This is a genomic window from Marinobacter oulmenensis (assembly GCF_014201735.1).
GTDB lineage: Bacteria > Pseudomonadota > Gammaproteobacteria > Pseudomonadales > Oleiphilaceae > Marinobacter > Marinobacter oulmenensis.
Map to the genome: position 1 here is coordinate 1 of NZ_JACHFE010000009.1, position 57,671 is coordinate 57,671.

Below are 57,671 nucleotides of genomic sequence, written 5' to 3' on the forward strand. Positions count from 1 at the left end.
GGCTTTGAACTGCGCACCGACGCCTACGGCGCCATCCGGGCCAACGAAGGCCTGTACCTCACCAGTTGGGGCCAGATCGGCGCCAGCGGCGACCAGCTCGACCTCAGCCCGGCGAGACAACAGATCCAGAGCGCCTGGCAACTGAGCGACAGCCTCAGCCAGAGTGCCGCTGACCACAACGCCGAGGCCCTAAACGCCACCGCCTACCTCAAACAGGCCGGAGACGACGCTGACGACAGCTACGGCACCAGCGAACAGCTCACCGACAGTGACCAGAGCAGCGCCGCTGGCGCCAGTGACAGCGGTGGCCGGGGCGAAGCCGCAAGGATGAAAGCCCCCTGGCTGCACCTGGCCTCACCGGCCGGCATCACAATGAGCACCCCGGAATCCAGCCACCTGGCCCAGGGCAAATCCCTGAGCGTGGCCACGGGCGAAGACGTCAACATCGCCACCGGCAAAAGCCTGGTGGCCTCCATCTCCGAAGCCCTGTCGCTGTTCGTGCAGAAGGCCGGCATCAAGCTGTTTGCGGCCAGAGGCAAGGTGCAGGTGCAGGCCCAGAGTGACGCCATGGAGCTGACGGCAGAGAAAGGCGTCCAGGTCACGTCTACCGAAGGTGTCATCAAGGTCAGCGCCGAGCAAGGCATCCTGTTGCAGAGTGGCGGCGGTTACATCCGCATTGAGAATGGCGACATCGAGGTGCACTGCCCGGGTACCGCGGATTTCAAGGGTGCCCAGCACAACTTCTCTGGGCCTGGCAGTCTGTCTACCAGCTTCGAGGAACTTCCGGATTCCCCGGGACCCTATGAACAGTTTTTCACCCTGACCGACAAAGAGTCGGGTGAGGCGCTTCCCTATGCCAGTTACCGTGTCGAAACTGCGGAAGGCGAGGTCTTTGAAGGACGTGCCGATGGCGATGGTATAACCCGGAAAATCCTGACCCGGACCCCCGAAACCCTGAAACTGACGATTCTTGATCGCCTTGATGATGCACAAAAGGAGCAAAAAACAGCAGGGCCAGGAAAATGGGTAACAACGGATGTAAATAAAAGGGGTATTCGTAATTTTTTCCAAATGTTAGTTAAAAGAACTGAAACTATCGGTGATGAAGGTCGCCTTTGGGGTTCGGATGGAAAAGATTTTGAAGGGACTGTGCAAGATGTTACTCAAACTTGGACAGCTTTAAGTGCCAGTGAAACGCGAGCACTTACAGAACAAGGTTTAGTTTCAGTGACACATACTTATGGTGATACAAGAGTCATAACTCAAACTTATCTAGAAGGCCCCGATGACTGGCATCGCAGTGGTAAATCTTGGCATTGGCAGCCCGCAGTTCGTCGGGAAGAATTTGAATTTGTTGATAGTCAAAATCCGTAGGTTAAACGCATGAAGAATTTTAATAGACACAGAATGGTTTTTTATATATGGGCACTTTTTGATTTTCTGCATATAGCTATTTACTCAGTAAATAGCTATCGCCTGGGGAATTTTCCATACGCTACTGATTTTATTTCTACGTTAGAGAATATATCCTCTCATGGTGGAGTTGTTTCTGGTGGAATGGTGCTTTTCTCATGGCTGCTTGAACTATCTATTTTGGCTAGTTTGATCATGTTCTTGTTAATGAAAAGCAAAGTTAAGGCTCTATGCTATATGCAAACGCCGTTCCGATTAATTTTTTCAGTGCCTTCGCTCTCTATCATGCTTCCATTTTTTAATTTATTTGGAGGCGTTAGTGCAATTGTATTAATAATAATGGTTATTATGTCTGAGGTGTTAAAGGTTTATTCTTTAAAAAAATGGGCATAATCAGAGCTTTTTAAACACTCGAAAGCCCAGCCTCAGATCTGGGCTACTTGTTTAAATCAGAAGTAAAATCAATTGTTTGTAGTAAGCGGTAATGATGTAGGTTGTGCCGATGGTAAAGCCAGCTTGCCCTAACCAAAACCCCGCGTTCTCAATAACTAAGTGCAACACCCTCTGATCAAGTATCCTTCTGCCAGGCCAAAGGCTCCATCGACTGCTATGAACCGCCCGGCGGCTACATGATGGCCTTTGCCGGCGTGAATCTCGGCAAGTTCCGCATTCTGGCGAAGGCAGGCTTTTGCTTCGGGGTAGGGGCCAAAGGCAAGCTAACGCTGGAAGTCGATGCCGACCTGATCTGGGAGTTCGCTCAATGGGTGGCTTACCAACTCAAGAACATCAATTATGAGCGGCTGGACTTTATTGATGATGAGGCCTTTGAGACGTTGTCCACTATTGTGTCCCTGGCTTTAGAATCCGGCGAAGAGTTAAAGGAATATATGCTGGAAACAACGCGCCAAGTCGCAAACTATGCCCAAAACACATGGGAGCAACTTGAGTCTGGTATAGAGGCTGCAGATCGGCGCGCCCGGTTGGCTGAGCGAATCGATACCAACCCGGATCTACTGAAATACACCTCTCCCGATACCAAGGGGCAATTGATCCATCAGTTAATACAAGCCAATGCGGCGGATATCGTTGACCCTAGAGGGCAGGAATGGGATCCACGGGATTCTTCTTTCTGGAAGGCAGGAATCTTGACGGCCCGGAAAAAAGCGATCATACAGATCTTCACCTGGGTACAGTCCCAGGCGGAATTCGACAATATCATGCAGCGGGTTATACCAACCATTGGTGGTCCCATCATTAGCAGCGAAGAGGGGAAACGCCGCGTTCAGGCATTCCTGGATATAGGCGAAGTCGATTGGCCTATCGTCTCTTTTTTCTATACGGACTTTGATGGCAATCTGCAGCGCTTTTACGAACATCTACGCCCCATGGCTTCCAAAGGTACGCCCATCGTTCGGAATGACATGACGGATTATCTAGCACAGGATGACACCGCACCAAGCTTCGATCGCCCTTGTTTTAACGAAACGCAGTGCCGTGTCGGGTAGATGGTTCGAACGGTATAAGACGCTCAGGACTTCGTTCCCAGAACGATCATTGGGCTTGATTGACTACACACCGGAACGTACTCATTAGCGCAGTTTGTTTCATGCCGGCATATTTTTCCGGATGATCAGATTCCTTTGGTGGTATGAGTGCCAGATCGGGATTGTAAGGTGATCGGATGACCGTCACCATCCCCAGGAAACTGCCGGCTGTTTCTCCCCCGCGGCGTACTTTGAGCTTGCCCGACTCAGGACCAGTTGGGTTAAGCTCCGGTGAGTGTTCGTAGTAATCTGCCCCGTACCAGTCGCTGACCCATTCATAGCCATTGAGCCCCATCTGGTAGACCCCAAGCGGGTTGGGTGGGTATTTTTTTGCCACCGGATACGGTGCATAACGATCATCCGCCGGGCTCGCCTTCCGCCGTTCTTCGCGAGTCGGGTAATTCTTCCCTTTCCGCAAAATACCATCATCGGTGGCGTACGGCATCATTTTCCCCCGGCTGCGAGCGGCATACTCCCATTGAGCCTCGGTCGGTAGCGCATAGGGCCGGCCACTCTGCTCGGACAGCCAGTGGCAATAATCCCTGGCCTGGTACCAGTCCACGCCTGCCGGCACGTTCGGGGCTCGTGTGTGGCTGCTGCTGTTATCGGTATTGATCTTAGGCTGGCCGGTGGCTTCTGTGTAGGTGTCATAGTCCGCGTAGGACACCTGACGGTCCATGATGTAATAGCCATCCAGTGTGACCTTGTGGAGGTGTTTGTCGTCCTGGTTGAAACTCCAAGGTAAGTAGCCTCGGGGATCTTTCGGCCCGAAATCCCCCATCTCAAAGCTGCCGCCTTTCACATAGATCAGGTGTGCCTGGGTTCGCTTGAGCACGGCATCCACGGCCTCTTGGTTATCGGGGGTGGCTTTGCCCAGGGAGCAGGCGGTCAGCGTAACGGCGGAGAGGATTAAGGGGAAAATGGCTGGCTTCATGGTACATCCTTGTTCTATGAAACGGTTACCGCATTGTGCCATAAGTGTGTCTGTGGCGTTATGGCGTCTTTCCATACGTTTTGACTGAGAAGGTGACCGTTCCTCCATTGCTTCGCAGCCCGTATCGGGGCCCTTTGTTTTTTTGCAGCCTACCCCTGCAATGGTTTAACCTCTTTCCACGATAACTAATACTAAAGGCGAACTCTCCCTGAGGGTTCCACCAGGGAAGGGCTATGCCGCTTCGGCGGTATCTGCCGGATTCCATAATGGGGCAGTGCGTTGAAATCCTATAACGAAGGCTCTGCAGCCAACGACGAATTCCAGACAGCGAATACCGGCCTGCATCCAGGTGGGCGGGTGCGTGATCTTGTAGGACACCGGCTGCAGATGCCGGCTCTGCCGTCCCACAGTAAGGCCCGGCCAGAACTGAATCAGCTCATACGTGACAATCTGGTACCGGGGTCGCTGCTGCTCGTTGAGGCTCCGGCGGGCTATGGCAAAACGCATGCGCTGGTCAGTGCTCTGAGTGGAGACGATAGCGGCATTGACCGGACGCGCTGGATTACCCTGAATCCCGGTGATAACGCCCCCTCACGATTCCTGACATTACTGGCATCGGCGCTGGATCAGCCCGATCCGGCGGTATCCGGGAACCAGAACGGTGGTACTTTCGAGGATTATCTGGCCTTCATGCTGGTGGCCAAATCCCGTGATGTCACGGCCCGGGAAGTGCTGGTTATTGACAATGTTCACCATCTGACCAACCCGTCCGTCACCGGCCTTTTGGGCCAACTGGTGGCCAACCTGCCGGACGGTATGGCTATTGCGTTCTGCTCCCGACTTCCCGTGTCCCTGGAGAACCATACGTTGGAACAGGATGGCCAACACCGCTGGCTGGGCCAGGACCAACTGGAGTTTAGCCGCTCTGAAACCTTCGAATTTTTCCGTGATGTGGAGTCGTCGAGCCTGATCACCAGTGTGGCCATTGACAGCCTGTACACGATGACTGAAGGCTGGCCGACACCTCTGGTCCTGTATCGCCGGGAACTGCTGCGTAGTCCGGAAAGAACGCCGCTGCAGGAAAACCCGTTTATTGATCGCTTCATCAAAGATGCGGTGCTGGCCCAGATTACCCCCACACAGCTGTCATCACTGCGTGCCATGGCGGAACTTGACAGCTGTTCTGATGAACTCTTCATGGCCCTGGAACCCACGCTTCCGGACGCCGGGCTGACCCCATCCAGCGCCTTTGAAAGAGGCCTGCCGTTCCGACAGGTGGCTGGCCGGGGCCGATGGTTCCGGCTCAATCCCCTGCTGCAGGCCTGGTTGCAGACGCCCACCATGTCGGGTTATACCACTCGCATGTTGCTGGCCAGCCGCTGGTTTGCCTATCGCAACCAGTTCCCGGAGGCCCTGAAATATGCGCTGCTCTCCGGTGACCATGAGGAAGTCATTCAGATCGCGTCTGAAGGCACAGAATCCCTGCTCCTGGGCCAGGACACCGCCTCACTGTTGATTCTTCGTAAAAGCCTGCCCAATCACCTGCTGGATCGCAGTGCCCGCCTGAGGATCGTGTATGGCTGGGTGCACGCCATTGGCGGCCAGTTCCGCCAGGCCCGCCAGTTGCTGGAGGGCTTCAGCACCGAGGACCAGGCTCAGCAGGAAGCGCGGATACTGGCTTTAAAAGCCTTTATCCTGCGTGGTGAAGGGTATGTGATGCCGGCACTTGAGATGGCCGACCAGGCCCTGGCGATTGGTGGTCTCTCGCCTCAGGCGGAACTGGTCACGCAGATTGTCCGTTCCAGTGCACTGTGTGCGGCGGCGCGCTTCCACGACGCCCGTGAAGCCAACAAAGTGGCCGCCAGGCTAGCGCGGGAGGCCGGTGATTCCGGCTCTGAAGCCCTGTCTGTCTACGGTCATGCCCGTATCGAGTTGGGCAAAGGCGCCCTCGGCTATGCGGAACAATTGTTGCGGACCGGCCTGGACACGGCGATGAACGAACTCAGCCGCCCCGCCAGAATTGGCGAAACCCGGCTGCAGTTGAACCTGGTACTGGTGCTCTGGCATCAGGGTCGCCTCCACGAAGTGGACCGGTTGCTGGTAGCCAGTACCCGCCATGCGGAGAAAACCCGTGACCTTGGGCTGCTGTTGGCGATGGCAGTTCGGGTACTGATGTGCAAGGCTCAGGGCCGAATGGAAGATGCGTTTGTCTGGATCGGCAGGGCTGAGCGAACCATGCACGCGTGGCAGGTTGATGAAGCCCTGTATTTGCCGGTCCTTGAAGCCCTGAAGGCCAGTTGCTGGCTGGCCAGTGGCCAGATGGAAAGTGCCCTGCATGCACTGGAAAAAATTGAACCCTACCGGAGCCAGGGCTGTGTTCCGGAACTGTTTCCGAGTATGCCCGGTCTGCTGGAATGCCTGCGTGTGCGGGTGGATATCGCCGGTGGTGAGCTGGTGCGGGCGCGCCATCACCTCGAGTCGATCACCCGGAGTTACGGTGATTTCCTACCCTGGGGACTTCAGCTCCACACCGGCCTGCTGGAAGTGCTGATATTAATGGAGGAAAAAGGCCCGGCCGCGGCGAGAAAACAGCTTGAAACCGTGGTTCAGCAGGCTGAAGGGGAGCACTTCATCAGCCCGTTCGCTGAATTGCGGGATGAACTGGCCCCGGTGATGGAGAAAAGTTTCCATTATCTTCCCGATACGGATTTCACCCGAGCCCTGGGGCATCTGTTTGGCTGTGAGACAGTGGCTGGAGCAGCAGCTCCACTTGCCGAGCCCATCAGTGACCGGGAACAGGGTGTACTGGAGCTTATCGCACAGGGGCTGTCCAATCAGGACATTGCGGACCGTCTGCATATTTCCCTGCATACGGTCAAAACCCATGCCCGCCGGATCAATGCCAAGCTGGGCGTCAAGTCCCGCACCCAGGCCATTGTCCGGGCCCGGGAGGTCGGGCTGCTGTAAAGCACGTCGAAGACTCAGCCTTCGGCTTTCAACGCTTCGATCCGCTGATCTTTCTCTTCCCAGAGCTGGCTGATCCAGCGCTGGAATGCCACCCGCATTTCCCGGTCGTTTTCATAGTTCATTCCCAGGAACTGTTCAGGAACTTCCCGGACCCGTATATCGATGATAATGCGGCGTACCCGGCCGCTCAGGTAATCCCATATTCCGGGCCGGCCAGCCGGATACACAATGGTGACATCCAGCATCGTGTGAATCATTTCGCCCATGGCGCCGAACACAAACGCGGTTCCTCCGGCACGGGGTTTGAGCAGATTCTTATAGGGTGAGTTCTGCCGCCGGTGCTTTTCCGGTGTGAACCGTGTGCCTTCCATGAAATTGAAGATGGTCACCGGGGTATAGCGGAACTTCTCGCACGCGGCCTGGGTGGCGGCAATGTCCTTGCCTTTCAGCTCGGGGCGCTTGGCGATCTGCTCCTTGGTATGGCGGTGCATGAACGGAAAGTCCAGTGCCCACCAGGCGATGCCCAGCAGAGGCACGTAGATCAGCTGCTTTTTCAGGAAAAACTTCAGTAACGGGATCCGGCTGTTGAGTACGTACTGAATGGCCGGAATATCGGCCCAGCTCTGGTGGTTGCAGGTGACAAAATACCAGTGCTGTCGGCTCAGATGCTCCGCGCCGCGAACGTCCCAGTGCACTTTATGGAAGATCTTCATCAACAGATTGTTGAAGCCAATCCAGTACCAGGCGATGTGATTGAGGATAACCGTGCAGACTTTCCGGAACCCATTGAACGGGACAACCAGTTTGATAACCCCCAGTAACAGCAGGAACGGGAACAACACCAGGGTATTCAGGAAGATCAACGCAATCGCCAGGCTTCCCTTCAGTGGCGCGGGCAGAAAATCAAGCATCGGGACAATCTCACTGGTTCATTGTTGTTTAACGGGCGTCGGACTAACCTTCAAAGGGATGGGCCGTCTGCTGGCCCTCACCTGGCAGCAACATCGCAGCGGCGCCGGCTGATGCCAGTTCAGAAAAACGTTGTGGCGTCCTGTCCCCCAAAAGTTTGAGGAATTTTTCATCGTAGAACGTGAGGTTGTTGTGGCGAATCATCGCCCGGATTTCTCGGATGTATTCGTCGCCACGTTCGGAATAGCTTTCCAGGCCGCCCGCCAGATCAATCCCGGACAGGGCGCGGTTGGTTCTGCGATCCTCAAGGCGGATGTCCCGGACGTGCTGATAGGCCGGATGACGGTTCAGATTCTGAATATAGGACCGTAGCGAGAAATAGGGAGATGAGAACTTCGCGACTTCATGATCGGCGCCTTGCACTCTGGACTGGGGGACCAACCCGCAACCCCTGGAGAAGCACCACTGCCCGAACAGATTGTAGCCCTGGGTGGCAAAACGGGAGGTTCCCCAGGCAGATTCGTTTGCGGCCTGTGCCATGATCAGTGACGGGGGAATAATATCCAGTCGTTTGCGCAGCAGATCAAACTGGGCGGTGCTCCCTGAGCTGGCTTTCACGCGCAGGCGCTTGGCCTGACCGTCGAGCCATTGCTGCTCGTCCTGGTTCAGTGTGTCCTTGCCCGCCAGGTGCTCCAGGTAGTCGCGTTCGATCAGAATCCGGGAGTTGGCCAGCACAATTCGTGGATACAGGAACGAGAAGAAGGCAACCTTGCGTTCGGTAACATCCCGGTGGCCGGTGAAATCCGGCAGCGGAGCCTTCGCCCATGCGGGCAGAGGAGGCAGGGAGTCAAGAGCGAGGTCTGCCTCATCACTACCGCCGGGAGGCGGCGTGTGCAGTGCACCGGCGATGGCAAACAGAAAAAGTGGGACAGCAAGGAATAGTGCCCGTGAAACCAGTGTCATAACAACCCTCTCATACAAACAGGTTTGAATTATAACAGGTTATACGGACACAGATGCCCCGGGGGTCACATTCCCCGGGGCCAGGTGCGGATCAGAAGAAGATTTTGATGCCAGCCATCAGACCGTCATCCAGATCCAGGTCGGATGAGCCGTGGTTATCCAGATCCGTGTTCAGATAGCGGTAGCCGGCAAAGACCTCTGCATTGCGGATGACCCGGTAGCTGCCACGCAGCTCGAGGTTGGTCATATCCTCAGAGTCGCCAAACGACAGGATGCTGGGCGCATAGTAGGCTGCACCGCTGAAAGACAGTCCGGGGACAGCCGGGATGTTCATGGTGGCAAAACCACCCAGTCCCGCTGCGCCGCCGTCGGCGCCATCGTCATCATCCCAGCCCACGGTGCGGACACCAAGGCCGGCGGTGGTCGGAAGGTTGCCTACGGCTGTGCGGCCGGTGGCGTGGAAATCAAAGTTCGCGATGTGACGGCTACCTTCGTGATAGGTGTAGCCAGCGCCCATCTGCAGGCCTTCCGGAAGAACCTCCTGGAGGTTGACCTGGCCCTTAACGGATTCATCGGTCAGGCTCAGGTCGAGATCTGCGGCAAACACCGGTGCCGCCGCCAGTGAGAGCGCCAGTGCGGAAATGCGGGTCAGTTTCATCATTGCACCTTCTGTTGCTGTGGTGGTTCTGGTTGGTGATTGCATCGGATGGTAACCATAGGCTCAGCCCAGCACAACTTAAATGACTTTAAGGCGGCGGCAAGCTGCCTGGGCTTTGTTCAGGCTGGCTTCAGGGCTCTTCACAGGTGGGGCAGTACTGCTCCAAAACGGCCCGCAGCATGTCATTGTTGACCGGCTTTGCCAGCAGCGAATTCATGCCCGCCTGGCGGCACTTGTCTTCATCCTGCTCGGTGGCACTGGCGGTCAGGGCCACTACCGGGACGCGTTCACGATGATGGCGCAGCTCCCAGTCACGTAGCTCGCGGGTGGCTTCAAAACCATCCATCTGGGGCATCACGCAGTCCATCAACACCAGGTCGAATGTGTGCCATTGCCAAAGCCGTGATGCGGCCTTGCCATCGTTTGCGGTCATTACATCGCATCCCAGCTTTTCCAGCATGCGCTGGGTTAGCGTGCGATTCACCGGGTTATCCTCCACCAGCAGAACCCGCATATTGCCGCAGGGCAATTCCTGTTTACGCTGGCCCGGCTCAGAGGCCGGTTGTAGTGAGAACCGTGTCAGGAAACGGTGGGCGGCCTGCTCGGAGTCCGTGAACAACTGATTCAGCAAAGGCACCAGATAGGATTCCCTCAGGGTTTTACTCAGGAAGGCATCAGCGCCCACTTCCCGGAAGTGTTCTGCGTCTCCCCGTTGTGGGTTGGACGACAGGATCAGCAGTTTCAGGTCCTGCCATTGTGGATTCCCCCGGATTTGCCGGCACAGCAGTTCGGATTCCATATCGGGCACGAATCCGTCCATGATCACCGCGTGGTAAGGGGCATTGGCATCCGCCGCCTGGCCCAGGGCCGCGAGGGCCTCACCGGCCGTGCCAACGGCATCAATATGGACCGGGTAGCGGGACAGGACTTCCAGGGTGATTTTACGGGACAGGGCATAGGCATCCAGCACCAGCAGGCGGCGGCCCTGAACCTGGCTGGAGTCGGGCCGGGCCCTGGGGATGCCGTCAGTGGCCTCGCCCAGGTTGAGTTCCAGCCAGAAAGTTGAGCCTTCACCGGGGCTGCTTTCCACATTGAGAGAGCCGCCCATCAGTTCCACCAGTTGCTTGCAGATGGTCAGGCCGAGACCGGCGCCGGGCAGTTGGCCCTGGGCCCGGTTGCCGAAGGTGACATAAGGGTCATAGATGTGTTGAATATTGTCGGGACTGATGCCGATGCCAGTGTCCTCCACCGAAAGCCGAAGCCTTACCTGATCGCCATCGCGGCCGAGAACCTCAATGCTCATCAATACGTGCCCGGAGTCGGTAAATTTGATGGCATTGGACAACAGGTTCAGCATGATCTGGCGTAGGCGCACCGGGTCCCCGGTGACGGCCCAGGGCAGGGTTTCATCAATCCGGACTTCCAGTGCCAGCCCCTTTTCCCGGGCCCGGTTGCCGAGCATGTGCACCACATCGTTCAGCGTATCGCGCAGATCCACAGGGGCCTGGGTCAGATCCAGCTTGCCGGCTTCCACGCTGGAGATGTCCAGCAGGTCGCGGATGATGGCGGAAAGGCTTTCCGAGGCACTGATGACGGTATTGACGTACTCCCGCTGTTCCTGGTCCAGGGCGGTGTCGGTCAGTAGTGTGGCGTAACCGGAGATGGATTGGAGCGGAATGCGCAGTTCGTGGCTCACGTTGGCCAGGAACAGGGTCTTGGCGTTGTTGGCGTGTTCCGCTTCGGTCTTGCGCTCGCGGGTTTCCCGAACCGTTTGCTGCAATGCCCGCGCTTCGTTCAACAGGCGCAGGCGCATGTCATTTACTGCCTGCTCGAGTTCCGATACCGCATCCTGGTCATTTCGCCGGCTGATGGGCGTGGGCGGTTCGGCGAGGGTATCAATATCCAACTGACCAAGGTTGTCAGTCAGTTTTTTCAGCCGACGGTTCTGCACGGCCCGGGCGCGTAACAGTAATGCCACTGCGCCAACCAGGATCAGGCAGAGTGGAACCAGCAAGTTAACCATAGGAGGCAAGGCACAAATTCCCTGTGTCGACTACTAACTAAACAGCGCCAGTTTAGCAGACCGAAATCACTTGAACATACTTATTCACCGGTCCCGTCATGAAACGGAAACGGACGTTCAGATCGTAAAGGCGGGCCCCATAAATCCGGTCTTCATCACGTCCCCGTCGGAAGGATGGCCGGGGGTCCTGGCAGAGCACATCCTCTATCAGGGCCTTCAGGTCCGGATAGTGGCTTTGTGGAAGGCTGGCCAGTTGTGCCGTCGCCTCGGGGCAAAACTCAACCGGTAGCGGATCCGATGGCGGGGCGTCCGCCCAACCAAGGGAAGCGTCGGGCACCGCATCGGCAAACGGAAGGTAGGGCTTGATATCAAGAATAGGGGTGCCATCGATCAGGTCATGGTCACGGATTTTCAGGGCTAGCCGGCCGTCGTCACGGCGAACAAGGCCTTCATTGCAAACCACAGACATACCCAGACTGTTGGGGCGAAACGGCGAACGAGTGGCGAACACGCCCAGTTTTTTGTTGCCGCCGAGCCGGGGTGGCCTGACCACCGGCCGCCACTCGGCCCGAACCGCTTCATGGAACTGGAAGATCAGCCACACGTGACTGGCGGAATCCAGGCCCCGGAACGCATCTTCCCGGTCATAGGGTGGCGCAATCACCAGTTCCGCCCGGGCGTACCGGGTGAGGCCGGGCTGGCGTGGCACCCCGAACTTTTCCTTGAAGCAGGAGTCGGTATAGGCCACCGGCTGCAGGGTTAACGCCTCATTGGCGGGTTTGCTTTTGTGGGGGTGTTTGGGCATATCGTTGCTATCAATCCCGATCAATGGTCCCGGCAAAATACATTTCGATTCGAAACAGCACGGACCCCTGGTCCTTGAAATCCTCATCCCTCGGAAACGTCAAGGCCGGGACAAGTTCGGCGTAAAGCCAGTCCTCGTAGAGCCGGTAACGCCAGGTCAGGTCTGCGAAGTAGGATGTAGTCCGCCAGGACGGCTGGCTCTCGCCCAGTATGCCAATACGGGGCCTTATCCGGGAGTGGTTGTTCAGTCGTTTATGGACGCTGGCAATCTGCGCCGCTTCAAACTTGCGCTCGTCGTGTAGCCATTCCAGTTCCGAAGACGTGGAAAATGACCAGCCATTGCCGATGGGGCGCTCCGCACCCAGCCAGGAGCGCGCGCCCCAGCCCTCGGTGTGGTAGTAGTACACCCGCTGTTCAACGGCCATGTTCCAGTCACTGGTGATTTGCCAGGAGCTGCCGGCTTTCAGTCGCCAGAACATTTCCGGCGGAAACCGAAGCCGTCCGCCCAGGTCCGAGGACAGGTTGATGGCATCACCAACCTGACTCAGGTAACGCAGGGCACCGAGGGTCTCGGTATCGGTCCGGTCGGCGTCGGTCAGTTGCCGGTCGCGTTCCCGCTCTGACAGGGGAATCTGGTCTTCGCTTTCGCTGTCGATAATCAGCCGGAACTTTTTTCTGGCCGTCGGCACATCCAGACGAAAACGTACCTCGGGCTCGAACTGCGCCGGGTCACCATACTCGGATTCCGTGGCCAGTCCCAGGCGAAGGTAGCTTTCATTGTTCGGCAGAGAATGGCTGGAAGCCGACAGGGTTCGGTCTGCCCAGGCACCCAGAGCCTGGATAGTCTCACCATGCTGGCGTTCCTGGTGTATCACCCAGTTGCTGAAGTCCAGCCAGAGCGAATCCCGGGGCTCCCCCTGAATGTCTTCCGGCTCGTAGGTGTAAAACGAAGAGGGGAGGGTGTCAGGGGATAATAATTCGGGTACGGGCGTTTCCTGCCACAGAAAAACCGGCTCCGCGCCGTGGAGAAACGTCGGGAAAACAAGGGCGCAGGGCAGCAGACACTTTCTAACCGAATTCGGCCAACAACTGGTCATGCAAGTCACGAACCTGGCGCTCAACCTCAGGGAGTGGGCAGTTGTTATTGATTATAGCGCTTGCCCGGGCAGTGCGCTCTGTCCGGGTCATCTGGGCCGCCATGATGCGCTCGACCTGTTCTCGGGAATTGTCATCCCGCGCCATGGTGCGCTCCATCTGTACGGACTCTGGCACATCCACCACAAGAACCCTGTCCACCAGTTTGTGCTGGTCCGTCTCCAGCAACAGCGGCGATACCAGCAGTACGTAGGGCAGGGTATAGGGCGATGGCGGCTGCGACAGCTGCCGCACCAGCTCCTCCCGGATCATCGGGTGCAGCAGGCCCTCGAGCCAGCTCTTTTCCGCAGGATCTTCAAATATTTTTTGACGTAGCCAGGCCCTGTCCAGTGCGCCGGCTTCTGTGAGGGCCTGTGGGCCGAAATGCTTCCGGATTTCGGTCAGCGCGGGCATTCCGGGTTCCACAACCTGGCGTGAGATATCATCGGCATCCACCCAGTGCACACCAAGGTCCCCGAACATCCGCACGACCGTAGATTTGCCGGAACCAATGCCGCCGGTAAGGCCGACGATGTGGAATGGGGAGTTCACAGATCAAACACCGAGAAAGCGGAACCAGAACACCTGAATCTCTGTGCCAAACCAGAGGCAGAGCAGGCCGGCAGCGGCCAGATACGGCCCAAAGGGAATGGGCACTTCCCGGCCATGCTGGCGGAACACCATCAGGCTGATGCCCACAACGGCGCCCACCACGGAAGACAACAGAATAACCGCCGGCAGCAACTGCCAGCCCAGCCATGCGCCCAGGGCTGCCAGCAGCTTGAAGTCGCCGTGGCCCATGCCCTCCTTGCCGGTCACCAGCTTGAACAGCCAGTACACAGACCACAGCGAAAGATAACCGGCCACGGCCCCCCAGAAGGCGCTGTTGAAGTCGGTAAACAGACCGAAATAGTTGAGCACCAGGCCCAGCCACATCAGCGGCAGGGTAATGCTGTCCGGCAGCAGTTGGGTATCGAAATCAATAACGGTCAGGGCGATCAGCGCGTAAACCAGCAACAGTGACCAGAGCGCCGTCACCGACGGGCCGATCAGCACCACTGTGATCAGCGCAAACACGGCCGTCAGGGCTTCAATCACCGGATAGCGGGCAGAAATGCGGGCTTTGCAGGATGCACACTTCCCGCCCAGCAGGAGCCAGCTGACAACCGGTATATTCTCCCGGGCGCGAATCCGATGCCCGCAGGAAGGGCAGGTGGATGCGGGCTTTGAGAGAGTTACCTGGGTTTCGCCGGAGCGACTGCCTTCAGGCAGTTCCAGAAACTCCTCGCACTGGCAGCGCCACTGCTGGTGCATCATCCGGGGCAGGCGCAGGATCACGACGTTCAGAAAGCTGCCAATACACAGCGAAAAAATGATAATCGCCGGGTAGAAAATCCAGGGTGTCGACAGAAACGCTTCCAATGACAGCATCAACCAACAACCTGACCCATCTGGAAGATTGGCAGGTACATGGCAATAATCAGGCCACCCACCAGCACGCCCAGCACTGCCATAATCATGGGCTCCATCAGGGCTGTCAGGTTATCGACCATGTCATCCACCACGGATTCGTAATGCTCGGCGACCTTGGCCAGCATCTCATCCAGGTTACCGGATTCCTCACCGATCGCAGTCAACTGTACTGCCATCACAGGGAACAGGTCCTGGTTGCGCATGGAGGCCTGTAACTGGGTACCGCTGGATACTTCATTCTTGATTCTGTCCACCGCGTCCCGGTAGACCGCGTTACCGGTGGCGCCAGCCACGGAGTCCAGGGCGTCCACCAGTGGCACGCCGGCCGCGAAGGTGGTGGAGAGCACCCGGCCGAATTTGGCGACGGCAGATTTATCGAGGATCTCGCCCATAATTGGGAGCTTTAAGACATATTTGTCTACAGTGTCAGAGAACTTCTGTGATCGCCGATTGGCTTCCCGGAAGACAAATATGAAGCCGACGATGCCCAGAAGCACCACAAACCACCATTTCTGCATCCATTCGGATAAATTAACCACCATCTGTGTAAATACCGGCAAGTCAGCTCCAAACCCCTGGAATAGAGCCTCAAACTGGGGCACAACCTTCACCAGCAGGATCGCGGTAACAATAATTGCCACAATGATAACGGCAATGGGGTAGGTCATCGCCTTCTTGACCTTTTTCTTGAGGTTCTCGGTTTTCTCAAGGTAGGTGGCCACACGCTCAAGCATCTGCTCCAGGGCACCGGCTTTCTCGCCGGAATCCACCAGGTTGCAGTAAAGATCGTCAAAGTGGCGGGGGTGTTTGCGTAATGCAGAGGCGAAGTTGGTACCGGAGGAAATGTCATTCCGGATACTCATCACCAGTTCCTGCAGGCCCTTGTTCTCAAGCCCGTCGGCGACAATGTCAAAACTCTGCACCAGTGGCACGCCAGCCTTCATCATGGTGGCCAGTTGCCGTGTAAGCATGGCAATGTCGAAAGGTGTGATTTTTTTCTTGCCGCCGAACAGGGGCTTTGGCTTCTTCTTGACCTTGCTGGGAATAATCCCCTGCTTTCGCAACTGGGCCTTCACCAGCGAGAGATTGGAGCCCGCCATCTCGCCCCTGGTTTTGTTGCCCTTGCGGTCCTTGCCTTCCCAGACGTACGCCTCGAGTTTCTGTGCTTTCTCTGCCATGCCTAATCCTTCGTCACACGGTTGGCTTCCTCAAGGCTGGTTACGCCCTCCATCACCTTCCGGAGTGCGGACTGCCGTAGGGTGCGGAAACCTTCCGCCTGAGCCTGCTTTGCAATCTGGATGGAACTGGCCTCTTCCATAATCATGTTCGCCAGCTCACTGGTCACCTTCACAACCTCGTAGATGCCCACGCGGCCTTTGTAACCCCCATTGCATTTATCACAGCCCTTGGGCTGGTACAACGTGAAGCCTGTATCAATCTGTTCTTCTGTGAACCCTTCCTTCAAAAGTGTTTCCCTGGGCGCATCCAGTGGCTCCTTGCAACTCTTGCACAGGCGCCGGCCCAGTCGCTGGGCAATAATCAGGCTGACCGAGGTGGCAATGTTGAACGCGGGAACCCCCATGTTCATCATCCGGGTCAGGGTTTCCGCCGCGCTGTTGGTGTGCAGCGTGGAGAGCACCAGGTGCCCGGTCTGGGCAGCCTTGATGGCGATATTGGCCGTTTCCAGGTCCCGGATCTCGCCTACCATGATCACGTCCGGGTCCTGGCGCAGGAAGGCGCGCAGTGCTTCCGCGAAGCCCAGGCCCACCTTGTTATTCACGTTGACCTGGTTGATGCCTTCCAGGTTGATCTCAGCCGGGTCCTCCGCCGTGGAAATATTCACCTCGGCGGTATTGAGAATATTCAGGCCGGTATAGAGTGATACGGTCTTACCAGAGCCGGTCGGCCCGGTTACAAGAATCATCCCCTGGGGCTGGGCGAGTGCTTCCAGGTACAGTTCTTTCTGGTCTTCCTCATAGCCCAGAACATCGATACCCATCTGCGCCTGGGTGGGATCCAGTATCCGCAGAACGATTTTCTCGCCCCAGAGCGTGGGCAGCGTGTTAACCCGGAAATCAATGGCCTTGGTCTTGGACAGCTTCATCTTGATCCGGCCGTCCTGGGGTACCCGCCGTTCGGAAATATCCAGTTGGGACATGATCTTGACGCGAGCAGCGATCTTCGGGGCGAGCTTGATGTTCGGGCGGGAGATCTCCTTGAGTACACCGTCTGTGCGGTAGCGCACCCGGTAGACCTTTTCATAGGGTTCGAAGTGGATGTCTGACGCACCGGTACGAATGGCATCCAGCAGCATCTTGTTCACATATTTAACGATCGGAGCATCGTCAGCTTCCGTGGGTGTGACAACCGCATCGTCAGTTTCCTGCTCGCCGCCTTCGGTTTCGACATCTTCCAGATCGGCGTCGTCCAGGTCACCCATGGTGGTGTCCTGGGATTCCAGGTACCGATCAATGGCGCTCTTCAGCTTTGTATCATCAACCAGAATGGCATCGGTGCTCAGGCCGGTGTTGAACTTGATCTCATCAAGGGCCTGGATATTGGTAGGGTCTGATACCGCAATAAACAGCCGGTTACCCCGGCGGTAAAGGGGCAGGGCGTTGTGTTTTCGAACGAGCTTTTCATCGACCGCCTTTTCCGGGAGCATCTCCGGCATGAAGGCGTCCAGGTCCAGAAAGGAAACGCCAAACTCCATGGCGGCCGAAAAAGCCATTTTGGCGCTGTCGGCAAGCTGGTTCTGGGTAAGGTACGTGATCAGGGGGATGCGATTCTGGGAGGCTTTGACGAATGCATCCCTGGCGGTGTCTTCGTCCAGTAGCCCGTCATCCACAAATCGACGGGCCAGGCCCGTCAGCGTCACATTGTGAGTGTTGCTCGCCATAAAGTCTCTGAGGAAAGTTTTATAAGTCGCTGAAACCCGGTTTATGAAACAGAGTTTAGATGTCCCGGCAAGGTTTGGAAAGCCGCCTGGGTCACAGCCTTGACGTTTCTCAAAAGTGTGTCGCCGTTGAGGGCCTGTCGAAATGGGCGAGGTGAAGGTGACAAAAAATGTCACTCATGGACCCTCTGAGGCCAGAAATGTACCGTAAAAAGAGTGTGATAGGTGTCACGGGGTGCTTTAAGTTCATGAAACGCGCATGGTTTTTAACAGGAATTTGCAATTGGCACGGTGACTGCTTCACCGTAGACGACGCCCAATGCGGCTACAGGGAAAAGCTCCGGCGGCCGGGGCCGTAAACTGGAAAACGACAATGTCAGAGGTCGATATTATGAAGGATATTCAGATGAATCACGGTCAGAAGGGTTTCACCCTGATCGAACTGATGATCGTTGTGGCGATCATCGGCATCCTGGCTGCGATTGCCATTCCGCAGTATCAGGATTACATCGCACGCTCCCAGGCTGCCGAGGCAGTTAACCTCCTGGGTGGTGCGAAAACTCCGATCGAAGAGTACATTTTAGTAAACGGTGCGTTTCCTGATGGCACGACTTCCGGGCAACAACTTAGCGATCTCGGGGTTCGAGACAGTGGTACTTACGTTGATACCTTGGCTATTGCGAACCCGTCTAATGAAGATGGCGATATCGTAGCAACATTCAAAACTTCTGATGTTGCTTCTGCATTGTCTGGCAACACTATCCGGCTCAAAAGGACAGTTGATGCGACAACTGGTGAGTCTACGTGGCAATGTATAACTACTGATTCTGATATGGAGCAGAAATACCTGCCCAGCGGATGCACCAAGTCCTAATTTGGTCTTGAGTTGACATGTATAAACCCGGAAGCAGGTACTGTTTCCGGGTTTTTTGTTTTCACTCGACCGAATAGATGAAGGGCTAATTTATATTGGTTGGCTTTTTTGCTTAGTCCGTGGCTTGGTTTTATCCATATTCTGTCCTTCAGACTCTGTTTGTGCATTTGTTCCCTTTGGTTTTGATAATGAAGGTCCTCGCTGAGGAATTTTCCATGCGTTCAGGTCTGCGCCTAGAAAATGCCGCTGTTGGTTTCATTGCTCTTGTTGGTCTCGTGCAGGTCCTATTTTCTGACCTTTTAGGAGGAGGGCTGGCAAACTACGAGGCCCAGCGATTTTTCCTGGTTTTTGTCATAGGCGCATTTTCTGCTGGTTTTCTCTTGGTGCTCTTGTCTTTTTCCCATTCGAGCTATCTCAGAACTGCTTATATTCTTGGCCCAGTTTCGGTGATGAGCCTCGGCTTTCTCATTGCCTCTTATCCGTTCCGAATGCAGCAACATTCATGGGTAGAGCCTGGCATGTATGCGCTATTCTTCTTCGGGGCCTGTATCACCGGGGCAGCTCTATCTGCTAGGGGGCAAGTTAAGTCTTATTGCGTGCTCTATATCTCCGGTTTGTCTATGCTATGCGCTTTTTACGGGCTCGCTTCAATAAATATCTATTTGTTTGCGACATTTGATGGTGTTTCTGATCTTGTGGATTACATCCCGTGGGGCTTCGTTAACATAAGGTACTGGAGTCATGTCGCGACCTGGTGTTTGCCTATAGTGCCACTCTCACTTTTGATTGGCCCCTTGAGGCAGTCTGCGCTCTGGAAGGCTTTTGTAATTTTGGGATGTGGATTTTGGTGGTGGATTTTGATCATTTCTGCCGCAAGAGGATCAATCCTTGGAATTGTTTTTAGCATGTTTCTGGTGTTTTTGCTTTTTGGCAGGTCAAGTATTCCTTGGTTGAAAGCTATGTTCGCGATTTTCTTGTCAGGGGGTGTGATCTGGGTTGTTCTTTCTTTACTGATCCCGTTTGTTTTTTTTGATGGGGCCGGTAATTTGAATTTGGATGAGATGAAGCTAAAAAGCAGTGGACGTATTACTTTGTTTTCTGAAGCCTGGAAAATGAGTATGGAAAATTTTCCTTTTGGAATGGGGCCTCAAGCTTGGATTGCTCATGATCCGATTACCAGTGCCTATGAAAACGGCCCAAAATTTGGGCACCCACATAATATGTATTTGATGTGGGCAGCAGAATATGGCTGGATCATGATTCTGCTCATGTTGGCCCTGGTTTTGAGTGTGATTCGTTTTTTTTGGCTGAGTCGAGCCAGTCTGCTTTCGTCCGGCGATTCTGAGGGGCAGGCTCTTCTGGTTGGGTTCACTGCATCAGTCTCAGCTGCATTGTTTCATGCCGGTGTGTCGGCGGTTTTTATGGCGCCGGGATCAATGCTGGTTGGTTTTTTTGTTTTGATTGGTTTCTGGGCACTGGTTACACCCGCTTCGCCTGAGTTTCCAAAGCCGGTCTATCCTCGAGCGCTTTGGCGGTCGAAAAGGTTGCTGGGTGTTTTTCTGGCAGGGGTTATGTCTATATTCATCTTTATGTGGTGGTGGGAGGTCTATTCCTATTACGGTACGATGCGTGCAGACCAAAGATATTATTATGAGGAATTGAGGGAGGGGGCAAAACCACGGTTTTGGCTTCATGGTAGTTACCCACGTGGGTGAATGGCAAGAAAATACTGGTATTGCTCAGGAAGGGTGGTGTAGATCTTGCTTCGTTTGCATTGTTATTACTCTGGCTAGATAGGTCAAACAGAAAGATGCTAAACGAAAATCGCGGTTTTACATTGATTGAGATACTTCTTGTGATTGGACTTATCGGCATACTCGCTATGCTTTCGATCCCCGCATATAAAAGCGCAATTTCAAAAACTGAAGTAAAACGGGTTGTTGGCGAACTGGGGGCGTACCGGTCCGCGTTTGAAACAGTTTTGGGAAATGGAATTTCGGTTGATAATGAGTCACTAGGCTACACCCCGTCAGAGCTTACTTCCGGCACCATGACCACACAGATCGCGACCCTCAATCCTGACGGATCGGGTCACATTGAAGTGACCATGGGCGGCACTATACAGGCTGGGTTGTCAGGAGTAATTGTTCGTTACGAGCGGTCAGCCAGCGGTAGCTGGTCCTGCGTGATTGAACCTTCCGGTGCTTCAGGCTGGCAGGCAAACTATGCACCTAAGCACTGCACAGTGATCTGACGCGAAAGTGCGGGCCTACAGAGCCTTTAATGTCATCGGTTACAACGTTTGCAGATATTCCGCCAACCGCTCGAAGTCTTCCTCAGACAACGCGTCGGTAATCCCAATCATCGGCGTAGTATCGTCACCCGGTTCCATTTTCTTGAAGCGAACCAGCCGGCTTTCCAGGTATTCCGCCGGTTGCCCCGCCAGTCGCGGCATGTCCTTGAAGCCGCCACCTTCCTCGCCGTGGCAGGCGGTGCAGTAGCGCTTGAAGATCACTTCGCCCTCGGCAGCCAGTGAAGGGCTGTCCGGAGTGCGGGATTTGGCTTCCTGCTGGCTGTAGTAGACGGCGATATCAATGCGTTCTTCCAGTGACAGCGTCTGCGCCAGCTTGGTCATCACGTAGTGGTCCCGCCGGCCATCGCCGAATTTCTCGAACTGATTGAAAAGATACAGCGGGTGCTGGTCGGCGAGGTTCGGAATGTAGTCCCGCACACTGTTGCCATCCTCACCATGGCAGTAGCCGCAAAAGCGGATCCGCTCATGGCCGGATTCGTAGCTTTCCTGGCGAAGCTGGTCGTCATCCATGATGGTTTTAACACGTTCCAGCGCATCGTAGGCGGATTGTGCAAACGCGATGGGTGAGACCATTAATCCCAGTGCCAGTACAAGATGTTTTTTCATGATTCCCTGAGCCCTAAGCCGCTGCCACACCGAAGATTAAAGCCTAAACGGCACACGCTATCCGGATCTTGCCAAAGGTCAAAAAAGCGCCGGTTCCTTCTCTGAACTCACCGGCGGTTTTGCGGTATGCTGAAATAACACATTCCGGACAAGGATTTTACATGAAACTTCGCTTCCTTGGTGGTACCGGCACGGTTACCGGCTCACGTTACCTGCTATCTGATGACAAACACCGGCTTCTGGTGGACTGTGGTATGTATCAGGGGGTCAAGACGCTTCGCCGGCGCAACTGGGCTGCGTTCCCGGTGGACCCATCCACCATCAATGCGGTGGTTCTGACTCACGCCCATATCGACCACTCCGGTTACCTGCCGGCACTGGTCAAAAACGGTTTCAAAGGGAAAATATACTGCACCAAGGCTACCCACGAGCTGTGCAAGGTACTGCTACCGGACGCCGGTTTTCTGCAGGAAGAGGACGCCAAATACGCGCACCGGAAGAAATTCTCCAAGCATGAGCATCCCGAACCTCTTTTCACCGAAAAGGACGCCTGGGAAGCCCTCAAGCATTTTGAGTCCCTGCATTACCACGAAACCTTCGAGCCGGTAAAAGGCTTTGAAGTCGAGTTTACGCCGGCGGGGCATATCCTGGGCTCAGCCTGCGTGCATGTAGCCCATCAGAGTTCTGGCCGAACGGTTGTATTCAGCGGCGACGTGGGGCGTCAGGACGACATCATCATGCGGCCCCCGGAGCCGATTGCCAAAGCGGATGTACTGGTGTGCGAGTCCACCTATGGGGACCGGGAACACGGCGAAAGCGACCCGGAAGGCGAACTCGAAAAAATCATCACGGAAACCGCGGGCCGGGGCGGTATTGTGCTGATGCCCGCGTTTGCGGTTGGCCGGGCGCAGATGCTGCTTTATGTGATCCACAAACTGATGAAGGCCGGCCGGATACCCAAACTGCCGGTATTCCTGAACAGCCCGATGGCTATCAAGGCAACCGAGATATTCTGCCGACATCATAAGGAGCACAGGCTCAACAACAGCCAGTGTGAAATGATCGACAACAGCACCAAGTTTGTCCGCACCGTGGATGAATCCATCGAACTCGGCATGGTGCGTTATCCCTGCATTATTGTCTCTGCCAGTGGCATGGCATCTGGCGGCCGGGTGCTGCACCACCTGAAGGCCCTGCTACCCAACCCCCGCAACAGTATCGTGTTTGCAGGTTTCCAGGCGCCCGGCACCCGGGGCGATGCGCTGGTGAATGGTGCTGACAAGGTGAAGATCCACGGCGAGTACTGGCCGGTAAAAGCCGAGATTCACAATCTGGATTCCATGTCTGCCCATGGGGATTTCAATGAGATCCTGGCGTGGCTGAAGCAGGGCAGTCTGAAGCCTGCGCAGGTGTATGTGACCCATGGTGAACCCGTCGCCAGTGACACCATGCGCAAGCGCATTGAGGAGCGCCTGGGGTGGCATGCCGAAGTGCCGGAACTGTTTGAAGAAGTGGAGATTTAGTACCATACCGGGCTCAACTGACAAAGGGCGCAGACATGCACTACAGCTCCATACTTCCGGACGTGATCAAGGTGGCGGATGAGGCCAGTGAAAAGGTTCTCCACATCTACCAGTCTGACTTCAAGGTGAACTACAAGGACGATAAAAGTCCTATTACTGCGGCTGACGTTGCCAGCCATGAGGTGATTGTTCACGGTTTGCGCAGGATAAGCCGTGACATCCCCATTCTGTCCGAGGAAAGCGCGGCGGCTCCCTGGGAGGAACGCCAGCACTGGCATCGGTTCTGGCTGATTGATCCCATTGACGGCACACGGGACTTCACACAGCGCAGCGGGGAGTTCACGGTGAACATTGCGCTGATTGAAGAGGGTGAGCCGGTTCTGGGTGTGGTGACTGCGCCCGCGCTGAAGGAAGCCTACTGGGGTGCATCTGGTGAAGGTGCGTTCAAACGAGACCGTACCGGCCGAACCCACCAGATCCGCGTGGCGGAGCCCAAGGAAACGCTGCGGGTGGTGGCCAGCAAGAACCATTTGAATGCCGAAACCAAAGCATTTATAGACGCTCTTGGTGCCCATGAAACCGTCCAGGCCGGCAGTTCCCTTAAATTCTGCCGCATTGCCGAAGGCCATGCCGACATTTACCCCCGCATGGGGCCGACCAGCGAGTGGGACACCGCCGCAGCCCATGCGGTGTTGCTGGCAGCTGGCGGAAAGGTGCAGTCCACAGACGGCCACCCTTTGCTGTATGGCAAGGAAGATGTTCTGAACCCGAATTTCATTGCCGCCGGTAACTGGTATTTTTAAGGAATGACCTGGTACGTACTGCAACACAAACCCGCGCAGGGCGACCGGGCCCTGCACAACCTCCAGAATCAGGACGTACCCTGCTTCTATCCGAAAATCCAGGTGGAAAAAGTAAGGGGCGGCAAGCGCGTTAAAAAGCTGGAGCCTCTGTTCCCCGGTTACATTTTTATTAATCTTGAGCAAACCAACGCCGTGTGGGCCAAGCTGCGCTCCACCTACGGCGTGTTGCGGGTGGTCCACTTTGCTGGAAAGCCCGCGCCCATTGAAGATGCGGTGATTGAGCAGATCAAGGCTGGCATGGACAAAGTGTCAGAGCTGGGCGACATCCGTAAGGGGCAGGCGGTGGAGCTGGAAAATGGCCCCTTCAAAGGGATCAGTGCCATTTTCCAGGCCTACGATGGCGAGGAGCGCGCCATCGTGCTCATCAGCTTTATGCAGAAGCAACAGCAGGTTAGCGTACCTGTTTCCACCCTTAAAACGTAATCAGTCTCACCCGTTACCAAAACATACACAAACCCCTGCCTTTCTTCATCGGCCCCCTTGCCCAAACAGGCGCATCCCGTAGAATTGCGCCATAATTTTCAATGGCTGTCTTAGACACGGCCTATCAACACAATTCGCGCAAGCGCCAGAAAGCACTGTGAACGGGTCGGTGGGGCGGTAGCGTGAGTAAAGGGCGATCAGGAGCTTTGATGACGGACCAAAAGCAGCAGCCACCACATCCGTATTACGATGATGAAATCAGCTTGGTAGACCTCGCGACCACCTTTATTCGCCACAGGCGGGTGTTTTACGCCGTATTTGTACTGGTGATGGTCGCAGCATTGGCTTTTGTGCTGCTGCGAGGACACGAGGAGACCTCTCAATACACCACGACCCTACAGCTCTCCGTATTGCCGGTTCTGGGTGATTCTGAGCCCACGGGTGATAACCAGATGAGGGTTGATGGCCGGGTGCCAACACTGCTGGCGAAGATAAACTCCCACTGGCTGCCCATTGCCCGTGAGCAGTTCAACCAGGAGCAAGATGGTTGGCCTGGCACCATCCGTGCTGAAGCCGTCGAAGACACGCAACTGATCAGGCTGATCTCCCCTGGCACAAATCTTTCGGAAGAGAGCGTTCGTGAGGCACATAGGCTGCTCGCCGGCCTTATTATAAACGCCCAGAATGAACGTCTGGCCCAGCGGACGAATCTGCTGGAGCAGCAGATTCAGGCCATGAACGCCATTCTCGAATCCCGCTCCCCGGAAAGCCTGGTGGCTGCCCAGGCCATAGAAACCCGCACCGAGCTGCAGCAGAAAGCCGCCACAGGGGAACCGGCAGAGGTGCTATCACTGGCCAGCAAATCCGACAATACCGATAGCGGGCCTTCAATGAAGCTAATTCTGGCCCTGGGCATCGTTCTCGGCCTCATGCTGGGTATCTTCGCGGCGTTTGTGGCTGAGTTTGGCAGCCAGGTGCGTCAGGCAATGAAAAAACGGGGCTAGTAAATACTCGATTCGCCCCTGGCGGCTAAATTCACCGCCGCCTACCGCGAGCTACAGCCCTACTGGGCCGAAGGCACCCCCGGCCGAGACATACAACGTTACGGTTCAGACAACGGCTATGTGTGGCTGGATGACAAAAAGCTCGCCATCCGTGCCAGAGCGGAAATGATTGGTGGTTACTCGGCGCATGCTGACCAGTGTGGGTTGGTGGAGTTTGTGACGGAAATGAAGGAAAAGCCAAAAGATATCCGCCTGGTTCATCGAGAACAACACGCTAGGCAAGCCCTGAAAGAAAAGCTGAAAGTCCTGGGCGAGGCTGAATTTTCAGGTCAAAACCAAACACCGATACTCGATAAAACATGAAACTACTCGTAACCGGCGGCTGTTCAATGATGGCCTCGAATGGGGCATCAATCTAACTTCCGCAACGCAGCCAGCCAGGCACGTACGGCCTTGCCCTGGCCTTCATTATTGGCGAAGAATTCTTAGGCAACGACAGCGTATGCCTGGTAGTGGGCTACACATCTACCACGGCCAGGGTCACATCAATAGGCTGCAAGCCCCTGCGAAACGGGAAAAGGCGCAACCGCATTCTGCTACCAAGTCACCGACCTAGAACGTTTTGGTGCAGTAGAGTTCGACGACAACGATTGCGCCATCTTCATCGAAGAAAAATCAGCTAGCCCAAAATCAGACTAAGCCGTAACAGGTTTGTATTTCTACTATAACCACGTAGTCAAATTTACCAAGCAGGTAAAACCCTCAGACCGTGGCGAACTGGAAATTACGAGCATCAACCAAGCCTATCTGGAGCAGGGCGGCTTAAATGTTGAATTGCTGGGTCGGGGCTTCGCTTGGTTGGACTCGGCACTTTCGATTCCCTGCATGACGCCTCGGGGTTTATAGAGACTTTGGAAAAGCGCAAAGGTGGCTACCTTAATTCCAGCTCCGTTAAGGAAACTATGTTTAAAAATTACAAGAGCGTGATTTACTGGAGCTTGGCAAACCAGGCAATCACAATGTTTGCCGGATTTTTAAGTGTTTCACTGATAAATAGACTCTTTGGAAAAGAAACCTATGGTGAGATGGTGTTCTTCCAATCCATTTTTGCCTATATCGCAATATTGGCCACTTTAGGGTTCGACAAAACAATACTTTTTAAGCTTTCTAGCCATAGCGAGTCAAAAACGAAACTTTACGGTAAAAGCCTACTAGCGTTCACGCATAAGTACAGCTTCTTGGCCGTCGCTTTAGCTGAACTTGTTTTTATTGCGTGTTGGCATTTATTTGTACACAAAGAACTCGACAACGAATGGTTTTGGATTTCCCTGTTTAGTGTCAATACTTTTGGGGTTGTTGCTACCACTATGTATGGCGCATTCTTTCAGGCTAATAAGTTTTCTGACACCACGATTAAAATACAATTGACAAATAGTGGGCTTAAGATTTTAATTTTGCTATCTCTTTTTGTTCTTAATAAGGATTCAATAGCCTATTTTTTTTCATATATAATAATCCCTACAGCACTCTCCTTGGTGCAATATTTTATTGTTCACACCAGGGTGTCAGGCCCGACGGGCGAAGAACCCAGCAAAGCGACCCGGGACGATGTAATATACGCAATTAAATTGATGTTCACCAAGGTCCTGCACCAGGGGTTGGAAAAACTTGATTTAATCATGGTGGGGGCTTTCCTCTCCACCGCATTTGTGGCGGAATACGCTGTAGCCGCCAAATTAGCATTCGTAATATCACTAGGAAACAACTTGTTAAGTCCGCTACTTGCTCCAAGGCTCAAGTATGCACTAAGCAATAAGGAAACAACTGAAATTGTAAAAGAGTACAACTACAACAAGTTTTTCTCCTCGACGATAGCGATTTTTATACTATCAATTTTCTTGATCTTTGGGGAGCAAATTTTGTCAATGTTCGGAGACTATAGAGAAAGTTATCCTCTCTTGTTGATTTTGGGCTTAGCATTTTTGAATCAGAACGCGTTTGGGCCGAACGGTAGGTTTTTGATGTTGCAGGGCCATGCGTCCTTCACTTTACTTAGCACTATTGCATCCTTGGCGCTAATGGTTTTGCTAAATATAATTTTTATTCCCAAGTTGGGAGTTTTGGGTGCAGCATTAGGAACCCTTATCTCAGTGTTGATTTTAAATATAACTTTGCAAGCTTATATAATTAAGAAAGAAAATATAAAGTTCACGGGTTCTGCATACTATTTTGTTTGTGCTCTCATTAACCTGTCAATACTTGGAGTCGCCTTTGAGTAAAAAAACGAGTATATTCCATGTCGGACCTCAAAAAAGTGCGACGACTTGGATTTATCAAGCTTTGAAGCATCATCCCGATATAAATGCCCCGGCAACCGATACAATTCATTTTTTTGATATTAATTACCATAAAGGTGAAGCTTGGTATGAAGGTTTTTTTAAGAACGACGAAGAGAAAATAAGATTTGATCCTACTTACACATACATAAGAAGCAAGTGCGCGCCTGAGAGAATAAGTAAGTATAATCCAGATGCTAAGATAGTGCTTACCGCACGAAACCCTGTTGAGCGAGCATTTTCCCATTATTGGCATGAGAAGAAAAAAGATAGATTCAACTTTAAGTTTGATGAACTATTTGAAAATTATGATCTTTTTGAGAACTGGATTGAGCCAGGAATGTATGCGATGCATTATCGTCGGTTCTTAGAGTTTTTTCCAAAAGAGCAAATAAAAATACTATTTTTGGAACAGCTCAGAGATGAACCTGAGAAGTTTTTTGAAGAAATTTGTGAGTTTACCGAAATAAGCAAAGATTACACGCCAGACATATTGCATAAGAAAGTAAATGCTGCGGGTCGATTTAAATCCCGAAGCCAGCGAAAAATTGAAACGTGGTCAAAAGCTCTGCCATTAATTAATCTTATCCTTCGAACGAAGGATAAGTTATCTTCAAGGAGAATAGAGAGCCTGGAGGATGTGAGTGTCCCGGTAAGAAATAATCTAGTGGATGTGTTTTATGATGATGTCTGCCAACTTGAGGAGATCACGGGCAGGGATTTATCAAAATGGAAAATTAAATATGAAACGTAAACTTATTAATTTAGCGACCAAGTTTAAAAATCATCTTCGTATTAGTGTCAATGAAATACAAGTGAACTTTGATACGAGGCACTATATATCTAAAAATTGGTTCTATCCAAGGTATTTTGGAGGGCGCCCACATGAACCATGTATATCTCGTTTGTTTTGCGATGAAATCGAGAAAGATTACGTGGTTTTTGATATTGGAGCCAATCAAGGTTATTTTACCGTTCTAAGCTCACAGCTTCTGGATAGCAGAGGTGCGGTTCATGCCTTCGAGTTAGACCCAGTGTTGATTCCCTTAGCTCAGAGTTCGTTAAAATTAAATAGTTATGAGTGTTCAGTATATTTTATACAGTGCGCAGTGTCAGATAAAGATGGTGATCTTTTAAGTTTTATTCCGCATATAGATGGAAATCCTACGACAAACTCTATACTTTATGAGAATAACTCGAACACAAAGACTATATCTCAGACTATCTCAATAGATTCATATTGTAGAAGGTTAAGTATAGCTCCTGACTTTATAAAGCTTGATGTGGAAGGTGCAGAGCGCCTCGCTTTAGTTGGTTTAGAAGAAACAATAAAAAGATGTAAACCTAAATTGTTGCTTGAGATACATCCTAAACAATTGAGAGAAGCTAAGGTGGACGTTGAGAGTGTCGCCAAATTGCTTATGCGATGGACTCCAGATTACAATGTTTATCTTGTAGAAGATTATAGAGAAGAAAAAGATAATTATTTGAAAGAAATATCTCTAACTGAAATAACGTATGGTGAAAGGCCAGTTGTTTTGTACTTTAGGGTAGATTAAGTTGATAGTTTACTTACACGATATTCCGTATTCAGTAGGAAATAGGCTCGCGGCAAACAAAAAAAATATCGATACGGTATTTTCAGTCGAGAAATGCCTGAAAAACAATCGTAACGTTTTGTTGACTGCGGACGACGGTTATAAAAGTGTTAAAAATTTATTGCCGCTACTTGAGAAATATAATGTAAAGCTGATTTTTTTTATAACCACAGGGTTTTTGGATAAAAGTGTTTATCCCTATGAAGTTGAATTAAGTAACTTCCTAGAGAGAAATAGTGCATTGTCTTATGAAGGAAAATCGCTCCTTCTCGAAGATGTTAGCGTAAAGGAAGAATTCTTTGGGATGGTGCATAAACAATTAAAATACTTGTCGTTAAGGGAAAGAAATAATCATATTGATAGCTTTTTTTTAGAAAATGGTGGTGGAAGAGAAGAGTATGTAGAAAACATTTTTGTGACTTGGCAAGACCTTCGAGAGCTTGCAAAACACCCATTAGTAGAAATAGGTTCTCATTGCGTTTCTCATGTTTTTTTGCCTAGTCAAGATCTCTCCACCATTATATTCGAACTGAAAGAGTCAAAGGCTAGAATTGAGCATGAACTCGGGAAAAAGGTAACTAAGTTATCCTATCCTTATGGTGGGAGTAACTTTAAAGTAAAAGTCCTAGCCAAAGCTTTAGGTTATAAAGAAACTTATGCTACCAATGATAAAAAGTACAATTTTATGGATAAAGGACGAGTGTCATTGAGTAAAAATGTACCCAGAAAATTGCGTGAATAGATTGCAGCGAGATAAACATATGCTTGTTGACTGAGGCCTAGATGAAAAGGTTGACATGAATATAGCTGAAAAAGCACTCGTTATTGTGCCTCCATTCTGGTGAGAACGGAACGGATGACTGCCTTTTCTCAATATATTCCCAAACAAACATTTGGATTTTCTCCCGGACTCCCCCAATCGAGTTGACACCCATGGATATGTTCTGGACTACTCTCGTATTTACAAGGCTTCGTGGAAGTACGGTGTGGTCATTTGAGTTGCTGATTTAAGTGTACGTTTCTAAGGTTTCATAATGGAAAAAGGCCCCTTTTTCAGTGTTGTAATACCCCTCTTCAACAAAAAACCTCATATAAAGAGAAGTATTAGGTCAGTTTTGCGGCAGAAGTATTCTGATTTTGAGCTGATTGTCGTTGATGATGGTTCTACCGATGAGGGACTTCATGAGCTTGAAGAGTTTTCAGATGATCGACTGAAATCGTTTAGGAAATCTAACGGAGGGGTTTCGTCCGCTAGAAACCTAGGAATAGAAAAATCAAAGTCAAAATATATCGCTTTTCTTGACGCAGATGATGAATGGGAACCACTCTTTCTGAGTAATATTTACGGAATGATTCAGAAGTACCCCAGAGCGGGAATGTATACAGCGTCTTTTACGTTGATCGATAGGACTAATACGCGAACAAAAATTGTAGGAAATGGTCTGACGGAGTTGAGCAGTAGGGAATATTTCCGGGCCTGCAGGAAGCGGAAAGCGACGATAAATAACTCATCTTCAACGGTTGTCAGGCGTGACTTGTTGCTGAAGGCTTGTTGTTTTAGCGAAACGCTTGACACTTACGAAGACTGGAATCTCTGGTATAAAATTGCTCTGATGTCTAATGTAGTGAGCACATCAGAGGTGTTAGTGAATATATACCGGGATGCTATAAATCGTAGCGATGTTGATAAACCCCTCACTAAATATTTGCTGGCGTATGAGACCCTTGTCTGTGATATAGAAAGGTTCGTCCAGATTAATGATCTTGAGTTGAAAGAGGTTACGCCTGTCTTTTGTGAAAAAATTCAGAGTTTATTGAAAGGCGGCGTGGTGGCGAAGAACTGGGAGTTTATTGTTAATCTGAAAAAATCGGAATTGTACAAGTATTCAAGCTTCTCGCAACGTATATTGCTTTCTCCACTGGTTTTTCAGGCGTTATTGGGCGTCTATGAAGTTCTTGTTCATTTAGGGATCTATGGGTATCGACGGCGCCGAAAATAGCAATATCAGTTTTTCTACATGAAATAGGATTCCCTCCGGTGAATTTAACAACCAATCACAGCATCGCTCATTATCTCACTTAGTATATCCAAGCCGACGCGCTTCCGTGCGATAGCGGTAAATTTTCCTTAATAGATTGATTACTGAATTACTCAATCACTCGGTTTATGAGTGTGTGAGAAACCTTTTTGATGTTTTGCCGTTCTTGAAACACTGCTAAAGCAAGCTTTTAGGGGCGGTACAGCAGGTGTTTTAATAAACCTATCATCACCAAAAAAATCTCATTTTACGTGGGCATAGTTTTGTCAGATATTTCGATAAAGAGTATAACCGTAGTCACACCAAGTTTTCCGTCAGATCGACTTCCGGAGAGAGGAGCGTTTGTGGAAAACCTGGTTCGGCAGTGGTGCGAATGTGAATTGTCGGTAAAGGTTGTTGCCCCAATATCACTGGTGAATCACCTGAAATCCTTGAAGTATAGAAAAGATAGAAGCCTTTCACTACAAGGTATTAATAGAATACATCGGCCAAAATATCTGACTTTTTCAAATAAAAAGCTCGGCCCATTTGATCTTTCGTCTATCTCTCAAAACAGCTTCGTAAAATCCGCTAACAAGGTGCTGATGAACGACATCGATCATGAGATTTTTTACGGTAAGTTCCTGTTTTCCGGTGCCTATTCGGCAGCGCTAGCCGGAATGAAATATAACTTGCCATCCTTCGGTGACATTGGGGAATCGATTTCCTTTCAATCACTTACAAAGGAAAGGCGGGAACTAGCAAAATGGATTATTCAGGAATTGACGGGGATTGTATGCGTTTCGTCTAGGCTGAGGGACGAAATATTAGCATTGGGCGCGAGTCCGGAAAAAATATTGTTAGCACCTAACGAAGCGGATCCGAAAAGATTCAAAAAGCTAGATCGTGCTGAGTGCAGACGAACTCTAAACTTACCAATCGATGCCAAGATAGTTGCATTCACTGGCCATTTTATTGAAAGAAAGGGGCCTTTGAGGTTATTGAAAGCTTTGAATCAACTGGATAACGTTTATGGCATATTTATGGGTAGGGGCAAACAGGTGCCGACGGGAGAAAAGGTTTTGCACGCAGGGCCAGTATCAAATAGTCAATTACCTGTTTGGCTTAACGCTTCAGATATATTTGTTTTACCGACTCTATCGGAGGGAAGCTGTAATGCCGTAACTGAAGCGTTGGCTTGTGGGTTGCCGGTCATAACCTCGGATATTGATGATATGAAATCACAGTTTACGAATCAAAAAGTTTTTTTTATAGATCCTTATGATTCAACGCAGATTGCCAACTTGATTATGAATTATTTTGAATACGATGCTTTGAGTTGCAATAATGAAAAGGGAAATGGCATTGTTGGACAAGCCAGAGGCGCGAAAATAGCGACATGGATTGGCAATCAAGTCAGGAAGTAATCGAAATATATCCTTATCTCAATCGTCAAATTTAAGTAGCTCTAATTGCCATAGTGTTGGCTCCATCGGTAAAGGCTCTTAACATGATTATCGCAGATATTTGCTAGCACCGACCTATTCTATCCCTTGCTTTTGGATGAAGACGCAACCTACAAGATCATCGGAGACTACTTTTCCTTTTCGTCTTCGGGATAATGATAGCCGGCAACCAGGACATTTAGGGCCGAGTAGCATCGGCACATTGGGGAGGTGCTGTTGTGTTTTTTTGCGACCAATGCTGTCCATCCCAACGTGGCACGAAGGTGAATACAAACTGCTTGCTGCACCAGTGCTACGCGAAAGCAACGAGCTTTGCACGGATGTTTAAACAGATATCAACTGAGTGGTTTAATAGCTGACTAATCGGTCTAGAGAAAACTTGGGCTACAGGAACATCAGAAGAAGTTTCTTTGTGTGAATATCCCCGAGCACTAGTTCTAGTTATTGTTTGAATTCAGAATGCTAATGGAATTTATTTAGAGTACTCTTTAAAGCCACGGATTATACAAAGTTATGGCGGTTTATTGGGCAATATTGTTGGCGGGGATCTTCTCATCATTACTGAATTTTATAAAAGGATTTCGTGTAGGTGGTGGGCTTCTTTTTATTTATTTTTATGCTTTTTTAGTATTTATAGCAGGGTTTAAGTATGGGTCTATAGATTATTTTGGCTACAAGCATCTATACGACTCAGTAAGCTTTTCCGATTTTTCGGTACCATTCTTTAATACGGGAAAGGGGGTAACAGGTTCTGAGTTCATATGGGCTAGTTTAAGCTCACTATCAAAGTTTCTGGAATTTCCTTACGAGTTTTTTGTCTTTTTTATAGCTACACTTAGTATTTCAATCAAGTTCTATTTTTTTCAGAAATGGACTCCATATTTTATTGTCGCCGTTGTAGCCTATATAGCGTTCGGGTTTGTTAAGGATATGGGGCAGCTTAGGAACGGACTGGCTTCAGCAATTTTGTTGTTTACCATAGTTCCTCTGATAAATCGCAGTTTTCTATCGTTTGTATTTGTCTGCTTTTTGGCTTTCGGTGTTCAGTCGTATGCTATTGTTTCTTTGCCTCTATACTTTTTTTACCTTTTTTTTAAGTTATCGAAGAAAGTTGTTCTCCCGGTATTTTTTTTAGTTTTGATTTTTTCTTTGTTTTTTGACTTCTCGACGTTCGTGGTTTTTATTTCAGAGAACTTTTCTATAGTCTCAGAATCCTTGGCCAGGAAGCTTGCAGGTTATGCTAGTGAAGCCCAAGCACAAGCTAGTCTTATATCCTTGACTGGCCTAATTTACACCTCTGTATCTGTTATCTTTATCCTTTTCAAGGATAGAGTGTTTTATAGGAGCAAAGAGCTTTTTTGTGTGGGTGTTGTATTTGTCTATGGCGTACTTTTGTTCGCTATTACTATTGACGTTCCGACAATGGGGGCTCGGAGTTTGGATATGTTTTCGAGTGGATTTTTTCCATTGTTGATTGCTCTTTCCCTTAATTTTTTCAGAGGCGCTTATAAATACTTGTTTTTGACGGCTTCATTAGGGTTCTGCTTCGTGAAAATGTTTTCGAGCATTACCGAGTTTGCGCCTTATCAGAATATACTTTTTATGAGTTGATATTCTGAGTATGATAGGTTTATTTGCTACTACTGGAGCTGAATACGAACCCTCGCCCCTCTTTTTCAGGTTACGCTCCTACGTATGATACTGAGAGTACTATCGATGATGATTGGTCCAGATTCCAAAAACAGGTGCTATTCTTAGTTGGTTTGTTGACCAATTTCTGGTCAGAGAAATATCCCTATTTTTTTGAAGCCTCAATGCCAGAAGAATTCACCAGAAATTGGATTTTCAATTTGTTGTCTCCCCTTATTTTAGGTGCCTATGTATCCAGCAAGGAACTGATTACGAGCGCTGTAGTATCGCATCTTGTTTATGGCCTTTAAATCTCAAAGTAAAATGGTTTTCAATATCCTTATTTTACCAACGTATTAAGTCCAAAGGGTTTTTATGCATTATTCTAAAATTTGTATGGTTGGGTTAGGTTATATCGGCCTTCCAACGGCAGCCGTAATAGCGTCTAGAAAGTGTAAGGTGATTGGTTTGGACGTCGACCCAAACGTTGTGGATACCATAAATAAAGGCGACATTCATATTGTCGAGCCAGATCTGGATATGATTGTCCACGCTGCTGTGAGCGAGGGTTACCTCCGGGCCACACTTGAGGCCGAGCCGGCAGATGCCTTTTTGGTGGCAGTGCCTACGCCATTCAAGACGGAAGCAGGCAAAACTCATGTTCCGGATTTGAGATATATCGAATCCGCGGCCAAGTCGATCGCTCCGGTTCTTGAAAAAGGGAACTTGGTGATTTTGGAATCCACCTCTCCTGTTGGGGCGACGGAACAGCTTGCTGACTGGTTGGCGGAAGCAAGACCGGACCTGACGTTTCCGCAAAAGAACGGGGAGCGCTCGGACATTCGCATTGCCCACTGTCCTGAAAGGGTCCTGCCTGGCCATGTCATAGGGGAGCTGGTCGCCAACGACCGGGTAATCGGCGGTTTGACTCCAGCTTGCTCGGAAGCCGCATGTCGTCTTTACGACATTTTTGTGGAAGGTGAGTGTATTACCACTACCGCGCGAACAGCGGAGATGGCCAAGCTTACCGAAAATAGTTTCCGAGACGTGAATATCGCCTTTGCTAATGAGTTATCGCTGATTTGCGACAAGCTCGACATCGATGTGTGGGAGCTTATTGACCTGGCAAATCGACACCCACGCGTTGATATACTGAAACCTGGGCCGGGCGTTGGCGGGCACTGTATTGCTGTGGATCCGTGGTTTATTGTCAGCGAAACTCCGGAGCAGGCGCGATTAATTCGCATGGCTAGGGAGGTAAATGATTCCAAGCCACAGTGGGTAATAGACAAGGTCAAATCAGCCATAGGCGAGTTCTTGCAGCAGCACTCTGATCGTACATCAAAGGATGTAAGAGTGGCGATATTTGGGCTTGCATTCAAGCCAGATATTGATGATCTTCGTGAAAGCCCTTCCTTGGCAATTGCGGAACAGTTGGCACAATCCCTGGCAGGTTCTTTGATGGTTGTTGAACCGAATATTGAGGTTGCTCCTGCGTCACTAACCAGAGCTTCGCTGGTGAGCAGCGATGAAGCCATCGAGCAGGCTGACATTTGCGTTGTTATGGTCGCGCATCGGGAATTCAAAGGGTTAGACTTTTCCGGAAAACCAGCTGAATTTATTATTGATGTGGTAGCAAGCGGGCGAGCTTAAAAAGGGGATTTAGTGAAAGTTTTAGCTGTTTTTGGAACGCGGCCTGAAGCCATTAAAATGGCCCCAGTGGTGTTGGCGCTGCAGGATGATGATCGGTTTGAATCGGTATTGTGCGTAACCGGTCAGCACCGGGAAATGCTGGACCAGGTGTTGTCCTTATTTTCTCTGGTACCGGATTATGACCTGAGCATTATGAAGCCCGGCCAAGACCTAACGGATGTGACTACCGGTATTCTCCAGGGCATGCGGAGCGTTCTGGCAGAAGCGAAGCCAGACTTGGTGCTGGTCCATGGAGATACCGCCACTACTTTCGCCGCGACACTGGCAGCGTATTATCAGCAGATTCCGGTGGGGCATGTGGAAGCCGGTTTGCGTACAGGTAACCTGTATTCCCCCTGGCCGGAAGAGGCCAACCGAAAGCTGACTGGGGCGCTGGCAGCAGTGCATTTTGCCCCCACGCAGAGATCTGCCGATAACCTACTGGCTGAGGGCGTTGCTGATGAGAAGGTACATGTTACCGGCAACACAGTGATCGACGCCCTCTTCCGGATTGTTGAGCGTTTTGATAAGGATTCTGAACTGGCAGGCTCTTTGGCGGACCAGTTTCCATTTTTGAATCCCGAAAGGCGTATGGTTTTGGTTACCGGTCACCGCCGAGAGAGCTTTGGAGGAGGGTTCGAGCGTATCTGTGAAGCCCTGAACCGAACGGCCCGTGCCTTTCCAGATGTTGACATCGTGTACCCGGTACACCTGAACCCCAATGTGCGGGAGCCAGTAAATCGTTTACTGAAAGGGTTGAAAAATGTGCACTTGATAGAACCGCTGGACTATCTGCCGTTTGTGTACCTAATGAGCCGTTCTTATCTGATTCTGACCGATTCCGGTGGTATTCAGGAGGAAGCGCCTTCACTGGGTAAGCCGGTTCTGGTTATGCGTGACACTACTGAACGGCCTGAAGCTGTGGATGCAGGTACTGTTGAGTTGGTTGGCACGAATGTTGAGCGTATTTTCGAGCGGGTTCAGGCTTTGTTGGATGATGAGAATACCTATCAGAAGATGAGTTTGGCGCATAATCCCTATGGTGATGGGAACGCTTCCAGCCGAATCTTGGACGCTATCTTGTGGCGTGGTTTCGCTTTTAATGTTACGTAAAAATTATGGCAAATCAAAAGTTAAAGATATGCTTCGTATTGGATCACCCACTTCACCATTATAGAGTTGTTTTCTTTAAAAAACTTCTTGAATCTGGTGTTGATTTAACTATATTTCATCCCGGCGTTGCGGGTGAATATAGTTTCAAAGATTTTTCGGTACCTATGAAGCGAAAATGGGGGTTTATATGTGTTCCTTATATACCATTTGATAAATTCGATGTTGTTGTGCACATGCAAAATCTCCGCATGATGTCTTTATGGAAGTCTTTGATAAGTTCTAATGCTGTTTTTACATGGGGTATTGGTACATCTTCAGCTAAGGGGTTAGGTTCGGAAAATAAGTTGATTAGGGTGCTCAGGAATTCTGTCATTCTTTTCACAAAGCGAACTTTTTTTTATAGCAATTTTCCAGTCCCTTTGGTTCCAAATTCACTTAGGCATAAGGTTCGAGTTGCAATAAATACGGTTCACGTCGACTCCAATTTTTATTGTCTGAACCAGGGAGCGTTGAGAAATAAGATTCTATGTATTGGAACCTTAAACGAAAGGAAAGGTTTAAGGTATGTCTTTGAGTCTTTCGCTGAGCTTGCGGAGAAAAATCCGGATATTCGTCATGAATTTGGAGTAGATGTCGTTGGTGATGGCCCTGAATATGAGCGCTTAGTGGATCTTGCGAAGAAGCTAGGCATCGATCAGTGTGTCACGTTCTTTGGTCGCATAACTGATGAAGTTGAAAAAGCGGAAATATATAGTAGAGCTTTGGTTAGCTGTTCTCCTTGCCAGGCCGGACTATCGGTCTTGGAGTCGCTTGGTCATGGAGTCCCTTTCCTCACGTTGAGATCGGCCATATCTGGTGGAGAGCATTTTAATATAGAGTCAGGTGAGACCGGCTGGTTAGTCGACGATATTGACAGTCTGACACGGCATCTTGAGTACATATTGTCTCATAAAGATGAGTTGTTGAGGATGGGGGATGCATCTTATCGCTGGTATCAAGAATTTGGCACTGTGGATAAAATGGTAGCCCCTTTCCTAGAAGAATTTGAGAATGTCAAAGCTAAAAAAAAGACAAAGATATAGGGTTGTATATATTTGATAAATTTCTTTTGTGCTTTGTTTACTAATCGCTTTGGGACGGTGCATGACCAGCGGGCTTGTAGCAGATTAGTGGAGTTTTCGAAAACCCGTTCCTGCCCGGAGACTCGCTGAATGGCTTCTGTCGTCTCCAAAATCAAAATGGTGCGTTGCCTTGGTGTTTTGAATGTTTTTAGAGCACTTTCATTCCGTTTGGGGGTTCAACTGGGGATTAATGGTGTAAAGGATTTGAAAGCAGGTGTACCTGGCGGGCGTTTTTTCTCAAGAACAGAATGGCCAGTAAATAGTTGGGATGAATTTCGATACTTTCCTCTGGCGTTCGGTCACATTGAGGTAAGTCGCGAGAGTGTTCCTGACTGGCATAAGAGCGTGTTGACGGGCAAGTGCTTCCCGGACCGCGATAGACCCTGGCATGCGATTCGGGATTTCAATAGTGATGCAGGCGACATAAAAGGAATCTGGGAGCTTTCCCGTTTTGATTGGGTGCTTGGTTTTGCCAGAGAGGCCCAAGCAGGCCGCACGGAAGCCTTGCAAAAGTTGGAATCTTGGTTGGAGAGCTGGGTACAAGAGAACCCATCCTACTGTGGTCCGAACTGGAAATGTGGGCAGGAGGCCTCTATCCGGGTTATGCATTTGGCGATGGCAGCCATTGTTCTTGGGCAAAGTTGTAGGCCAGAAAAGGGCCTGCTGGAACTGGTTGAAATACACCTGAAGCGTATTGCGCCAACCATTCAGTATGCGATTGCCCAGGATAACAACCATGGTACTTCTGAGGCCGCTGCACTGTTTATCGGTGGAAGCTGGCTTGCCATCCATGGCATTTCGCAGGGCACGAGCTGGGAAAAAAAAGGCAGGAGGTGGCTGGAAAACCGGGCGCGCCGTCTGATAGAGCAGGATGGCAGCTTCAGCCAGTACTCTGTGAACTATCACAGAGTGATGCTGGATACCCTCTCAATGGTAGAGGTGTGGCGGAAAACACTCCAATTGCCGGAATTTTCCCGCCATTGGTACAGCAAAGCGAGGGCGGCTACAGAGTGGTTGACGGCATTGCTACGGCCGGGCGGTGATGTGCCTAATCTTGGCGCTAACGATGGCGCTAGATTACTGCCCCTTGCGGCGGTGGACTATCGCGATTTTCGTCCTTCTGCGCAATTAGCTAACGTGCTGTTTTTGCGGCAAAGGGCGATTTCTGATCCTGGAGAATGGGACGCTCCGTTGAGGTTGTTGGGTCTTGAGCTGCCAGAGGCGGTAGCAGAATGCCCTGGCAATGTGCAGTTCGATGATGGTGGCTACGCAATAATGCGTAAAAATCATTGTTTCGTGTTGTTCCATTACCCACGTTTTCGTTTCCGCCCTGGCCAGGCCGATGCACTTCACCTCGATGTTTGGTTAGGCGGGCGCAACATCTTCCGGGATGGGGGATCTTTTAGCTACAACACCGAAGAGCCTTGGCAATCCTATTTCCCGGGTGTTGGGAGCCACAATACCATCCAGTTTGATGGTCGCGATCAGATGCCGCGACTTAGCCGATTCTTATTTGGCGAGTGGCTGAAAACGAGTCGATTCCAGCCTCTGGATGAAACATATGAAGGGCTGTCGGTTCTTGCAGGGTATCGCGATTATAAAGGGGCGGTTCATACTCGGAAGGTGTTGCTTGGCAAGGAAAAGTTAACTGTTAAGGACGATATTGACGGTTTCTCCAGCAATGCAGTGCTGCGATGGCGATTAGAGCCTGGCAATTGGGAGCTAAAAGGCCTTGCTGCAAAGAACGAAGATCTGACTATTGCAATTACCAGTACCATCGAGATTGTTCGTTGCGAAATCGTTGATGGCTACGAGTCTCATTATTACGGTCGTAAGACGAAATTGCCGGTTCTTGAAATTGAGGTGGCCGACGCTGGTTGCCTGTCCACTGAACTAACCTGGAATACAGTTTGAGAGTTCTATATTTCCACCAGCACTTTGTCACGCCGAAAGGCGCGGGCGCGATCCGCTCTTATGCCATGGCTCGGAAGCTCGTAGAGCGTGGTCATAGTGTAACCATGGTGTGCGGTAGCAATACTACAGGTACCACAGGCCTCGAAGGTGAATTCACGGGAGGTAAACGCAGAGGATTGGTAGGCGGCATTGATGTTATTGAGCTTGACCTGGCCTATTCGAATAATGACGGTTTTATGAAGCGTGTGTGGACGTTCTTGTCTTTTGCGTTTCGTAGTATCTGGATTGCACTGACCGAAAAGTACGACTTAGTATTTGCGACGACTACACCACTAACGGCTGGTATTCCTGGTATTTTTGCCCGCTGGCTAAGGCGTAAGCCCTTTGTGTTTGAAGTGCGGGATTTGTGGCCGGAATTACCTCGTGAAATGGGCGTTATTAACAACCCGGTCGTGCTCTGGGTGATGGAGGGGTTGGAGTGGTCAAGCTATCGTTCCGCACATAGGTTGGTAGGTTTGTCCCCAGGTATTGTGGAGGGCATTACAAAGCGTAACGTGCCCTCGGAAAGGGTAGCTATGGTGCCTAACGGTTGTGATCTGGACATTTTCACAGATTCGGCCAAACCATGGCGCCCGCATGGAATCGCTGATACGGATTTGATGGCCATATTTGCCGGCACTCATGGTATTGCAAATGGTTTGGATGCCGTCTTGGACGCTGCAGGTGAATTGAAAAAGCGAGGACGTGACGATATCAAGTTTTTGCTGATAGGTTCCGGTAAACTCAAACCGGCTCTAATGGCCAAGGCAGAACGTAACGGCCTCGACAATGTCGTATTCCATGATCCGGTTAAGAAGAGCGAACTGGCGGGCCTTATGCGAGCAACGGACATCGGCATGCAAATTTTAGCCAATGTGCCCGCGTTTTATTACGGCACCTCACCCAACAAATTTTTCGATTACATCGCAGCGGGGGTGCCTGTTTTGAATAACTACCCCGGTTGGTTGGCGGAAATGATAGAACAGGAACAATGTGGCTATGCTGTACCGCCGGCAGATCCCGTTGCCTTCGCTGATGCCTTGGAACAGGCGGCTGCACAACGTGACCAACTGCTGGTTATGGGAAAAAGGGCCAAAGCTTTAGCTGAGCGGGAGTTTGATCGTGACAAGATGGCGAATGAGTGGTTGGATTGGGTAACTGGAGCCGTACAGTGATCAAGCGACTTTTTGATGTGCTCTGCGCACTGTTTGCAATCATGTTGCTGTTTCCGGTTATTTTAGTTGTTGGGATTTTAATTCATCGCAAACTAGGCTCCCCCATTCTCTTTCGCCAAACCCGTCCCGGCAAAGGCGGCAAGCCGTTCCTGATGATTAAATTCCGGACCATGCTGGATGCGGTTGACAAGCAAGGTAACCCGCTTCCCGATGACCAACGGATGACAGCGTTTGGTCGCTTTTTGCGGTCCACGAGTCTGGATGAGCTTCCGGAACTGTGGAACGTACTGAAAGGTGAGATGAGCTTGGTTGGCCCACGCCCGCTGCTGATGGAGTATCTGCCGTTGTACTCCGAAGAGCAGTATCGCCGTCATGATGTGTGCCCAGGTGTAACCGGTTGGGCACAGGTGAATGGCCGTAATGCACTTTCCTGGGAAGACAAGTTCAAGCTGGATGTGTGGTACGTGGACAACCAGTCGTTTCTACTGGACCTGAAAATTCTTTTCCTCACCGTGAAAAAGGTATTGATTCGCGACGGTATTAGCGGGGAAGGCGAGGCTACGATGTCGAAATTTTCCGGGAATCAAAATCAATCAGGAGAGTGATATGGCTGGGAAGTTGGTCGGAATATACGGTGCAAGTGGGTTTGGCCGTGAGGTGATGCCGGTTGCCCGAGAGATGTTTGCCTCTGATGACTGTGAGCTGGTATTTATCGACGATAATCCTGAGCTTGTGAAAGTCAACGGCGTACGAGTTTTGACATACTCCGACTTCCTCAAGCATGAGGCTGAAGAAAAGCGAGTTTCAGTCGCTATTGCAGATGCCAAGACTCGCCGTGAGATCGAGGAGCGTTGTTATTCTGATGGGATCAAGCCCGCCTCCGTTAACTCACCCAACAACGTGGTGTTGGATGAGGTTCAGATTGGGTCTGCTAGCATACTTTGTCCTTTCGTCACGCTGACCTCGAACATCACGATTGGCCAGTCATTTCATGCAAACATATACAGCTATGTGGCTCATGATTGCGTGATCGGTGACTACGTGACTTTCGCGCCGGCAGTGAAGTGTAACGGTAACGTGGTTATTGAGGACAATGCTTACATTGGCACTGGGGCTATCATCAAACAGGGCCAGCCAGGCAGCCCGATTGTGATAGGTGAGGGGGCCACTGTTGGAATGGGCGCTGTCGTTACTAAAAATGTGGCGCCAGGTAGTGTTGTGATCGGTAACCCGGCCAAACCGCTTGTCAGAAACTCTTAAAGCACTCGCTGGAATCGCTTTCTAATGTTGAACGGACCCTTCTCCCCCTGGCCCTCCTTCACCGATGAAGAGGCCAACGCCGTACGTGATGTGCTGCTCTCCAACAAAGTGAACTACTGGACCGGCCAGGAATGCCGGGAGTTTGAGCGGGAATTCGCGGCTTTTGCGGATGCTGATTACGCTATCGCTCTGGCTAACGGCACCGTTGCGCTGGACTTGGCCTTGAAGGGTTTAGATATTGGCCCGGGCGATGAGGTGGTGGTTACCTCCCGTACATTTCTTGCATCGGTTTCCAGCATCGTCACAGCTGGTGCCACGCCGGTGTTTGCCGATGTGGGCCGGCACTGCCAGAACATTACTCCCGCCGCGGTTCGCAAGGTAATTACTCCACGTACCAAAGCCGTCCTTTGTGTGCACCTGGCCGGCTGGCCCTGTGAAATGGACGGCTTCATGGAACTGGCCGAGGAGTGCGGCCTGTCCGTGATTGAAGACTGTGCCCAGGCCCACGGTGCCCGTTACAAGGGTAGTTCGGTGGGGGCTCTTGGCCATGTGGGTTGCTGGTCGTTCTGTCAGGACAAGATTATGACCACTGGTGGCGAAGGTGGCATGGTGACCACGAATGATGAAACCCTGTGGAAGCGCATGTGGGCCTATAAGGACCATGGTAAAAGCTGGGATGCCGTATACGAACGGGAACACCCGCCAGGGTTCCGCTGGTTGCATGAAAGCTTCGGCACTAACTGGCGGATGACGGAAATGCAGGGCGTGATCGGCCGCATTCAACTGCAACGCATGCCCGAATGGCATCAGCAACGCCTAGCCAACGCCGAATGCATCTGGAACACCGCCCGCGAACTGCCCGGTCTGCGGGTGCCGGATGTGGTGGAACACATGGAGCACGGTGCTTACAAATGTTATGTGTTTGTAGAGCCCGAACAGTTGGCAGAAGGTTGGAGCCGGGATCGTATTCAGCAAGCCATTGTCGACGCGGGTGTACCTTGTTTCTCTGGCTCATGCTCGGAGGTGTATCTGGAAAAGGCCTTCGACGGTACCGGCCTGCGGCCGGAAGCCCCCTTGCCTATCGCCCGGGAGCTTGGGGAGACCAGTTTGATGTTTCTGGTGCATCCTACATTGACGGAAGCGGAGATAACCAAAACCTGTGCGGTGATTACAGAGGTTATGTTGGGTGCCACAGGTTAGATCGACAGTTAAGTATTAAAAGTTTTCTACGAGAGGATGATCATGAAAATCGCCATCGCGGGTACCGGCTATGTGGGGCTGTCCAATGCCATGTTGCTGGCCCAGCATAATGAAGTGGTTGCTCTGGACATCGATTCCGAAAAAGTTGAGCTGCTGAATAACCGCAAGAGCCCGATTATTGATGCGGAGATTTCCGATTTTCTGGCGAATAAAGCACTGACCTTCACTGCCACTCTGGACAAGGCGCAGGCTTATCAAGGTGCGGATTATGTGGTGATTGCCACGCCGACGGACTATGACCCACAAACCAACTACTTCAACACCCAAACTGTGGAGTCTGTGATTCAGGATGTGATGGCAATCAATCCACAGGCCGTGATGGTGATCAAGTCCACGGTACCGGTTGGTTACACCCGGGAGATCTGTGAACGGTTCGAATCCAATAACATCATCTTTTCCCCGGAGTTTCTCCGTGAAGGCAAGGCGCTTTACGACAATCTGCACCCCTCGCGTATTATCGTGGGCGAGCGCTCCGAACGTGCCGAAATCTTTGCCGGGCTGCTGAAGCAGGGTGCGTTGAAAGAAGATGCCCCGGTACTGTTTACAGACAGCACCGAAGCGGAAGCCATCAAACTGTTTTCCAATACCTACCTTGCCATGCGGGTAGCCTACTTCAATGAGCTGGATACCTATGCGGCCCGCCACGGACTGAATAGCCGGCAGATTATTGATGGTGTGGGCCTGGACCCACGCATTGGCGACCACTACAACAACCCCTCCTTCGGTTACGGCGGCTATTGCCTCCCGAAAGACACCAAGCAGTTGCTGGCCAACTATGAGGATGTGCCCAATAACCTGATCCGCGCGATTGTGGATGCCAACCGCACCCGTAAGGACTTTATTGCCGATGATATCCTGCGTCGCAATCCGAAAGTGGTGGGGGTGTATCGCCTGGTGATGAAGTCCGGCTCCGATAATTTCCGGGCGTCCGCCATTCAGGGCATCATGAAGCGCATCAAGGCGAAAGGGATTGAAGTGATTGTCTATGAGCCGGAACTGGCTGAAGACGAGTTTTTCCATTCCCGGGTTATTCGCGATCTGGAGGCCTTCAAGCAAGAGGCGGATGTGATTGTGGCCAATCGCCGCAGTGAGAATCTGAAGGATGTAGACGACAAGGTCTATACTCGGGATCTTTTTGGCAGTGACTGAATAACGACACGAAATGAAGCCTTAACCGGGGTGTTCGTGACAATTCTCCAGAGTAGTGATGTAACAAAGAATGAACGATATTGTCTGGCACGACCACAAGGTAACCCGGGCCGAACGGGCCAGGAACAAGAACCAGAACCCCTGCCTGCTCTGGTTTACCGGATTGAGTGGTTCCGGAAAATCCACCATCGCGAATGCCCTGGACGTGGCCCTGCATGAACGGGGTTACCACACCTTTCTGTTGGACGGTGATAACGTTCGCCACGGCCTGTGCAAGGATCTGGGGTTTTCGGATTCAGATCGCGTTGAGAACATCCGGCGGATTGGCGAGGTCAGCAAACTGTTTGCCGATGCCGGGCTGATTGTTCTCAGCGCGTTTATCTCGCCTTTTATCAGTGACCGGCGCCTGGTTCGCAAGCTGTTTCCGGCTGGTGAGTTCATTGAGGTTTTCATGGACACACCGCTGGCCACCTGTGAAGACCGTGATCCCAAAGGGCTCTATCGAAAAGCACGCTCCGGGGAAATTCGGCATTTCACCGGTATTGATTCACCCTACGAAGCGCCGCCTCATCCCGAGGTGAGGCTGGATACCAGTGTCCTGTCGGTGGATGAGTGTGTGGATCGCCTCATTGATTTCATGGTCAATCAGCACCTGATCGCTCGCAATGAATGAACTTTGGAGCAGCGGGAGCGTTGAATTACAGGAGACCTGACTAATGGATTGGCAGGCCGCACTGACGCTGCTGACCCTGGCAGGCGTACTCTCCGCTTTGTCCCTTACGCGTGTATCGGCTGATCTGATCTTGATGTCGGCCCTGGCTCTGCTGCTGATTACCGGTGTTCTCGGGCCGGTAGAGGCACTGGCGGGTTTTGGTAATCCCGGCGTGATTACGATTGCGACGCTTTATGTGGTGGCCTCCGGCCTTAAGGAGACCGGTGCCATTCAGTGGCTTGCCCGAAAACTACTGGGACACCCTACAAGCCAGCATGGCGCCCAGTTACGCATGATCGCGCCGACGGGGCTCCTCTCCGGATTTATGAACAATACTGCCGTCGTGGCCATGTTTATCCCGGCGATTCAGGATTGGGCGCAGCGTCTGGGTATTCCGGCTTCACGGTTGTTACTGCCTTTGAGTTACGCCGCGATTCTTGGCGGTACCTGTACCCTGATTGGTACCAGCACCAACCTGGTGGTGGACGGCTTGCTGCAGAGCCAGCAGGGTATTCAACTCGGGCTCTTTGAGTTGGCGTGGGTGGGCGTACCCCTTCTGTTGGTCGGTGGGGCGTTTCTTGTGTTTTTTGCGCCCCGTCTGCTCCCGGACAGGGGCGGGTTGACGGAAGAGCTGGACCTGGTCCGGGAATACGGTGTGGAAGTCGAGGTGATGCCTGGCCCCCTGGAAGGCCGGACCATCGCCCAGGCCGGACTCCGGGCGCTGAGTTATGGATACCTGACGGAGATTAACCGGGGCGGTCGCCTGATTACCGCCGTGGAGCCGGACAGAACCCTGCAGGCCGGAGACCGGCTGTATTTCGTCGGGGCACCGGAGTGCGCCAGCGAACTGCGGCGGATCCATGGCCTGAAACCGGCCAATGGCAGTGTTCACAAGCTTGAGATGGAAAACCACCAGCGTTGTCTGGTGGAGGTGGTACTCGGGCCGGAATTCCCGGCCCTGGGGATGACCATTCGTGACAGTCGGTTCCGGACCAGGTTCAATGCAGTGATCCTGTCGGTCTCCCGGGAGGGACGGCGCGTCCCCGGTAAGCTTGGGGATATCACCTTCAAGATGGGGGATACCCTGCTGCTGGAGGCCAGTCACCAGTTTGAGGAGCAGTACCGGTTCCGTCGTGACTTCCTGCTGGTGAGTGCCCTGAACGATTCCACCCCTCCCGACTTTCGTAAAGCTCCCAGAGCGCTTGCGATTCTAGCGGTGATGGTGTTGCTGAGCGCCACGGGGATATTGTCCATCATGGAGGCGGCCTTCCTGGCGGCCGGGGCGATGATCGTTTCGGGATGCCTGACGGCTAGCCGTGCCCGTCGCAGTGTGGATTTGCCTGTTCTGGTGATCATTGCCGCCTCCTTTGCCCTGGGCAACGCAATGACAGACACCGGAGCTGCCGAATGGATCGCAGATGGATTGCTGGGGATGGGGCCGCTGACGCCTTGGTTGGCGCTGATCATGATCTATGGCCTGACCACGTTGTTTACCGAGCTGATCACCAATAATGCTGCTGCGGTACTGATGTTTCCCATTGCCCTGGCGGTGTCGGAGCAACTGGGCGTCAGCTTTCTGCCTTATGCCGTTGCTGTGATGTTCGCCGCTTCCGCTTCGTTTATCACGCCGCTCGGGTACCAGACCAATCTGATGGTGTACGGGCCGGGTCGGTACCGGTTTACCGACTATATGCGGCTGGGTATTCCCCTGTCCTTGCTGGTTGCCTGTGTGGCGTTGGCACTGATTCCGGTCTTCTGGCCATTCTAGGAGCATTTCCCGGTGTTTATCGTTTCCAAGATTGTCATCATGATCCTGTCGCCGCTTGGCTCGTCCCTGCTGGGCGGTCTGCTGGCGCTGGCTCTGGGACTGTTTGGAAGAAAACGGCTGGCACTGGTGCTGGGTGCTTTGGCGCTGATCTGGCTCTGGGCTTGGTCGCTGCCGGTGACCAGCTATGCGATCCGCGGTTATCTGGAGAACCTGAATCCACCGGTTAATGTAAGTGCTATGCCGCAGGCCGAGGCCATTGTGGTGCTCGGTGGCGGCACCCGTCCGCTGGGCTTTTACCGCCCCTATCCGAACCTGGGCGCGGCGTCTGATCGGGAATGGCATGGTGCCCGTTTGTACCATGCCAGCAAAGCTCCCATAGTCGTGCTGACCGGTGGCCATGATGCCCGTTTCAGTACCACTTCATCCGCGGAAGCCATGCGCCGTTTCATGAAGGCTCTCGGTGTGCCGGACAACGCCATGGTATTGGAAGAAAAAAGCCGGAATACCACTCAGAATGCGGATTTTACCGCCGATATACTTGAGGAGCGGGGGATCAACCGGATATTGCTGGTGACCTCGGCGCTACATATGCCTCGAGCCCAGGGCCTGTTTGAACGGCAGGGCCTGGAGGTGATTCCGGCCGCCACGGATCACGAAGTGAGAGAAGGCCCGGCCTGGCGCCTCTGGATGCCGGATACGGAGGCACTGGATGGCAGTAGCCGGGCCATCAAGGAAATCGTCGGCCGGCTTGTCGGCCGGTGATTGTAACCCCCGCTCGTCTTTCTATCCTCTACACTCAGTTGAGATGACCACTGTCAGGGCCTGATTGGATGTTCCAGAAATTTCTGAATTTGCCGCGCTTCTACAAACGCATGATTTCCGTGGTGGCGGATGTGGTGGCGTTGTCCTTTTCCCTGTGGGCGGCCTATGCACTGCGGCTGGACAAGGCGCTCTGGCTGACGGGTACGGAGCAGTTATTGGTTTGCGGACTGACCGTTGCTTTTACCATTATCGTATTCGTGCGCCTAGGTCTCTACCGCGCGGTTGTGCGCTATCTGAATGACCGGGCCTTCATCACTGTCAGTATTGGGGTGATTGGCTCAGTGGGCATCCTGATTCTGTTGGGATACTGGCTGGAAGTTCTGGTTCCTCGTTCCGTGCCCATCATTTATGGCGCCCTGGCGTTTATCTTTGTCTCCGGTAGCCGCATGGGCGTTCGCATGCTGGTGGCCAGGCCTTCTGCGAAGGATCGCAAGAACCGGGAGCGGGTGATTATTGTTGGCGCCGGGGAAACGGCTTTGCAGCTTTGCCAGGCACTGCAGCAGGGTGCCAGGTTCCGCCCGATGGCGTTTATTGGCTTTCAGTCGTCCAATCATGAAACCCTGATTAACGGCCTGCCGGTTTACGATATCAGCTTCATTGAAAAGGCCATTCGCAGTCATCGGGCTGAGCGCCTGTTGCTGGCTCTGGATGCCGATTCCACAGTGGACCGTAAGCGGCTGATGCGCCAGTTGGAGCCTCTGTCGGTGCCGGTCCAGACGGTGCCTAGCATGGGTGAGCTGGTGGCCGGTCAGAAGCGCATCAATGATATCCGTGACCTGGAAATTGAGGATCTTTTGGGCCGCGATCCGGTGCGCCCGGACAATGCCCAGGTGGCCGAAACCCTGACCGGACGCGCCGTGATGGTGACTGGGGCTGGTGGGTCTATTGGCTCGGAACTGTGTCGGCAGATTATCCGCCATCGCCCCGGCCTGCTGGTGCTTTTCGACCAGTCGGAATTCTCGCTCTACAGTATTGAGCGGGAACTTCAGTCGATCAATGAGGCGGAAGCGCTGGGCGTGGAGATTCAGCCGCTGCTGGGCAGTGTGACCCATCGCCGGCGCTGCGAAGTGGTGATGCGCTCCTTCGGTGTGCAGACGGTCTATCACGCTGCCGCCTACAAGCATGTGCCGCTGGTGGAGCACAACGTGATTGAGGGCGTGCAGAACAATGTGTTTGGCACCTGGTATGCGGCGGAAGCGGCTATTGCCGCCGGTGTCGAGCGTTTTGTGCTGGTGTCCACTGACAAGGCCGTACGGCCCACCAATGTAATGGGCGCCAGCAAGCGGCTGGCTGAGCTCGTGCTACAGGCGCTTGCCCAGCGACAGCAGGAGACGGTCTTCTCGATGGTGCGCTTTGGCAATGTACTGGGGTCGTCAGGCTCGGTTGTACCGCTGTTCCGGGAGCAGATTCGGGAAGGCGGGCCGGTGACGGTGACTCATCCGGACATCATTCGCTATTTCATGACCATTCCCGAGGCCAGTCAGTTGGTCCTCCAGGCAGGCAGCATGGGGCAGGGCGGCGAGGTGTTCGTCCTGGATATGGGAGAACCGGTCCGGATTGTGGATCTGGCCCGAAAAATGATTCACCTGATGGGGCTGGATGAGAAAACCGAAGACGATCCGGAAGGTGACATCGAGATCGTCTTTTCAGGCCTTCGCCCTGGTGAGAAGCTTTATGAAGAACTGTTGATTGGTGATGATCCTCAGGGAACCAATCACCCGAGGATCATGATGGCCCGCGAAATCTCACTGCCATGGCCGGAGGTGGAAGACATTCTGAATTGTCTGGCGGGTGCCAGCCGCGGGTTTGATTGTGAGGCGGTGGTTAATCTTCTGAAGGACGCGCATACCGGTTATAACCCAACCACTGATATGGCGGACCTTGTCTGGTGTAACGGAACGCAGGGAGCGATGGCGTCCGACAGTTGGGATAAAGTAACACGGCTTAATTAAAAATATTTAAAGCGGATCTTTTAAACCGTTGGCTCTAATTTATTTGTGACGGGAGTCACGAAGACTAAATAACTTTGCTAATTCCTGAAATATTTATTACTATCAGTTTGCTGTTTGTTCAATTCGCTATTTATTTAAGTATTTTTACATATAAGGTTATCTTTCATGGCAAAGATCAACGATTACTACCAGAAAAAGCAATTGATGGAACAATTGGCATCCGAGCTGGAAAAGCTTGAACAGGATCAGGCGTTGAAATCCGAACTGGAGTTTGAAAACAAGGTTCGGGATTTGATGAAGGAATACAATAAGGCCCCGAAGGATGTGCTGCAGATCCTGTCTGCCATTGATCCTTCCATTGCCGGTACCAAGGCCGAGGCTGCCTCCGGCACCCGCGCCAAGCGCCCGCTGAAGACCTACAAAAACCCCCACACCGGGGAAGTGGTCAAAACCCGCGGCGGCAATCACAAGACTCTGAATGAGTGGCGTGATAAGTACGGTAAGGAAGCCGTGCAAAGCTGGCAGGAATAATGCCTTTGGCCCTGCCTCTCCCGGAGGGGCAGGGTTTTAAACCACCACCACCCGGTTTCGCCCGCCTTCCTTGGCCTCGTACAGGCCCTCATCCGCTTTCTGTAACCACTGCATGTAGTTTTCCGGCCCCTCCTCCAGTTGGGAGATGCCCACACTGATGGTATATCGAATGTCGCCCGTTGTTGTTTTGACGGTGCTTTCCTCAATAGCTGTCCGGATTCGTTCGCAGATGATTCTTGCGCCTTCGGCATCGGTTTCCGGCAGGATGACGCCAAACTCTTCGCCCCCGTAACGGCCCGCGCTGTCGGTCTGGCGAATGTTGGACAGGGTGACCTGGGCGGTATGACGGATGACTTCATCGCCGGCCAGATGGCCGTGGGTGTCGTTAACCTTTTTAAAGTGATCGATATCGAACATGACCAGTGTTGCTGACTGCCCATAGCGGCGAAAGCGTTCATACTCAGCATCCACCAGGTTTTCCCAGGCGCCGCGGTTAAGCAGGCCGGTCAGGCGGTCAGTAATGCTCAGCGTTGCCAGCTTGTCATTGGCCCGTTCCAGCGCCCGCTTGCTGCTGGCAAATTCAGTGACGTCGTAAACCAGCAGGCAAACCCGGTCTACCTCACCGGTCGGGCCGCTGAGCGGGCTGATGGTCAGGTTCTGGAACATGTATTCTTCGGTACCCGTAATGGGGCGGGTGTTTCGGAACTTGAACAGGTAAGGGCGCTGTTCCCACGAGGTGAAGGCGCGGGTATTCAGCATGGCTACGGCGTCGACCTTGCGGGTCAGCCAGCCTTCGGGGATATCCGGGAAAACCTCGAACAGAACCCGATCATTGATCTGGCTGGATGTGATGCCGCTGTGATTTTCCATGAAGCCATTCCAGGCCTGCACCCGAAAGTCCAGATCCAGCACCACCAGACCGACTTCAACTGTCTCGAGCATGTCCACCAGCCAGTGGAACGAATCGGTTTGCGGATTCTTGAAAGCCATGGTTACTCCACCAGGTATTGGAGATTCTTTTCCAGGAAGGCGATGGAATCTTCTGTTAGCAGAACCAGCATGTCACAGCGAATGTCGCGCTTCTCGATGGTATAGGCGATCTCGATGCAGAGTAGCCTTTCTTCGCGCTTGTTGTGATATTCCAGCAGTTCGTTGATCGGGCGGTGCTGGCCCAGAACAGTCGGGTGCCCAAGGCCGAGTTTGAGGTCCAGCTGGTCGCCAATGCCATTCAGGAATGCGCCGAACAGAATGCTGGACATGTCCATCAATACTTCGACATTGACCGATTCGCCTTCCAGGACATCGTAGTGCAGTAGTTCTGCCATATCCTTGAAGGAGGCATCCTCAAAAAGCAGTAATGCTTCGCCAGCGATACCCGCCCCCGTAAAGCCCTGGCATACCGCGGAATATTCGTTTTCCTTTTGTGCGGCGGATATGGCCATGTGCAGCTCGGAGTTGGCGATAAAATCAACTTTGGGTACGGGCTGTTTCACAAAGACGTTGAGCAGTCGGGCCAGGAGGTCAGATGACCGTCCCATGGCCACATTGGCGATCTCCTGAAGGTAGTCGTTCAGGCTGACGGAGATTTCGCGCTGGTTTGATTGCCGATTGTGCAGGCTGGAATCGCGGAGGGCAGAGGTTTCCAGTTCCCCGAGTCGGTAAAAACCATATTCTTCCAACAGGCCGGATACAGAGGCGGTATCCGTCGGCTTTTTGATGAAGTCAATGGCGCCCAGTTTGCGTACGCGTTCGCGGGCTTCTGGCTGGATGTCGCCGGAGACGACGATGGTCAGGACTTTCAGATCTTCTTTGCGGATGTGCTCCAGAACCTGATAGCCATCAAGGCCAGGCATGTTCAGGTCCAGGAACAGGAGGTCTGCCTGGCCTTCACGCAGCATCTGCAGGGCGTCTTCGCCACCTTCGGCGAAAAGGACGTCGCTGGCCAGACCTTCAGGGAGAGCCCGGGCCATCTGTTTTCTGGCGAGAGACGAGTCATCGCAGATGAGAATATGAGTATTCATTCTGCCATCCTGACCATTATAAAGTTTGGGAGTATACCAGCCAAAAAATACATGTAGATAGCCGCGACATTGTGAATTTGCAATGTTTTGCCGCGGCCCGCAGAATTTGCTTCATTTGCTGACTCAGGAGTTTCCCTTGATCCGCTCTTTTTACTGGCACGACTATGAAACCTTCGGTGTGGACCCCGTCCATGACCACCCGGCCCAGTTTGCTGGTGTGCGTACCGATGCGGATCTGAACATCATCGAAGACCCGCTGGTTATCTACTGCCAGCCGTCGGATGATTACCTGCCTTCGCCGGAGGCCTGCCTGATTACCGGCATAACTCCGCAGAAAGCGGCCTCTGAAGGTTGCCCGGAAGCGGAATTCATAGCCCGGATCAACGAGGCCTTCAGTCAGCCGGGCACCTGTGTGGTGGGCTACAACAGCCTTCGTTTTGATGACGAAGTGACCCGTCATACTCTTTACCGGAATCTGCGGGACCCCTATGCCCGGGAATGGCAGAACGGCAATTCCCGCTGGGACATCATCGATATGGTTCGCCTGACCTGGGCGTTGCGCCCGGAAGGCATTGAGTGGCCAAAGAAAGAGGACGGTAGCCCGAGCTTCAAACTCGAAGAGTTGACGGCTGCCAACGGCATCGCCCACGAAGCGGCACACGATGCCATGTCGGATGTGGAAGCCACGATTGCCCTGGCGAAGCTGATCCGGGAAAAGCAGCCGAAGCTGTTTGATTTTGTTCTGAACAACAAGGACAAGCACTCTGCCCGGCAGATGCTGGATACTGGCACGATGAAGCCGGTGTTCCACATCTCGGGCAAATACCCGGCCCGCCGGGGATGCTGTGCTCTGGTTGCGCCGGTGGCGGATCATCCCAGCAACAAGAACGAAGTGATTGTTTACGATCTTCGTGAAGACCCTTCCGAACTGATCGCCGCCAGTGCTGAGGAAATCCGTGAGCGGGTGTTTACTTCACAGGCCGATCTGGGGGAAGACATTAGCCGTTTTCCCCTCAAGGGCGTTCAGTTGAACAAATGCCCGGTGCTGGCGCCGGCCAATATGCTGTCCACGCTGTCCGTAGAGAAACTGGCCACACTGGAATTGGACGGGGATGTGATGCGGGCCAATCTGGCCAAGCTGCGCAAGGCGCCGGATCTCCCGGCACGTATCGCTGAAGCGTTCGGTCAGCCGTTTGACGGCAATGATCTGACCGATCCGGACGAGCAGTTATATGCTGGCGGCTTTATCAGCCGTGGTGACCGGGAAAAACTGGACTGGCTTCTGGGCCGTTCCCCGGAAACCCTGGGAGAGGATGCCGGCACGCTGCGTTTCGAAGACGACCGGTTGCCGGAAATGCTGTTCCGCTACCGAGCGCGGAATTATCCGGCAACCCTGGAAGGTGAAGAACGTGAACGCTGGGAACAGTTCCGCAGTCAGCGGCTGATGCAGCCCAAGAAAGGGTGGCGCTCGCTGGAGACCTTCGGCCACGAATTACAGCGCCTGGCGGCTAACCCGGACCTCACCGCAGAAAAGATGCAGGTCCTGGAGGACCTGCATCTTTATGGCGAGTCGTTGATTCCTTACTTCTGATGCCGTCTTAACGACGGCGCTGGAAGTAAACGCTTACATGTTGTCCCAGCAGGCTCTGGACTTCGCTGCCCAGAGCCTCGGCCTGAATCTGGCGCTGAACCGGCTGGGTTGCAAGGCTGTGGCCGTCTTCATCCCGGGCCTTGATGAGCTTCCAGTCCACTTCGTTGCTGACCATGCCCAGCAGGTTTTCCAGTTGGCCGGCGTCCTGCGGGCGGAACCAGCGGTCACGGCATCCCCCCAGGCTGTAGAAGTCATCTTCTTGCAGAAGATCCGCCCACAGCGTGTCCTGCCTGTTTGACAGAACCATACGGCGCAGTTGTCTCAGGCTGGTGCGGGTGGGCTCGAGCCGGTGTTCCTCAATGAGCTGCCGGATCTGCCTGTCGCCGGCGGTCTGCTCGTCCATGCCGGTGTGCATGTGAACCACGGCGCCTGCGAGTGTGGCGTCATTGACCAGGTTGGCCAGTGACAGACTGGTCATGGCAGGCGAGGGCAGGCGCCCGACCTCAATCCAGTGGACCTGGTGCCCGTCAGCAACGAATCGCTGGGCGATAGACCAGGGCCAGAAGACAATGTTCTCCATGTTCTGGGCCATGGCCATGCGGGTACCCTTGGCGATATTGGCCAGGGATTCATCCACGGCAATCACCTCCACATCGTCCAGATACTGGGCGAGTTCCATGGCGCGCTGCCCCGAACGGGCGCCGCAGACCATGATGCGCAGGGTGTCTGGCAGATCAGCGGTGTTCAGGCCCAGTTCCTGTTTCATAATGGCCTTCAGGCTGGTTTCCGTGCGATAGGCCAGTCGGCTCCAGGAGGGCCAGGCCTGGGGAACATCGGTCTTCTCCAGGCAGAGTTCTTCCGCTTTTTCGTCAAAATTCTGTTTGATGGCTTCCTCTTCCGCCCGGTTGTAATAGCTGGCGGCCATCAGGGGCTGCATACCGAGCGGCCAGTCGACCAGGTTCCACTGGCCGAGTTGAACGGCGAAGTCCTGATGGAACAGGGCTCCGTACATGGCGCTGATCATCAGTGAGCCGATCAGGGCTTCCTGGGGCTCGTTCAGGGCAAACTGGGCCATAACGCTGTCGTTGATGGTCGCAGCCAGTCTTTCCTCATCGTCTTCTGCCGGCAACGCATAACCGGTGCGCTCTGCATACTCGCCGATTGCCAGAACAAGGTTCTGAAGCTCGTCGCGCAGGCTGGCACTCTGGGCGACTTCCGACATCACCGCCCGGCGTAGCAGAACCACCAGTTCCTCGACAGCAGGACTCGGCATCAGGGTTTTGCGCAGGGCCAGCAGCAGTAGCTGGTCTTCCGCTGCCTCTTCCAGATTAACCTGAGCGTCCGGGTTGGCCAGGTCGTATTCGTGCTCGATGATCGCACCGACAAAGCGGCCCAGTTCCTGATGGGGGAGGCCGTCCTTACTCAGCAAGGCCAGGGCATCCTCGGCCAGTTCCGCGTCTGCTTTGTGGATCTGCAGGTGCTGCGCGCAGGTCAGCATGCCGGAATAGATGGAATCCCATTCGGTGCCGGAGCGCAGCAGGGTACGGTAGTGCAGGTAGGCGACATCGTATTGACCCTGGAGGCGTTTGGCGTGGGCGATACCGCAGAAGGCGGCGGCGGATTGCCGGTCACACTCCAGGGCCTTGAGGAAATACTCTTCCGCCAGGGCCGGGCGTTCGTTTTTCAAAGCCCAGTAGCCAAGGTTCGCGTACTGCTGGGCCTGGGCTGGCTGGCTGTTCAGGCTGGCGTTGAACAGTGCGTGTGCTTTTTCCAGTTGGCCGTCATCCATTTCCACACGGCCAAGCAGGCCCAGAGCGGCGGCGTTATCCGGCTCCAGAGTCAGGGCCTGTTGGAGATACTCCCGGCACTCACTGCGGGCTTTCAGGCGCTGGCCGTAGGTGACGCCGTTGCTGTTGGACTCGCCGTACGCCAGATTGGCCTGAAGAACCAGCCGAGCCGCGCGGGCTTTCTCGGAGCGGGGGAGTTGCGTTTCTTGATGTTGAACGTGCATGGAACACCTCGTTACCAGCCTGAATCCAAGGCGGCAAAAGTCTGCAGTTTTTTTGACGTTTTGCCGGGGTTTGGAAGAGTCTTTGCGAAAGGTGTGCCAGTTTTCGGATTGTCGCCGTGAACTGAGAGCCCGCCTTTTTGAGACCGGTTTTCCGGGGCAGAACAGGAGGTGAAAGTTCAAAGTTGGGTCTGTCGGGGTTTTTGGCAGTATACTCGGGCGTATAGTATGTCGATGTATTCCCTTGGTTGGCTGAAGGATTTTAATGTTTGAGAACAAATCTATCTTGGTAACCGGCGGCACAGGTTCTTTTGGACAGAAGTTTGTGCCGATGACGCTTGCCAGGTACAACCCCAAGAAAATCATCGTGTTTTCCCGTGATGAAATGAAACAGTGGGAAATGGCACAGAAATATCAGGGCGATGACCGGCTCCGGTTCTTCATTGGGGATGTGAGGGATAAAGACAGGCTCTACCGGGCCCTGGATGGCGTGGATTATGTGGTGCATGCCGCTGCCACCAAGATCGTGCCAACCGCCGAGTACAATCCTTTCGAGAGTGTGAAGACCAATATCATCGGGGCCATGAATGTCATTGATGCCGCGATTGATAAAAAAGTGAAAGGAGTGGTGGCGCTTTCGACGGATAAGGCGTCAAGCCCGGTGAATCTTTACGGCGCCACCAAGCTGGCATCCGACAAACTGTTCGTGGCTGGCAACTCTTACACGGGCGACCAGAGTACAAAGTTTTCGGTCGTGCGCTACGGCAACGTGATGGGGTCGAGAGGATCGGTTATTCCTTTCTTTATGTCGATCCGGGATTCCGGTGTGCTCCCGATCACCGACCCGAGAATGACCCGCTTCATGATCAGTCTCGATCAAGGGGTTGAGCTGGTCTGGCATGCCTTTGAAGACATGCTGGGTGGTGAGATTTACGTCAAAAAAATCCCGTCCATGAAGGTCGTGGACCTGGCGCGGCTGATTGCGCCGGACGCCCGTCTGGAAGTCGTGGGCATCCGGGCCGGGGAAAAGCTGCATGAGCAGATGATTGGCTGTGAAGATTCGCACTTTACCTATGAGTACCCGGAACACTTCAAGATTCTGCCCAACCTCCACAGTCTGGGAACCTGCAAGGAACGGATCAAGGACGGCAAACGGGTGCCGGAAGGTTTC

51 protein-coding genes (1 of these 51 running past the window's edge) are annotated in these 57,671 nt (G+C 52.5%); 36 read left to right on the forward strand and 15 right to left on the reverse strand.

Annotated elements, in window-relative coordinates:
* The 3 genes from HNR38_RS14900 to HNR38_RS14910 all read left to right on the forward strand — a co-directional run.
* Window positions 1-1,374, forward strand: a 1,374-nt coding sequence (locus tag HNR38_RS14900; protein WP_183705729.1) for a DUF2345 domain-containing protein, incomplete at its 5' end; no start/stop codon positions are given.
* Window positions 1,375-1,383: 9 nt separating this feature from the next.
* Window positions 1,384-1,806: a hypothetical protein gene (locus HNR38_RS14905; RefSeq protein WP_183705731.1), complete on the forward strand. Its 423-nt coding sequence runs from the start codon at window positions 1,384-1,386 to the stop codon at window positions 1,804-1,806.
* A 236-nt stretch (window positions 1,807-2,042) separates the two neighbouring features.
* Window positions 2,043-2,918 (forward strand): hypothetical protein, encoded by an 876-nt coding sequence (locus HNR38_RS14910; RefSeq protein WP_183705733.1) that lies wholly within the window; start codon window positions 2,043-2,045, stop codon window positions 2,916-2,918.
* Window positions 2,919-2,964: 46 nt separating this feature from the next.
* Here the strand turns inward: HNR38_RS14910 and HNR38_RS14915 are convergent, their stop codons facing one another.
* The gene (locus HNR38_RS14915) at window positions 2,965-3,891 is read right to left on the reverse strand and encodes a formylglycine-generating enzyme family protein (RefSeq protein ID WP_183705743.1); all 927 of its coding nucleotides are present in this window, start codon (window positions 3,889-3,891) and stop codon (window positions 2,965-2,967) included.
* Between the two features lie 279 nt (window positions 3,892-4,170).
* Here HNR38_RS14915 and HNR38_RS14920 point away from each other — a divergent pair, with 279 nt between their 5' ends.
* A complete protein-coding gene (locus HNR38_RS14920; protein WP_183705745.1) occupies window positions 4,171-6,858 on the forward strand; it encodes a LuxR C-terminal-related transcriptional regulator in 2,688 nt (895 codons plus the stop codon).
* 14 nt (window positions 6,859-6,872) lie between these two features.
* On the opposite strand, the gene HNR38_RS14925 is transcribed toward HNR38_RS14920, so the two are convergent.
* The 10 genes from HNR38_RS14925 to pilB form a co-directional block, all read right to left on the reverse strand.
* Window positions 6,873-7,769, reverse strand: coding sequence for an acyltransferase (locus HNR38_RS14925; protein WP_183705747.1), 897 nt, complete (start codon window positions 7,767-7,769; stop codon window positions 6,873-6,875).
* Window positions 7,770-7,812: 43 nt separating this feature from the next.
* Window positions 7,813-8,730, reverse strand: coding sequence for a glucosaminidase domain-containing protein (locus HNR38_RS14930; RefSeq protein ID WP_183705749.1), 918 nt, complete (start codon window positions 8,728-8,730; stop codon window positions 7,813-7,815).
* Window positions 8,731-8,821: 91 nt separating this feature from the next.
* On the reverse strand, window positions 8,822-9,388 hold the full coding sequence (locus HNR38_RS14935; RefSeq protein ID WP_183706026.1) for a YfaZ family outer membrane protein: 567 nt from the start codon (window positions 9,386-9,388) through the stop codon (window positions 8,822-8,824).
* A gap of 130 nt (window positions 9,389-9,518) precedes the next feature.
* Window positions 9,519-11,366, reverse strand: coding sequence for a response regulator (locus tag HNR38_RS14940; protein ID WP_343068341.1), 1,848 nt, complete (start codon window positions 11,364-11,366; stop codon window positions 9,519-9,521).
* A 97-nt stretch (window positions 11,367-11,463) separates the two neighbouring features.
* The gene (gene tsaA, locus HNR38_RS14945; RefSeq protein ID WP_183705751.1) at window positions 11,464-12,216 is read right to left on the reverse strand and encodes a tRNA (N6-threonylcarbamoyladenosine(37)-N6)-methyltransferase TrmO; all 753 of its coding nucleotides are present in this window, start codon (window positions 12,214-12,216) and stop codon (window positions 11,464-11,466) included.
* Between the two features lie 10 nt (window positions 12,217-12,226).
* Window positions 12,227-13,312, reverse strand: a complete 1,086-nt coding sequence (locus HNR38_RS14950; RefSeq protein WP_246362738.1) for a hypothetical protein — start codon at window positions 13,310-13,312, stop codon at window positions 12,227-12,229.
* Window positions 13,284-13,901: a dephospho-CoA kinase gene (gene coaE / locus HNR38_RS14955; RefSeq protein ID WP_183705753.1), complete on the reverse strand. Its 618-nt coding sequence runs from the start codon at window positions 13,899-13,901 to the stop codon at window positions 13,284-13,286. Before coaE ends, HNR38_RS14950 begins: the two co-directional genes overlap by 29 nt.
* Before the next feature lie 3 nt (window positions 13,902-13,904).
* Window positions 13,905-14,780, reverse strand: coding sequence for a prepilin peptidase (locus tag HNR38_RS14960; RefSeq protein WP_183705755.1), 876 nt, complete (start codon window positions 14,778-14,780; stop codon window positions 13,905-13,907).
* Entirely contained in the window at window positions 14,780-16,000 is a 1,221-nt protein-coding gene (locus HNR38_RS14965; RefSeq protein ID WP_183705757.1) for a type II secretion system F family protein, read from the reverse strand. The genes HNR38_RS14960 and HNR38_RS14965 overlap by 1 nt, the downstream gene beginning before the upstream one ends.
* A gap of 2 nt (window positions 16,001-16,002) precedes the next feature.
* Window positions 16,003-17,721 carry a type IV-A pilus assembly ATPase PilB gene (gene pilB, locus HNR38_RS14970; protein WP_183705759.1) on the reverse strand — a complete coding sequence of 573 codons (1,719 nt, stop codon included), beginning with the start codon at window positions 17,719-17,721 and terminating at the stop codon, window positions 16,003-16,005.
* 403 nt (window positions 17,722-18,124) lie between these two features.
* Between pilB and HNR38_RS14975 the strand changes: the two genes are divergently transcribed.
* The 3 genes from HNR38_RS14975 (at window position 18,125) to HNR38_RS14985 (ending at window position 20,846) form a co-directional block, all read left to right on the forward strand.
* Window positions 18,125-18,592, forward strand: a complete 468-nt coding sequence (locus HNR38_RS14975; protein ID WP_183706033.1) for a pilin — start codon at window positions 18,125-18,127, stop codon at window positions 18,590-18,592.
* A gap of 215 nt (window positions 18,593-18,807) precedes the next feature.
* Entirely contained in the window at window positions 18,808-20,307 is a 1,500-nt protein-coding gene (locus HNR38_RS14980; RefSeq protein ID WP_183705761.1) for an O-antigen ligase family protein, read from the forward strand.
* A complete protein-coding gene (locus HNR38_RS14985) occupies window positions 20,304-20,846 on the forward strand; it encodes a pilin (protein WP_343068342.1) in 543 nt (180 codons plus the stop codon). Before HNR38_RS14980 ends, HNR38_RS14985 begins: the two co-directional genes overlap by 4 nt.
* 39 nt (window positions 20,847-20,885) lie before the next feature.
* Here the strand turns inward: HNR38_RS14985 and HNR38_RS14990 are convergent, their stop codons facing one another.
* Complete coding sequence (locus HNR38_RS14990) at window positions 20,886-21,512, reverse strand: c-type cytochrome (protein WP_183705763.1); 627 nt, start codon at window positions 21,510-21,512, stop codon at window positions 20,886-20,888.
* Window positions 21,513-21,673: 161 nt separating this feature from the next.
* Between HNR38_RS14990 and HNR38_RS14995 the strand changes: the two genes are divergently transcribed.
* The 27 genes from HNR38_RS14995 to HNR38_RS15125 all read left to right on the forward strand — a co-directional run bounded on the left by HNR38_RS14995 (window position 21,674) and on the right by HNR38_RS15125 (window position 50,880).
* Window positions 21,674-23,035, forward strand: a complete 1,362-nt coding sequence (locus HNR38_RS14995; RefSeq protein WP_183705765.1) for an MBL fold metallo-hydrolase RNA specificity domain-containing protein — start codon at window positions 21,674-21,676, stop codon at window positions 23,033-23,035.
* Between the two features lie 35 nt (window positions 23,036-23,070).
* Window positions 23,071-23,838, forward strand: coding sequence for a 3'(2'),5'-bisphosphate nucleotidase CysQ (gene cysQ, locus HNR38_RS15000; protein WP_183705767.1), 768 nt, complete (start codon window positions 23,071-23,073; stop codon window positions 23,836-23,838).
* A 3-nt stretch (window positions 23,839-23,841) separates the two neighbouring features.
* Window positions 23,842-24,321, forward strand: a complete 480-nt coding sequence (gene rfaH / locus HNR38_RS15005; protein ID WP_183705771.1) for a transcription/translation regulatory transformer protein RfaH — start codon at window positions 23,842-23,844, stop codon at window positions 24,319-24,321.
* A gap of 209 nt (window positions 24,322-24,530) precedes the next feature.
* Complete coding sequence (locus tag HNR38_RS15010; protein ID WP_183705773.1) at window positions 24,531-25,325, forward strand: YveK family protein; 795 nt, start codon at window positions 24,531-24,533, stop codon at window positions 25,323-25,325.
* A gap of 120 nt (window positions 25,326-25,445) precedes the next feature.
* A complete protein-coding gene (locus tag HNR38_RS15015; protein WP_183705776.1) occupies window positions 25,446-25,688 on the forward strand; it encodes an MBL fold metallo-hydrolase RNA specificity domain-containing protein in 243 nt (80 codons plus the stop codon).
* A 348-nt stretch (window positions 25,689-26,036) separates the two neighbouring features.
* The gene (locus tag HNR38_RS17630) at window positions 26,037-26,231 is read left to right on the forward strand and encodes a sugar phosphate nucleotidyltransferase (RefSeq protein ID WP_379919280.1); all 195 of its coding nucleotides are present in this window, start codon (window positions 26,037-26,039) and stop codon (window positions 26,229-26,231) included.
* A complete protein-coding gene (locus tag HNR38_RS17430; protein ID WP_379919281.1) occupies window positions 26,180-27,604 on the forward strand; it encodes an oligosaccharide flippase family protein in 1,425 nt (474 codons plus the stop codon). Before HNR38_RS17630 ends, HNR38_RS17430 begins: the two co-directional genes overlap by 52 nt.
* Window positions 27,597-28,415: a sulfotransferase family protein gene (locus HNR38_RS15030; RefSeq protein ID WP_183705778.1), complete on the forward strand. Its 819-nt coding sequence runs from the start codon at window positions 27,597-27,599 to the stop codon at window positions 28,413-28,415. The genes HNR38_RS17430 and HNR38_RS15030 overlap by 8 nt, the downstream gene beginning before the upstream one ends.
* Window positions 28,342-29,220 carry an FkbM family methyltransferase gene (locus HNR38_RS15035; RefSeq protein WP_183705780.1) on the forward strand — a complete coding sequence of 293 codons (879 nt, stop codon included), beginning with the start codon at window positions 28,342-28,344 and terminating at the stop codon, window positions 29,218-29,220. The genes HNR38_RS15030 and HNR38_RS15035 overlap by 74 nt, the downstream gene beginning before the upstream one ends.
* Window position 29,221: 1 nt before the next feature.
* Window positions 29,222-30,001, forward strand: a complete 780-nt coding sequence (locus tag HNR38_RS15040) for a polysaccharide deacetylase family protein (RefSeq protein ID WP_183705782.1) — start codon at window positions 29,222-29,224, stop codon at window positions 29,999-30,001.
* A 292-nt stretch (window positions 30,002-30,293) separates the two neighbouring features.
* Window positions 30,294-31,259, forward strand: coding sequence for a glycosyltransferase family 2 protein (locus HNR38_RS15045; protein WP_183705784.1), 966 nt, complete (start codon window positions 30,294-30,296; stop codon window positions 31,257-31,259).
* 383 nt (window positions 31,260-31,642) lie between these two features.
* Complete coding sequence (locus HNR38_RS15050; protein ID WP_183705786.1) at window positions 31,643-32,704, forward strand: glycosyltransferase; 1,062 nt, start codon at window positions 31,643-31,645, stop codon at window positions 32,702-32,704.
* 552 nt (window positions 32,705-33,256) lie between these two features.
* A complete protein-coding gene (locus tag HNR38_RS15055; RefSeq protein ID WP_183705788.1) occupies window positions 33,257-34,354 on the forward strand; it encodes an EpsG family protein in 1,098 nt (365 codons plus the stop codon).
* Window positions 34,355-34,747: 393 nt separating this feature from the next.
* Window positions 34,748-36,025 (forward strand): UDP-N-acetyl-D-mannosamine dehydrogenase, encoded by a 1,278-nt coding sequence (wecC, locus tag HNR38_RS15060; protein ID WP_183705790.1) that lies wholly within the window; start codon window positions 34,748-34,750, stop codon window positions 36,023-36,025.
* A gap of 57 nt (window positions 36,026-36,082) precedes the next feature.
* On the forward strand, window positions 36,083-37,177 hold the full coding sequence (gene wecB, locus HNR38_RS15065; protein ID WP_221275859.1) for a non-hydrolyzing UDP-N-acetylglucosamine 2-epimerase: 1,095 nt from the start codon (window positions 36,083-36,085) through the stop codon (window positions 37,175-37,177).
* A gap of 5 nt (window positions 37,178-37,182) precedes the next feature.
* A complete protein-coding gene (locus HNR38_RS15070) occupies window positions 37,183-38,259 on the forward strand; it encodes a glycosyltransferase (RefSeq protein WP_183705796.1) in 1,077 nt (358 codons plus the stop codon).
* 129 nt (window positions 38,260-38,388) lie between these two features.
* Complete coding sequence (locus tag HNR38_RS15075; protein ID WP_183705797.1) at window positions 38,389-40,212, forward strand: heparinase II/III family protein; 1,824 nt, start codon at window positions 38,389-38,391, stop codon at window positions 40,210-40,212.
* Window positions 40,209-41,426: a glycosyltransferase family 4 protein gene (locus tag HNR38_RS15080; RefSeq protein ID WP_183705799.1), complete on the forward strand. Its 1,218-nt coding sequence runs from the start codon at window positions 40,209-40,211 to the stop codon at window positions 41,424-41,426. The genes HNR38_RS15075 and HNR38_RS15080 overlap by 4 nt, the downstream gene beginning before the upstream one ends.
* On the forward strand, window positions 41,423-42,031 hold the full coding sequence (locus HNR38_RS15085; RefSeq protein ID WP_183705801.1) for a sugar transferase: 609 nt from the start codon (window positions 41,423-41,425) through the stop codon (window positions 42,029-42,031). The genes HNR38_RS15080 and HNR38_RS15085 overlap by 4 nt, the downstream gene beginning before the upstream one ends.
* Window position 42,032: 1 nt before the next feature.
* Entirely contained in the window at window positions 42,033-42,686 is a 654-nt protein-coding gene (locus tag HNR38_RS15090) for an acetyltransferase (RefSeq protein WP_183705803.1), read from the forward strand.
* Window positions 42,687-42,710: 24 nt separating this feature from the next.
* Entirely contained in the window at window positions 42,711-43,886 is a 1,176-nt protein-coding gene (locus HNR38_RS15095) for a DegT/DnrJ/EryC1/StrS family aminotransferase (protein WP_183705805.1), read from the forward strand.
* Window positions 43,887-43,928: 42 nt separating this feature from the next.
* Window positions 43,929-45,095, forward strand: coding sequence for a nucleotide sugar dehydrogenase (locus tag HNR38_RS15100; protein WP_183705814.1), 1,167 nt, complete (start codon window positions 43,929-43,931; stop codon window positions 45,093-45,095).
* A 70-nt stretch (window positions 45,096-45,165) separates the two neighbouring features.
* Window positions 45,166-45,768: an adenylyl-sulfate kinase gene (gene cysC, locus HNR38_RS15105; protein ID WP_183705816.1), complete on the forward strand. Its 603-nt coding sequence runs from the start codon at window positions 45,166-45,168 to the stop codon at window positions 45,766-45,768.
* Between the two features lie 43 nt (window positions 45,769-45,811).
* Entirely contained in the window at window positions 45,812-47,575 is a 1,764-nt protein-coding gene (locus tag HNR38_RS15110; RefSeq protein ID WP_183705819.1) for an SLC13 family permease, read from the forward strand.
* 12 nt (window positions 47,576-47,587) lie between these two features.
* A complete protein-coding gene (locus HNR38_RS15115) occupies window positions 47,588-48,337 on the forward strand; it encodes a YdcF family protein (protein ID WP_343068343.1) in 750 nt (249 codons plus the stop codon).
* A gap of 68 nt (window positions 48,338-48,405) precedes the next feature.
* Entirely contained in the window at window positions 48,406-50,349 is a 1,944-nt protein-coding gene (locus HNR38_RS15120) for a polysaccharide biosynthesis protein (RefSeq protein ID WP_183705821.1), read from the forward strand.
* A gap of 165 nt (window positions 50,350-50,514) precedes the next feature.
* A complete protein-coding gene (locus HNR38_RS15125) occupies window positions 50,515-50,880 on the forward strand; it encodes a histone-like nucleoid-structuring protein, MvaT/MvaU family (RefSeq protein WP_183705824.1) in 366 nt (121 codons plus the stop codon).
* Window positions 50,881-50,916: 36 nt separating this feature from the next.
* Here HNR38_RS15125 and HNR38_RS15130 read toward each other — a convergent pair whose 3' ends face one another.
* Complete coding sequence (locus tag HNR38_RS15130) at window positions 50,917-51,870, reverse strand: GGDEF domain-containing protein (RefSeq protein WP_183705826.1); 954 nt, start codon at window positions 51,868-51,870, stop codon at window positions 50,917-50,919.
* 2 nt (window positions 51,871-51,872) lie between these two features.
* Window positions 51,873-52,901 (reverse strand): response regulator, encoded by a 1,029-nt coding sequence (locus HNR38_RS15135; protein WP_183705828.1) that lies wholly within the window; start codon window positions 52,899-52,901, stop codon window positions 51,873-51,875.
* A 136-nt stretch (window positions 52,902-53,037) separates the two neighbouring features.
* On the opposite strand from HNR38_RS15135, the gene sbcB reads away from it, so the two are divergent.
* Window positions 53,038-54,492, forward strand: coding sequence for an exodeoxyribonuclease I (sbcB, locus tag HNR38_RS15140; protein ID WP_183705830.1), 1,455 nt, complete (start codon window positions 53,038-53,040; stop codon window positions 54,490-54,492).
* Window positions 54,493-54,499: 7 nt separating this feature from the next.
* Here sbcB and HNR38_RS15145 read toward each other — a convergent pair whose 3' ends face one another.
* Window positions 54,500-56,503, reverse strand: coding sequence for a tetratricopeptide repeat protein (locus tag HNR38_RS15145; RefSeq protein ID WP_183705832.1), 2,004 nt, complete (start codon window positions 56,501-56,503; stop codon window positions 54,500-54,502).
* A gap of 262 nt (window positions 56,504-56,765) precedes the next feature.
* Between HNR38_RS15145 and pseB the strand changes: the two genes are divergently transcribed.
* On the forward strand, window positions 56,766-57,671 hold the 5' portion of the coding sequence (gene pseB / locus HNR38_RS15150; RefSeq protein WP_183705834.1) for a UDP-N-acetylglucosamine 4,6-dehydratase (inverting). It continues 93 nt past the right edge of the window; 906 of the gene's 999 nt are visible here — the first part of the coding sequence; its start codon is at window positions 56,766-56,768; its stop codon lies off the right edge, out of view.

Coding starts and splice junctions, on each gene's coding strand:
- HNR38_RS14925 (WP_183705747.1), bottom strand. CDS start 7,769: ATGCTTGATTTTCTGCCCGCGCCACTGAAGGGAAGCCTGGCGATTGCG.
- HNR38_RS15125 (WP_183705824.1), top strand. CDS start 50,515: ATGGCAAAGATCAACGATTACTACCAGAAAAAGCAATTGATGGAACAA.
- wecB (WP_221275859.1), top strand. CDS start 36,083: ATGGCCCCAGTGGTGTTGGCGCTGCAGGATGATGATCGGTTTGAATCG.
- HNR38_RS15100 (WP_183705814.1), top strand. CDS start 43,929: ATGAAAATCGCCATCGCGGGTACCGGCTATGTGGGGCTGTCCAATGCC.
- HNR38_RS15130 (WP_183705826.1), bottom strand. CDS start 51,870: ATGGCTTTCAAGAATCCGCAAACCGATTCGTTCCACTGGCTGGTGGAC.
- HNR38_RS14915 (WP_183705743.1), bottom strand. CDS start 3,891: ATGAAGCCAGCCATTTTCCCCTTAATCCTCTCCGCCGTTACGCTGACC.
- HNR38_RS15055 (WP_183705788.1), top strand. CDS start 33,257: ATGGCGGTTTATTGGGCAATATTGTTGGCGGGGATCTTCTCATCATTA.
- HNR38_RS14935 (WP_183706026.1), bottom strand. CDS start 9,388: ATGAAACTGACCCGCATTTCCGCACTGGCGCTCTCACTGGCGGCGGCA.
- HNR38_RS15045 (WP_183705784.1), top strand. CDS start 30,294: ATGGAAAAAGGCCCCTTTTTCAGTGTTGTAATACCCCTCTTCAACAAA.
- HNR38_RS15035 (WP_183705780.1), top strand. CDS start 28,342: ATGATGATGTCTGCCAACTTGAGGAGATCACGGGCAGGGATTTATCAA.
- HNR38_RS15010 (WP_183705773.1), top strand. CDS start 24,531: ATGACGGACCAAAAGCAGCAGCCACCACATCCGTATTACGATGATGAA.
- HNR38_RS15110 (WP_183705819.1), top strand. CDS start 45,812: ATGGATTGGCAGGCCGCACTGACGCTGCTGACCCTGGCAGGCGTACTC.
- HNR38_RS14930 (WP_183705749.1), bottom strand. CDS start 8,730: ATGACACTGGTTTCACGGGCACTATTCCTTGCTGTCCCACTTTTTCTG.
- rfaH (WP_183705771.1), top strand. CDS start 23,842: ATGACCTGGTACGTACTGCAACACAAACCCGCGCAGGGCGACCGGGCC.
- HNR38_RS15090 (WP_183705803.1), top strand. CDS start 42,033: ATGGCTGGGAAGTTGGTCGGAATATACGGTGCAAGTGGGTTTGGCCGT.
- HNR38_RS14995 (WP_183705765.1), top strand. CDS start 21,674: ATGAAACTTCGCTTCCTTGGTGGTACCGGCACGGTTACCGGCTCACGT.
- pilB (WP_183705759.1), bottom strand. CDS start 17,721: ATGGCGAGCAACACTCACAATGTGACGCTGACGGGCCTGGCCCGTCGA.
- HNR38_RS14975 (WP_183706033.1), top strand. CDS start 18,125: ATGAATCACGGTCAGAAGGGTTTCACCCTGATCGAACTGATGATCGTT.
- HNR38_RS15075 (WP_183705797.1), top strand. CDS start 38,389: ATGGCTTCTGTCGTCTCCAAAATCAAAATGGTGCGTTGCCTTGGTGTT.
- HNR38_RS15070 (WP_183705796.1), top strand. CDS start 37,183: ATGGCAAATCAAAAGTTAAAGATATGCTTCGTATTGGATCACCCACTT.
- HNR38_RS15135 (WP_183705828.1), bottom strand. CDS start 52,901: ATGAATACTCATATTCTCATCTGCGATGACTCGTCTCTCGCCAGAAAA.
- HNR38_RS14950 (WP_246362738.1), bottom strand. CDS start 13,312: ATGACCAGTTGTTGGCCGAATTCGGTTAGAAAGTGTCTGCTGCCCTGC.
- HNR38_RS14990 (WP_183705763.1), bottom strand. CDS start 21,512: ATGAAAAAACATCTTGTACTGGCACTGGGATTAATGGTCTCACCCATC.
- HNR38_RS15145 (WP_183705832.1), bottom strand. CDS start 56,503: ATGCACGTTCAACATCAAGAAACGCAACTCCCCCGCTCCGAGAAAGCC.
- HNR38_RS14965 (WP_183705757.1), bottom strand. CDS start 16,000: ATGGCAGAGAAAGCACAGAAACTCGAGGCGTACGTCTGGGAAGGCAAG.
- HNR38_RS14905 (WP_183705731.1), top strand. CDS start 1,384: ATGAAGAATTTTAATAGACACAGAATGGTTTTTTATATATGGGCACTT.
- cysQ (WP_183705767.1), top strand. CDS start 23,071: ATGCACTACAGCTCCATACTTCCGGACGTGATCAAGGTGGCGGATGAG.
- wecC (WP_183705790.1), top strand. CDS start 34,748: ATGCATTATTCTAAAATTTGTATGGTTGGGTTAGGTTATATCGGCCTT.
- HNR38_RS14910 (WP_183705733.1), top strand. CDS start 2,043: ATGATGGCCTTTGCCGGCGTGAATCTCGGCAAGTTCCGCATTCTGGCG.
- tsaA (WP_183705751.1), bottom strand. CDS start 12,216: ATGCCCAAACACCCCCACAAAAGCAAACCCGCCAATGAGGCGTTAACC.
- cysC (WP_183705816.1), top strand. CDS start 45,166: ATGAACGATATTGTCTGGCACGACCACAAGGTAACCCGGGCCGAACGG.
- HNR38_RS14980 (WP_183705761.1), top strand. CDS start 18,808: ATGCGTTCAGGTCTGCGCCTAGAAAATGCCGCTGTTGGTTTCATTGCT.
- HNR38_RS14960 (WP_183705755.1), bottom strand. CDS start 14,780: ATGCTGTCATTGGAAGCGTTTCTGTCGACACCCTGGATTTTCTACCCG.
- HNR38_RS15095 (WP_183705805.1), top strand. CDS start 42,711: ATGTTGAACGGACCCTTCTCCCCCTGGCCCTCCTTCACCGATGAAGAG.
- HNR38_RS15120 (WP_183705821.1), top strand. CDS start 48,406: ATGTTCCAGAAATTTCTGAATTTGCCGCGCTTCTACAAACGCATGATT.